41 protein-coding genes, 1 pseudogene and 1 riboswitch are annotated in these 44,849 nt (G+C 71.7%); of the genes and pseudogenes, 17 read left to right on the forward strand and 25 right to left on the reverse strand.

Translation table 11 applies throughout. The annotated features are described in order from the left end of the window. From ACWD0A_RS29360 to ACWD0A_RS29370, 3 genes and pseudogenes are all read right to left on the reverse strand, one after another. A pseudogene (locus ACWD0A_RS29360) lies at nucleotides 1–95 on the reverse strand (RapZ C-terminal domain-containing protein); the annotation flags it as partial. A gap of 61 nt (nucleotides 96–156) precedes the next feature. Continuing rightward, nucleotides 157–675, reverse strand: a complete 519-nt coding sequence (locus ACWD0A_RS29365; protein WP_451302945.1) for a hypothetical protein — start codon at nucleotides 673–675, stop codon at nucleotides 157–159. 121 nt (nucleotides 676–796) lie between these two features. After that, complete coding sequence (locus ACWD0A_RS29370) at nucleotides 797–2,392, reverse strand: beta-N-acetylhexosaminidase (RefSeq protein WP_451302947.1); 1,596 nt, start codon at nucleotides 2,390–2,392, stop codon at nucleotides 797–799. Nucleotides 2,393–2,764: 372 nt separating this feature from the next. On the opposite strand from ACWD0A_RS29370, the gene ACWD0A_RS29375 reads away from it, so the two are divergent. The 6 genes from ACWD0A_RS29375 to ACWD0A_RS29400 all read left to right on the forward strand — a co-directional run bounded on the left by ACWD0A_RS29375 (nucleotide 2,765) and on the right by ACWD0A_RS29400 (nucleotide 7,495). Then, nucleotides 2,765–3,172 (forward strand): 2-oxo-4-hydroxy-4-carboxy-5-ureidoimidazoline decarboxylase, encoded by a 408-nt coding sequence (locus ACWD0A_RS29375; RefSeq protein WP_451303007.1) that lies wholly within the window; start codon nucleotides 2,765–2,767, stop codon nucleotides 3,170–3,172. Nucleotides 3,173–3,373: 201 nt separating this feature from the next. Next, on the forward strand, nucleotides 3,374–3,754 hold the full coding sequence (sdhC, locus tag ACWD0A_RS29380) for a succinate dehydrogenase, cytochrome b556 subunit (protein WP_307713876.1): 381 nt from the start codon (nucleotides 3,374–3,376) through the stop codon (nucleotides 3,752–3,754). 8 nt (nucleotides 3,755–3,762) lie between these two features. Beyond that, nucleotides 3,763–4,239 (forward strand): succinate dehydrogenase hydrophobic membrane anchor subunit, encoded by a 477-nt coding sequence (locus ACWD0A_RS29385; RefSeq protein ID WP_307713877.1) that lies wholly within the window; start codon nucleotides 3,763–3,765, stop codon nucleotides 4,237–4,239. A 24-nt stretch (nucleotides 4,240–4,263) separates the two neighbouring features. Next, the gene (sdhA, locus tag ACWD0A_RS29390; protein ID WP_451302950.1) at nucleotides 4,264–6,018 is read left to right on the forward strand and encodes a succinate dehydrogenase flavoprotein subunit; all 1,755 of its coding nucleotides are present in this window, start codon (nucleotides 4,264–4,266) and stop codon (nucleotides 6,016–6,018) included. Next, a complete protein-coding gene (locus ACWD0A_RS29395; RefSeq protein WP_307713879.1) occupies nucleotides 6,018–6,779 on the forward strand; it encodes a succinate dehydrogenase iron-sulfur subunit in 762 nt (253 codons plus the stop codon). Before sdhA ends, ACWD0A_RS29395 begins: the two co-directional genes overlap by 1 nt. A gap of 167 nt (nucleotides 6,780–6,946) precedes the next feature. Further along, nucleotides 6,947–7,495 carry a hypothetical protein gene (locus tag ACWD0A_RS29400; protein WP_177153366.1) on the forward strand — a complete coding sequence of 183 codons (549 nt, stop codon included), beginning with the start codon at nucleotides 6,947–6,949 and terminating at the stop codon, nucleotides 7,493–7,495. A gap of 68 nt (nucleotides 7,496–7,563) precedes the next feature. Here ACWD0A_RS29400 and ACWD0A_RS29405 read toward each other — a convergent pair whose 3' ends face one another. After that, nucleotides 7,564–9,771, reverse strand: coding sequence for a DUF4132 domain-containing protein (locus ACWD0A_RS29405; protein ID WP_451302952.1), 2,208 nt, complete (start codon nucleotides 9,769–9,771; stop codon nucleotides 7,564–7,566). 1 nt (nucleotide 9,772) lies between these two features. Further along, nucleotides 9,773–10,075 carry a hypothetical protein gene (locus tag ACWD0A_RS29410; RefSeq protein WP_451302954.1) on the reverse strand — a complete coding sequence of 101 codons (303 nt, stop codon included), beginning with the start codon at nucleotides 10,073–10,075 and terminating at the stop codon, nucleotides 9,773–9,775. 158 nt (nucleotides 10,076–10,233) lie between these two features. On the opposite strand from ACWD0A_RS29410, the gene ACWD0A_RS29415 reads away from it, so the two are divergent. From ACWD0A_RS29415 to ACWD0A_RS29425, 3 genes are read left to right on the forward strand one after another with little or no spacing between them, the layout of a single operon-like run. Continuing rightward, on the forward strand, nucleotides 10,234–10,677 hold the full coding sequence (locus tag ACWD0A_RS29415; protein ID WP_307713882.1) for a hypothetical protein: 444 nt from the start codon (nucleotides 10,234–10,236) through the stop codon (nucleotides 10,675–10,677). Then, a complete protein-coding gene (locus ACWD0A_RS29420; protein WP_451302956.1) occupies nucleotides 10,674–11,087 on the forward strand; it encodes a thiol-disulfide oxidoreductase DCC family protein in 414 nt (137 codons plus the stop codon). Before ACWD0A_RS29415 ends, ACWD0A_RS29420 begins: the two co-directional genes overlap by 4 nt. Nucleotides 11,088–11,098: 11 nt before the next feature. Further along, on the forward strand, nucleotides 11,099–11,884 hold the full coding sequence (locus tag ACWD0A_RS29425) for a TetR family transcriptional regulator (RefSeq protein WP_451302958.1): 786 nt from the start codon (nucleotides 11,099–11,101) through the stop codon (nucleotides 11,882–11,884). A gap of 113 nt (nucleotides 11,885–11,997) precedes the next feature. Here the strand turns inward: ACWD0A_RS29425 and ACWD0A_RS29430 are convergent, their stop codons facing one another. Together ACWD0A_RS29430 and ACWD0A_RS29435 are read right to left on the reverse strand one after the other, a co-directional pair. Beyond that, the gene (locus ACWD0A_RS29430; RefSeq protein WP_451302960.1) at nucleotides 11,998–13,398 is read right to left on the reverse strand and encodes a metallophosphoesterase; all 1,401 of its coding nucleotides are present in this window, start codon (nucleotides 13,396–13,398) and stop codon (nucleotides 11,998–12,000) included. Nucleotides 13,399–13,410: 12 nt separating this feature from the next. Then, entirely contained in the window at nucleotides 13,411–13,665 is a 255-nt protein-coding gene (locus tag ACWD0A_RS29435) for an SCO4848 family membrane protein (RefSeq protein WP_307713886.1), read from the reverse strand. Here ACWD0A_RS29435 and ACWD0A_RS29440 point away from each other — a divergent pair. Beyond that, complete coding sequence (locus ACWD0A_RS29440; protein ID WP_451302962.1) at nucleotides 13,604–15,043, forward strand: D-alanyl-D-alanine carboxypeptidase; 1,440 nt, start codon at nucleotides 13,604–13,606, stop codon at nucleotides 15,041–15,043. The genes ACWD0A_RS29435 and ACWD0A_RS29440 overlap by 62 nt on opposite strands. Here ACWD0A_RS29440 and ACWD0A_RS29445 read toward each other — a convergent pair. The 4 genes from ACWD0A_RS29445 to ACWD0A_RS29460 all read right to left on the reverse strand — a co-directional run bounded on the left by ACWD0A_RS29445 (nucleotide 14,991) and on the right by ACWD0A_RS29460 (nucleotide 19,479). Further along, a complete protein-coding gene (locus ACWD0A_RS29445) occupies nucleotides 14,991–15,908 on the reverse strand; it encodes a YihY/virulence factor BrkB family protein (RefSeq protein WP_451302964.1) in 918 nt (305 codons plus the stop codon). The genes ACWD0A_RS29440 and ACWD0A_RS29445 overlap by 53 nt on opposite strands. Nucleotides 15,909–15,972: 64 nt before the next feature. After that, a complete protein-coding gene (locus ACWD0A_RS29450; protein WP_451302966.1) occupies nucleotides 15,973–16,554 on the reverse strand; it encodes a 2'-5' RNA ligase family protein in 582 nt (193 codons plus the stop codon). A 193-nt stretch (nucleotides 16,555–16,747) separates the two neighbouring features. After that, entirely contained in the window at nucleotides 16,748–17,758 is a 1,011-nt protein-coding gene (trpS, locus tag ACWD0A_RS29455) for a tryptophan--tRNA ligase (RefSeq protein ID WP_451302968.1), read from the reverse strand. A 452-nt stretch (nucleotides 17,759–18,210) separates the two neighbouring features. Next, nucleotides 18,211–19,479: a serine hydroxymethyltransferase gene (locus tag ACWD0A_RS29460; protein ID WP_451303009.1), complete on the reverse strand. Its 1,269-nt coding sequence runs from the start codon at nucleotides 19,477–19,479 to the stop codon at nucleotides 18,211–18,213. A gap of 38 nt (nucleotides 19,480–19,517) precedes the next feature. After that, nucleotides 19,518–19,607, reverse strand: a riboswitch (ZMP/ZTP riboswitch). Nucleotides 19,608–19,837: 230 nt separating this feature from the next. Between ACWD0A_RS29460 and rocD the strand changes: the two genes are divergently transcribed. Then, the gene (rocD, locus tag ACWD0A_RS29465; RefSeq protein ID WP_451302970.1) at nucleotides 19,838–21,043 is read left to right on the forward strand and encodes an ornithine--oxo-acid transaminase; all 1,206 of its coding nucleotides are present in this window, start codon (nucleotides 19,838–19,840) and stop codon (nucleotides 21,041–21,043) included. An 81-nt stretch (nucleotides 21,044–21,124) separates the two neighbouring features. Here the strand turns inward: rocD and pdxR are convergent, their stop codons facing one another. Further along, entirely contained in the window at nucleotides 21,125–22,534 is a 1,410-nt protein-coding gene (gene pdxR / locus ACWD0A_RS29470; RefSeq protein ID WP_451302972.1) for a MocR-like pyridoxine biosynthesis transcription factor PdxR, read from the reverse strand. 47 nt (nucleotides 22,535–22,581) lie between these two features. On the opposite strand from pdxR, the gene ACWD0A_RS29475 reads away from it, so the two are divergent. Together ACWD0A_RS29475 and ACWD0A_RS29480 are read left to right on the forward strand one after the other, a co-directional pair. After that, nucleotides 22,582–23,076, forward strand: a complete 495-nt coding sequence (locus ACWD0A_RS29475) for a carboxymuconolactone decarboxylase family protein (protein WP_451302974.1) — start codon at nucleotides 22,582–22,584, stop codon at nucleotides 23,074–23,076. 11 nt (nucleotides 23,077–23,087) lie between these two features. After that, nucleotides 23,088–23,834 carry an isocitrate lyase/PEP mutase family protein gene (locus ACWD0A_RS29480; RefSeq protein ID WP_451302976.1) on the forward strand — a complete coding sequence of 249 codons (747 nt, stop codon included), beginning with the start codon at nucleotides 23,088–23,090 and terminating at the stop codon, nucleotides 23,832–23,834. Nucleotides 23,835–23,944: 110 nt separating this feature from the next. Here ACWD0A_RS29480 and ACWD0A_RS29485 read toward each other — a convergent pair whose 3' ends face one another. The 5 genes from ACWD0A_RS29485 to ACWD0A_RS29505 form a co-directional block, all read right to left on the reverse strand. Continuing rightward, entirely contained in the window at nucleotides 23,945–24,910 is a 966-nt protein-coding gene (locus ACWD0A_RS29485; protein WP_451302978.1) for an ABC transporter substrate-binding protein, read from the reverse strand. A gap of 62 nt (nucleotides 24,911–24,972) precedes the next feature. Beyond that, nucleotides 24,973–26,958: an ABC transporter permease gene (locus ACWD0A_RS29490; RefSeq protein WP_451302980.1), complete on the reverse strand. Its 1,986-nt coding sequence runs from the start codon at nucleotides 26,956–26,958 to the stop codon at nucleotides 24,973–24,975. 52 nt (nucleotides 26,959–27,010) lie between these two features. Then, nucleotides 27,011–28,066 (reverse strand): quaternary amine ABC transporter ATP-binding protein, encoded by a 1,056-nt coding sequence (locus ACWD0A_RS29495; RefSeq protein WP_451302982.1) that lies wholly within the window; start codon nucleotides 28,064–28,066, stop codon nucleotides 27,011–27,013. Further along, nucleotides 28,066–29,592, reverse strand: a complete 1,527-nt coding sequence (locus ACWD0A_RS29500; protein ID WP_451302984.1) for a GMC family oxidoreductase — start codon at nucleotides 29,590–29,592, stop codon at nucleotides 28,066–28,068. Before ACWD0A_RS29500 ends, ACWD0A_RS29495 begins: the two co-directional genes overlap by 1 nt. A gap of 16 nt (nucleotides 29,593–29,608) precedes the next feature. Next, complete coding sequence (locus ACWD0A_RS29505) at nucleotides 29,609–31,096, reverse strand: aldehyde dehydrogenase family protein (RefSeq protein ID WP_451302986.1); 1,488 nt, start codon at nucleotides 31,094–31,096, stop codon at nucleotides 29,609–29,611. 203 nt (nucleotides 31,097–31,299) lie between these two features. Here ACWD0A_RS29505 and ACWD0A_RS29510 point away from each other — a divergent pair, with 203 nt between their 5' ends. Beyond that, nucleotides 31,300–32,001, forward strand: a complete 702-nt coding sequence (locus tag ACWD0A_RS29510) for a DUF6882 domain-containing protein (RefSeq protein ID WP_451302988.1) — start codon at nucleotides 31,300–31,302, stop codon at nucleotides 31,999–32,001. Nucleotides 32,002–32,088: 87 nt separating this feature from the next. Here the strand turns inward: ACWD0A_RS29510 and ACWD0A_RS29515 are convergent, their stop codons facing one another. The 3 genes from ACWD0A_RS29515 to ACWD0A_RS29525 form a co-directional block, all read right to left on the reverse strand. Then, nucleotides 32,089–33,078 (reverse strand): malate dehydrogenase, encoded by a 990-nt coding sequence (locus ACWD0A_RS29515; RefSeq protein WP_307713900.1) that lies wholly within the window; start codon nucleotides 33,076–33,078, stop codon nucleotides 32,089–32,091. Between the two features lie 439 nt (nucleotides 33,079–33,517). Beyond that, nucleotides 33,518–34,201: a DUF3017 domain-containing protein gene (locus ACWD0A_RS29520; protein ID WP_451302990.1), complete on the reverse strand. Its 684-nt coding sequence runs from the start codon at nucleotides 34,199–34,201 to the stop codon at nucleotides 33,518–33,520. Nucleotides 34,202–34,210: 9 nt separating this feature from the next. Then, on the reverse strand, nucleotides 34,211–35,080 hold the full coding sequence (locus tag ACWD0A_RS29525; RefSeq protein ID WP_451302992.1) for a bifunctional methylenetetrahydrofolate dehydrogenase/methenyltetrahydrofolate cyclohydrolase: 870 nt from the start codon (nucleotides 35,078–35,080) through the stop codon (nucleotides 34,211–34,213). Nucleotides 35,081–35,329: 249 nt separating this feature from the next. Between ACWD0A_RS29525 and ACWD0A_RS29530 the strand changes: the two genes are divergently transcribed. After that, complete coding sequence (locus ACWD0A_RS29530; RefSeq protein ID WP_451302994.1) at nucleotides 35,330–35,872, forward strand: hypothetical protein; 543 nt, start codon at nucleotides 35,330–35,332, stop codon at nucleotides 35,870–35,872. A 165-nt stretch (nucleotides 35,873–36,037) separates the two neighbouring features. On the opposite strand, the gene purH is transcribed toward ACWD0A_RS29530, so the two are convergent. Continuing rightward, nucleotides 36,038–37,603 (reverse strand): bifunctional phosphoribosylaminoimidazolecarboxamide formyltransferase/IMP cyclohydrolase, encoded by a 1,566-nt coding sequence (gene purH, locus ACWD0A_RS29535; protein ID WP_451302996.1) that lies wholly within the window; start codon nucleotides 37,601–37,603, stop codon nucleotides 36,038–36,040. Further along, on the reverse strand, nucleotides 37,590–38,207 hold the full coding sequence (gene purN, locus ACWD0A_RS29540; RefSeq protein WP_451302998.1) for a phosphoribosylglycinamide formyltransferase: 618 nt from the start codon (nucleotides 38,205–38,207) through the stop codon (nucleotides 37,590–37,592). Before purN ends, purH begins: the two co-directional genes overlap by 14 nt. A 224-nt stretch (nucleotides 38,208–38,431) precedes the next feature. Between purN and ACWD0A_RS29545 the strand changes: the two genes are divergently transcribed. Continuing rightward, a complete protein-coding gene (locus ACWD0A_RS29545) occupies nucleotides 38,432–39,217 on the forward strand; it encodes a hypothetical protein (RefSeq protein WP_451303000.1) in 786 nt (261 codons plus the stop codon). 67 nt (nucleotides 39,218–39,284) lie between these two features. On the opposite strand, the gene ACWD0A_RS29550 is transcribed toward ACWD0A_RS29545, so the two are convergent. Beyond that, nucleotides 39,285–40,922: a cell division protein PerM gene (locus ACWD0A_RS29550; RefSeq protein ID WP_451303002.1), complete on the reverse strand. Its 1,638-nt coding sequence runs from the start codon at nucleotides 40,920–40,922 to the stop codon at nucleotides 39,285–39,287. Between the two features lie 116 nt (nucleotides 40,923–41,038). On the opposite strand from ACWD0A_RS29550, the gene ACWD0A_RS29555 reads away from it, so the two are divergent. Further along, nucleotides 41,039–42,352 carry a helix-turn-helix domain-containing protein gene (locus ACWD0A_RS29555; RefSeq protein ID WP_451303004.1) on the forward strand — a complete coding sequence of 438 codons (1,314 nt, stop codon included), beginning with the start codon at nucleotides 41,039–41,041 and terminating at the stop codon, nucleotides 42,350–42,352. Between the two features lie 72 nt (nucleotides 42,353–42,424). Here ACWD0A_RS29555 and sucD read toward each other — a convergent pair whose 3' ends face one another. Then, nucleotides 42,425–43,309, reverse strand: coding sequence for a succinate--CoA ligase subunit alpha (gene sucD / locus ACWD0A_RS29560; protein ID WP_177148697.1), 885 nt, complete (start codon nucleotides 43,307–43,309; stop codon nucleotides 42,425–42,427). 21 nt (nucleotides 43,310–43,330) lie between these two features. After that, nucleotides 43,331–44,512 carry an ADP-forming succinate--CoA ligase subunit beta gene (sucC, locus tag ACWD0A_RS29565; RefSeq protein ID WP_177148696.1) on the reverse strand — a complete coding sequence of 394 codons (1,182 nt, stop codon included), beginning with the start codon at nucleotides 44,510–44,512 and terminating at the stop codon, nucleotides 43,331–43,333. Between the last annotated feature and the right edge of the window lie 337 nt (nucleotides 44,513–44,849).

A 44,849-nucleotide genomic window follows, 5' to 3' on the forward strand; every position in this document is an offset into this window, starting at 1 on the left:
GTGAAGGGGCGCAGCTCGGGGACCCAGTGCGGGTTGGGCAGGAAGCGCATGTCGACGACGAGGTCGGCGTCGACGGGGAGTCCGTACTTGAACCCCTGACGGGGCGCCGGCCGCCGCCGTCGTTCCGGTAAGTCCCGGGACGTCCTGGGACGTCGGTCAGGACTGGGAGCGTGCTTTGCGGGACAGCGCCGCGCGCAGCACCCGCCGGCCCTCGGTGGCCAGGTCCATGGCACGGCGCAGGCCGGCGGCGCCCTCGGTCGCCAGGAGGATCTCGAGAATCTGTATCTGGCGCCGCTCCTCCCCCGCGACGAGGGGCCCGTCGGCGCCGTCGGTCGGGTCGAGCTCCTGATGGACCGCGAGCGCCAGGGCGGAGCACGCCGCCGCCCACTCGGCGAGCCGTTCGGCCACCCACTCGGAGGGCGCGGCACCGATCATCTGCCGTACCGGTGCGGCCGCCTCGTCCGCGGCGGGAACGGCGTCGAGGGCGGCCCTGGCGGTGGCGAGCCGATCCGCCCAGCCGTCCTCGCCCGCGGCGATGCCGGACCACAGCGGGCGGAGCACGTCCATCTCGTCCACGAGCAGCGGCAGGCAGCGGTCCAGGCAGGCGAGCCCGCTCGCGGCGAGAGCGCGCTCGTCCGCCCCTGCGATCAGTTCCGTCAGGCTCTCGGACGTCATACGGACGCCTCCCATCGGCGACGAAGTCACTGCTCTTACAGCGCCCGATGGCTCGAATGCGTCACTCTGTGACTGAAGTCCAATACTCAACGAAATTGTCCCGCGCTCGTCCGCCCCGTGCTCAGCCCAGCGTCCGCGCCAGCTCCGTGAAGGACTGCCAGTCGCGCGCGGGCACGCGCGGGTCCCACAGCTTCTGGGCCGTGGCCTGGAGCGGCCGGCGGATACCCGCCGCGACCTGGTCCTGCGTCTGGGAGTTCGCGAGGTCGCACCAGACGGCGAAGCGGCCGCCGAGGATCTGCGACGAGTACCGCTGCGGCACCGGCTGGGTGCCGCGCAGCACCAGCGGTGTCCACTCCTCGTAGATCCGGCGGCCGGTCGGGTACGTGAACTGGTTCGGCTCACCGAGCACGTAGTAGAGGTACTCGTCGTTGAGGTTCACCAGCTTGCGGCCCTCGGCCAGATACTCGTCGGGCGGGCGCGCCCCGATCTCCTTGCCCGTCCAGTACTCGACCTCGATGTTCTTGTCGGCGCTCACCACTCCCCCGGTGAAGAACCCGTCGTTCCACGCCTTGGGCTGCTTCTTCCGGTCGCGCACCACGGCCGCGCGGTCGTTCAGCCAGCCCTCGGCCAGGTCCTGGACGCCGGCTCCGGCGCCGTACTTCTCGCGGGCGGCCGTCGCCAGCTGCGGGTAAGAAGCGGCCGGATTGCTCACGGTCAGCGCCTGGTACTCGTCGGCGCCGACGTGGAACCACGCGCCCCCGAACAGCGCGGTGTACTCGCGCAGCAGGTCGTCGACGATCTTCGCGGCCCCGGGGTTCGAGATGTCGATCGCGCCCTGCCGGGGCACTCCCTGCACGTTGCGCAGCTGGAGCTGCGGATGGGCGCGCAGCACGGCGCCCAGGTGTCCGGGCGAGTCGATCTCGCCGACGACGGTGATGTGCAGCCGGGCGGCGAGCGCCAGGATGCGGCGGACCTCGGCCTTGGTCAGATGCGGATCGGAGACGATCTCGGGGTGCGAGTCGGACTGGATGCGGAAGGCCTGGTCGTCGGAGAAGTGCAGCCCGAGCTGGTTCAGCTTGAGGTCGGCCATCTCGCGCAGCCGGTCCTCAATCCATCCGGCGGTGAAGTGCTTGCGGGCGATGTCGACGTTCAGTCCGCGCTGGGGGCGGTCGGGCCGGTCGCGTACGACGCCTTCGGGCATCGCGCCGCCGGAGCGCACGGCCTGCTTGAGGGTGCGGGTCCCGTAGAAGACGCCGGCCTGGTCGGGGCCGGTGATGCGGACCCGTCCGCCCCGGGTGGCCAGGGTGTACGACTCGGGGGCGCCGCCGCCCGTGAGCGCCAGCTCCACGTCGCCGGAGCGGGCCGTGTTCGTGCCCCGGAAGCCCAGCTTCAGCTCCTGGGCGATCAGGCGGCCCTCGTCCGCCAGCTCCTCGCTGCCCTTGGCGACGACGACGGCGCTGTCCGCCGTGCGGCTCCAGCCGGGGCCGCGGGCGGCCTGGTGGTCGCGTACGGAGGGGATGGTGGCGGGCGGTCTCGACAGGGCGTAGCTGCGGGTGGGGCTCGGGGTGGGGGACGGAGTGCCGGGTGCGGCCCGGTCCGGGGAGGGGAGGGGTGCCGCCCGTCCGTCGTCGGAGCAGCCGGTCACGGTGCCCGAGAGGACGGCGACGGCGGCGGCCATCGCCGCGGTGACCTGCCTCTTTCGCGAACGCCTCATCATGCGCACAACCTCCCGGATGCGGATGAACCCGATCGAAGTACACCGACCGTCCTGTCCAGCCTCCACCCTCGGCGTCCATCGCATGAGCCCAAACTCTCCCGTTCGGGTGAAATTGGCGCATCCATCGGACAACTCTCGACACCCGTCGATAGCGTTGCGATTCATCCTTCCCTCCCTTTCCAGCCGTCCCGCTGGCTTTTCGAGGAGTCCCCGCTGTCCAGCGATTCCCGCGCCGGCACCCCTGAGCGACCGTCGGCACTCCGCTCCACCCGGAGCACTCTCGCCCCCTCGCCCATACCGCCGCGGCACGGCACGCCGACGGGACTCGCGCACTTCAACGGCGCACCGGCCGAGGCCGCCGAGGCCCTGCTGCTGACCTGCTGCGGAAGCCTCCGCTGGGCCCGCCGGGTCGCCGCCCACCGGCCCTACCCCGACCTCGATGCGCTGCTGGCCGCCTGCGACGAGGCCGGGTACGACCTCCCCCCCACCGACATGCACGAGGCGCTGTCCCGCGAGTCCTCCGCCGCCCTGCACCCCCGCGCACCCCAGGCGGCGCACACCGCGCTCGCGGCCGCGCACGCCGCTTACGAGAGCCGATTCGGGCACGCGTTCGTCATCTGTCTCGACAAGTACGGCCCGGACGAGCATCTCGATCAACTACTCACCGGTATTCACAGCCGGCTCTCCCACGAACCTGACGAAGAACGGTCCGTTTCCGCAGACGAACTGCGCGCCCTCGCGCGCGCCCGGGTGGCCCGGGCCATGGCCGACCGTCCGTAGTCCGACGTCGGGTGTCCGCATGGCGCCGCGTCTAGCCCGTCCGGGCCTTTTGGCTGCCTGTTTGATCACACCTGTGGACCCGGCGCGAACGAACCGACAACACGTCGCTACGATGGCCGGGGCCGGTGGACCGTACCCGGCCGGGCCAGACCGACACCCCAAGCCGGCAGGCCCCAATCCCCGCTCCCGGAGGGTTCTTCCGTGCCGGCTGGAACGCTGTACCGCGGCCGGGAAGGAATGTGGTCCTGGGTGGCTCACCGAGTCACCGGCGTCCTCATCTTCTTCTTCCTGTTCGTACACGTGCTGGACACCGCGCTCGTCCGCGTCTCCCCCGAGGCGTACGACGAGGTCGTCGCCACCTACAAGACGCCGATCGTCGCGCTGCTCGAATACGGCCTCGTCGCCGCGATTCTCTTCCACGCGCTCAACGGCCTGCGTGTCATCGCCGTGGACTTCTGGTCCAAGGGCCCGCGCTACCAGAAGCAGATGCTCTGGACCGTGATGGCCGTCTGGATTGTGCTGATGGCTGGAGCGCTGTACCCCGTGCTCGGCCATGCCGCTCGTGAACTGTTCGGGAGCTGAGGCGAGAGATGTCCACTGAGGTTTCTTCCTCGATCGGCGAGGTCGAGGGCGGGCGCGTCTATGACGTCGACAACCCGGCCCCGTACATCGAGGCCCCGCGCAAGCGCACCAAGAAGACCCCGAAGTCGACCCGGGGCAACTTCGAGATGGCCGCATGGCTCTTCATGCGCCTCTCGGGCATCGTCCTCGTCGTCCTGGTCATCGGCCACCTGCTGATCCAGCTGGTGCTCGACGGCGGCGTCTCCAAGATCGGCTTCGCCTTCGTGGCCGGCCGCTGGGCGTCCCCGTTCTGGCAGACCTGGGACCTGCTGATGCTGTGGCTTGCCATGCTGCACGGCGCCAACGGCCTCCGCACTGTCATCAACGACTACGCGGAGCGCGCGAACACGCGTCTGTGGCTCAAGGGCCTGCTGTACACCGCCACGGTGTTCACCATCCTTCTGGGCACGCTGGTGATCTTCACCTTCGACCCGAACATCCGCTAGGCACGGGGCTGAGGTAATCCACTCATGAAGATCCACAAGTACGACACCGTCATCGTCGGCGCCGGCGGCGCCGGCATGCGCGCCGCCATCGAGGCGACGAAGCGCAGCCGCACCGCCGTGCTGACGAAGCTCTACCCGACCCGCTCCCACACGGGCGCCGCGCAGGGCGGCATGGCCGCCGCGCTGGCGAACGTGGAGGAGGACAACTGGGAGTGGCACACCTTCGACACGGTCAAGGGCGGTGACTACCTGGTCGACCAGGACGCCGCCGAGATCCTGGCGAAGGAGGCCATCGACGCCGTCCTCGACCTGGAGAAGATGGGCCTGCCGTTCAACCGGACCCCGAACGGCACCATCGACCAGCGCCGCTTCGGCGGTCACTCCCGCAACCACGGCGAGGCCCCGGTCCGCCGGTCCTGCTACGCCGCGGACCGCACCGGCCACATGATCCTCCAGACGCTGTACCAGAACTGCGTCAAGGAGGGCGTGGAGTTCTTCAACGAGTTCTACGTCCTGGACCAGCTGATCACCGAGGTCGACGGCGTCAAGAAGTCCGCCGGTGTGGTCGCCTACGAGCTGGCCACCGGCGAGATCCACGTCTTCCAGGCCAAGGCCGTGATCTACGCGTCCGGCGGCACCGGCAAGTTCTTCAAGGTGACCTCCAACGCGCACACCCTGACCGGTGACGGCCAGGCCGCCTGCTACCGCCGCGGTCTGCCGCTGGAGGACATGGAGTTCTTCCAGTTCCACCCGACGGGCATCTGGCGCATGGGCATCCTGCTGACGGAGGGCGCCCGCGGTGAGGGCGGCATCCTCCGCAACAAGGACGGCGAGCGCTTCATGGAGAAGTACGCGCCGGTCATGAAGGACCTCGCGTCCCGTGACGTCGTCTCGCGCTCCATCTACACGGAGATCCGCGAGGGCCGCGGCTGCGGTCCCGAGGGCGACCACGTCTTCCTGGACCTGACCCACCTGCCGCCGGAGCAGCTGGACGCCAAGCTCCCGGACATCACGGAGTTCGCGCGCACGTACCTCGGCATCGAGCCCTACACGGACCCGATCCCGATCCAGCCGACCGCGCACTACGCCATGGGCGGCATCCCGACCAACGTCGAGGGTGAGGTCCTCAGCGACAACACCACCGTCGTCCCCGGTCTGTACGCCGCCGGTGAGGTCGCCTGTGTGTCGGTGCACGGCGCCAACCGCCTGGGCACCAACTCGCTGCTGGACATCAACGTCTTCGGCAAGCGGGCCGGCATCGCCGCCGCCGAGTACTCCGCGAAGGCCGACTACGTCGACCTGCCCGAGAACCCGGCGTCGTTCGTCCAGGAGCAGGTCGAGCGCCTGCGCAACTCCACGGGCTCGGAGCGCGTCTCGGTGCTGCGCAAGGAGCTCCAGGAGACGATGGACGCCAACGTGATGGTGTTCCGCACCGAGCAGACGATCAAGACCGCGGTCGAGAAGATCGCCGAGCTGCGCGAGCGGTACCTGAACGTGTCCATCCAGGACAAGGGCAAGCGGTTCAACACGGACCTGCTGGAGGCCATCGAGCTGGGCAACCTGCTCGACCTGGCCGAGGTCATGGCCGTCTCCGCCCTGGCCCGCAAGGAGTCCCGCGGCGGTCACTACCGCGAGGACTTCCCGAACCGGGACGACGTCAACTTCATGCGCCACACCATGGCGTACCGCGAGGTGGGCGACGACGGCTCCGAGACCGTCCGTCTCGACTACAAGCCGGTCGTCCAGACCCGCTACCAGCCGATGGAGCGTAAGTACTGATGGCTACCCCCGTCATGGACAAGGCCGAGGCGGTGGCCAAGGCCGCCTCTCCGTACATCACGGTCACCTTCCGGATCCGCCGCTTCAACCCCGAGGTCTCGGACGCGGCGGTCTGGGAGGACTTCCAGATCGAGATCGACCCCAAGGAGCGCGTGCTCGACGGTCTCCACAAGATCAAGTGGGACGTCGACGGCTCGCTGACCTTCCGCCGCTCGTGCGCGCACGGCATCTGCGGCTCCGACGCGATGCGGATCAACGGCAAGAACAGGCTCGCCTGCAAGACGCTGATCAAGGACATCAACCCGGAGAAGCCCATCACGATCGAGGCCATAAAGGGCCTGACGGTCCTCAAGGACCTGGTCGTGGACATGGAGCCGTTCTTCCAGGCGTACCGCGACGTGATGCCGTTCCTGGTCACCAAGGGCAACGAGCCGACGCGTGAGCGTCTGCAGTCCGCCGAGGACCGCGAGCGCTTCGACGACACCACCAAGTGCATCCTGTGCGCCGCGTGCACGTCCTCGTGCCCGGTGTTCTGGAACGACGGCCAGTACTTCGGCCCGGCGGCGATCGTCAACGCGCACCGCTTCATCTTCGACTCGCGTGACGAGGCGGGCGAGCAGCGCCTGGAGATCCTCAACGACAAGGACGGCGTGTGGCGTTGCCGCACCACGTTCAACTGCACGGACGCCTGCCCTCGTGGTATCGAGGTCACCAAGGCGATCCAGGAAGTGAAGCGCGCGCTGATCACGCGCCGCTTCTGATGCAACAGATGCCACAGATCTTCGTGTGACGTGGCGTCAAGGGCCTCGACTCCCGCCCGTGGAGTCGAGGCCCTTGCCCGTATCGCCGTACGGGCTTCACCGACCGGGGGCGGACCTGGCAGGATCGGGGGACGTCTGACGTGACGCAGCAGGAAAGCGGGGACGAGATGACCGAGCCGAATCCGTACAGGGACGGAGAGCCCGAGTACCAGTGGGGGCCGACGCAGCCGCCGGGGACGCCGGCGTACGGCTACCCGAACGCGGCACCGGGCTACGGCTATCCCCAGGACCCGCCTCCCTCCTACGCCCAGACGCAGCCCGCCGGTGTGCCGGTCCCGGTGACGGGCGGCCCGCCCGCCCCGACGGGCGGTCAGCCGCTGGTGTCGATCGGTGACATCACCGTCATGGGCGACTCGATCGTGACCCCCGCCGGGTCGATGCCGCTGCGCGGCGCGGTGTGGAACGCGACGGACATGTCCCGCACCGAGGAGAAGATCCCGACGCACGCGATCGTGCTCGCCATCGTCTTCTTCATCTTCTGCCTGCTCGGTCTGCTCTTCCTGCTGATGAAGGAGAAGCAGACGACCGGCTTCATCCAGGTCACCGTCACCAGCAACGGCAAGCACCACTCGACGATGATCCCGGCGCGGGGCCCGGAGACCTTCCAGCAGGTGATGGGGCAGATCAACTACGCGCGCTCGCTGAGCAGCATGTAAGCGGCGGCTGCAGCCCGCCTGCCCGGTCCGCCGGGCCCTCGCCTGTCAGCCGGCGAGGGCCCGGCGGATCACAGCTGGCTCAGTATCGTCGGATCCGTGATCTCGGAGTCCCGCGCCAGCAGTGTCGCCTTGCTGAGGATCACGGTGAGCATCCGGTCGCCCTCGAACGGCAGGAAGCCGGTGTCCGCGGCGGTCGCTCCCCGCTCGGGGACGATGCACAGACAGCGCTCATGCGGGTCGATCAGCACGTTGCCGGAGCCCAGGTGGATGCGGTAGGCGTGGCGGTCGCCGCGGACGTGGAGGAAGCGGCCCTCGACCGTGCACCGGTCGGCTGCCGCGAGCCGGGGCACGAGCCGGGTCAGCAGGTCCCTGCGGGTCGCGGCCGTCGCGGACAGCTCGCCGAAGCCGTACGCGCTCCAGTAGTCGCGGAAGCGGCCGCGGGGGCCGCCGTCCTGCCAGGTGGGGTCGTTGCCCACGGAGGAGACGCCGACGAACAGGTCGACGTCGCGCAGGACTTCGGACAGCACGAGCGCCGGGACCTCGCTGAGCGGCACCGGCTCGGCGGGCGCGGTGCGGCTGAACCGGTTCGTGCTCGGGCGGTACTCCCCGCCGCCCGCGTGCGCCCAGTTCGCCGGGGCGTCGATCCGGTGGAAGCGGACCTGGTCGGTGGTGATGCGGGCGTATGCCCCCGAGTCGGTGAGGTCGCCGTCCTCGCTGCCGCCGAGGCCCTCGATCCAGTACTCCGCGCGCAGGCCCCACTCGGGCAGCTCGCGGACGGCCGGCGGGTACGCGTCGTCGACGCACAGCCGCAGCTTGGCAGTCCAGCCGCGCACCGCCGCCAGGGCGTTGAACTGGTACTGGCCGAGGATGTGGCCGGCGAAGCGGTTGGAGTACGTCCCGGTGGTGCGCTCGGCGTCGGTGAGGGGATACACCTCGCGGTGCGCCTGCTTGAACGGCTGGGTGACGCCGAGCCGTTCGAGCCGGTCGCGCCAGGCCGCGATCTCGCGGTCGGGCCGCCCCACCGGATGCCACAGCTCGACGCGGGCCCCCGCCTTCGGGACGCAGACCGGGTCGCCCTCGAGGGTGCGGATGTCCGTGCCGTCGAACGCGACGGGTGTGTCCCCGACGAGCCAGATCAGCCGGCGGGCGAGGGCGCCGACGAGCGGGTGGTCGAGGAAGCGCTCGCGCCAGCTCCGGAACTCCCAGCCGCGGCGGGCCAGGAACAGCCGGTCGAGGCGCTCCGAGACGGCCGTGAGCATCCTGTCGATGTCCTTGACCGCGGCGCGCAGCTCCCTGACCTCGTCGGGGAAGTCGCGCCGGACGGCGGCGGGGACGGACTTGACCGTCTTGCCGGCGGCGGTGCGCCAGGTGAGGACCGCTTTGCCGCCGCGGATCTCCAGGACGGCGGTGCTGTCGCCCAGTCGCCGCTCGCCCCGGCCCACTTCGGTGAGCCCGTACGAGGGGACGGCCAGCTCCTCGATGTCCTCGCGGGTCAGGCCGAGGGCCTCGGCCTTGGCGTCGAGCGCGGCGCCCAGCTGCTTGAGCGTGCCCTTGTACGTCACCCGGGTGGACAGCCGGGCGAGCTCGGCGAGCGCGGCGTCGCCGTCCGCCAGGGACAGGGCGGTCACGCCCGCGTTCGCCACCTTGGGGGCGCGGGGGCCGACGCCGCGGACCTTGCGCAGCGCGGTCTCCACGAGGGCGCCGAGCGCGCGGGCGACGTCCTGCGACGGCGGCAGCAGCGCGGCGAGCCAGGCGAGGCCGCGCAGCGCGTCGGTGTTGTACGGGTCGAACAGCGCGTTGTGGTCGTGGTCCCGGGGGGCGACGTGCAGCGGATGGGTGCGCGGCGAGCCGGTGCGGTCGAGCCAGTCGAGCACCAGGCGGCGGGCGGCCTCCGTGCCGATCCCGTCGATCAGCGCGGCCGCCGTCCTGTTCCAGGCGGCGGACGGCTTGGCTGCAGTGGCCTGCTTCAGGTGCATGAGCAGCCGCCGACCCGGGTCCCCGAGCTCGGCGGCGTCGGCGAGGGCCCGGTCCGCCCAGGCCTCGCCCGGGTTGAGCACCGGGTCCTCGATGCGGTCGAGCAGGGCCTGCAGCTCGGGCGAGTAGGCGTAGGTGTCCAGCATGGTGCGGCGCAGCAGCGCGACGAACGGACCCGGCAACCGGCCGTCGGCCTCCTGCTCCTCGCGCACCAGCGTGATCAGCTCGTGGTACTGGTGCAGCGAGCGGGCGGTGCCGAGCTCGTCCATCCGGCTCCGGCGCGCGATCTGAGCACGGCTCATGTCAGCCACCCACCAGCGGGACGAGCCGGAGGAAGGTGACCTCGGTGGCGGCGCCGAGGTCGACGGTCTCGTCCAGCTCGGTGATCTGGCGGTCGCCGACGAGCACCAGGAAGCCGCCCTGACCGAAGGCCTCGACGGCACGCTCGCCCGCCCGCTCCCGGTCATCGCCCCCCGCGCCCGCCTCCTCGGCGGCGCGGCGCCGGATGAGCTCGCGCAGCGCGAGGCGCTCCTCGGCGACATGGAGTCCGAGGGCGTCACGCCGGGTTCCCGATGTCGTCTCGTCGACGAACCTCACGTGTGCCATGCCGGAAGAGTAGAAGCCCCCTCTGACAATCAGCCGCGGCGGGGCAACTCCCGCGCCCAGCCCCTGACCCGCGTCGCCACACCTGACTTGAACATGTTCAAAAGGAGGTCTACAGTCATGCCCATCAGCTTTTGAACATGTTCAAGGGAGGGTGGGGCATGGACCTCACTGTTGTCGCGTACGTCTCGTACCTGCTGATCAGCGTGGCGCTCACCATCTGGGTCGCCCGCACGCTCAGCCGGAACGGCAGGGTCTTCCTCGCCGACGTGCTCAAGGGGAACGAGAAGCTCGCCGACGCCGTCAACCACCTGCTGGTGGTCGGCTTCTACCTGGTCAACCTGGGCTTCGTCGCCCTCTATCTGAGGTCTTCCGAGGCGGTCACCGACGCACGCGGCCTCCTGGAGGCCCTGTCGGTGAAGATCGGCGTCGTGCTGCTGGTCCTCGGTGTGATGCACCTCGGCAACGTCTACGTGCTCAACAAGATCCGCCGACGCGGTGTCATGGAGCGCGAGCAGACCCCGCCGGTGGGACCGCAGGGCTGGACCCGGCAGTCCTCCGCCGACCCGTGGAAGGGACCGGCCGCCGGTCCCGCCGGGGCGTGACGGCGGTGGCCGCCCCGGTCCGCACACTGACCGTCCTCTACGACGCGAACTGCCCCCTCTGCGTCCACCTGCGCAGCTGGCTGCTGCGGCAGCGGCAGCTCGTCCCGCTGCGTGCCGTACCCGCCGGATCGGTGGAGGCGCAGCGCAGGTATCCGGAGCTCGATCACGCCCGGACGCTGCGGGAGATCACCGTGATCGGGGACAGCGGCCAGATCTACACCGGCCAGGCCGCCTGGGTGGTCTGCCTGTGGGCGCTGGCCGAGTACCGGTCCAGGGCCCACTGGCTGGCCACCCCCGCGGGGGCGCCGTTCGTCCGCGTGACCATGCTCGCCGCGGCCAAGTACCGCGAGGCCGTGGGCCGTCCCGGCACCGCGTCGCCCTGCGCAGAGCAGTGCGCCGTCCCCCGTTAGGCTCGGGCACCGTGACTGATCCGAAGGACCCCACCGAGGCCAAGGCTCCCAAGAGCGAGCAGACCCGCACGCTGATCCTGGAGACGGCGCTCCGCCTCTTCCAGGAACGTGGTTACGACAAGACCACGATGCGGGCCATCGCCAAGGAGGCCGGCGTCTCGGTGGGGAACGCGTACTACTACTTCGGCTCCAAGGAACACCTCGTCCAGGGCTTCTACGACCGGATCGCCGCCGAGCACCGCGCGGCGGTCCGGCCCGTTCTGGACAAGGAGACCGACTTCGAGGCGCGGATGGCGGGCGTCCTGACCGCCTGGCTGGACATCGCCGAGCCCTACCACGAGTTCGCGGCGCAGTTCTTCAAGAACGCCGCCGACCCCGAGAGCCCGCTCAGCCCCTTCTCCCCCGAGTCGGAGCACGCCCGCGAGGAGGCCATCGCCGTCCACCGCGAGGTCCTCGCGGGCTCGAAGGCGAAGGTGGCCGAGGAACTGCGGGACATCCTCCCGGAGCTGATGTGGCTCTCCCAGATGGGCCTCGTCCTGTACTGGGTGTTCGACCGCTCCGACAACAGCGAGCGCAGCCGGCGGCTGGCCGTCCGCGGCGCCCGGCTGACCGCCCGTGGTGTGGCGCTCGCCCGGTTCCGGGTGCTGCGGCCGCTGGTGCGCGAGGTGCACGAGCTGTTCACGGACTTCCTGCCCGGGATGGCGCACACCGTCGCCGCCCGCAAGGCGGGCGTCGACGGCTCGGACTCCGGCTCCGGCTCCGGCTCCGGCTCCCGGGACGCGGGCGGCGAGGACTGAGCGGACACCCGCCCGCGGTCACCGCCGGTCCGGCTCCCACAGCCTCCACACGCCCGCGCCGTCCGACAGGCACCGGGCGCGGGCCACGCCAGCCCGGCTGATCCCGCACCCCGTCACGCCTGGCGTGAGGCGAGCTCCACGACGGTGATGTCGGACGAGGCCCCGACGCGCACCGGCGGGCCCCACGCGCCCGCGCCGCGGGAGACGTACAACTGCGTGTCGCCGTATCGCTCCAGACCCGCGACGGTCGGATTGGCCAGGCCCGCGAGGAGGTTTCCCGGCCAGAGCTGGCCGCCGTGGGTGTGCCCGGACAGCTGGAGGTCCACGCCCTGCTCGACGGCGTCGTGGATGACGACGGGCTGGTGCGCGAGGAGGACGGCCGCGCGGGAGCGGTCGCGGTCACCGAGCGCCTTCGCGAAGTCGGGGCCCTGCCCCTCTCTCTCGCCCGCGACGTCGTCGACGCCGGCGAGGTCGAAACCGCCCGCGATCTCGACGCGTTCGTTGCGCAGCGGCCGCAGGCCCAGCTCGCGGACGTGGTCCACCCACGCGTCCGCGCCCGAGAAGTACTCGTGGTTGCCTGTCACGAAGAAGGCGCCGTCGCGCGAACGGAGCCCGGCGAGCGGCTCGGCAGCGGGCCCGAGGTCGGCGACGCTGCCGTCGACGAGGTCGCCCACGACGGCGACGAGGTCGGGCTGGGCCGCGTTGATGGAGTCGACGATGCGCTGCGTGTGGGCGCGGCCCAGGATGGGCCCGAGGTGGATGTCGCTGACGACGGCGATGCGGTAGCCGTGGGCGGCGCGGGGCAGCTTGGCGAGCGGAACGGTGACGCGCTTGACGCGAGGGCCGCGCAGGACGCCGTACGTGCCGTATCCGACGGTCCCCAGCGCGGCGGTGGCGGCCGCGCCGCCGACGACCCGCGCGACGAACAGCCGCCGCGAGAGCGCCCCGCGGGCCGCGTCGCCGGATATGGGTGCGTCCGTACGGGTCGCCTCGGACGCGGCGTCGCCCGTGTCCGGCGGGACGAGGGCCTTCGTCGCGACGGCCCCGTCGCCGGACGAGCTCGCGGGCCCGGCAGGAACAGCGGCCTCGGCGAGGACGCCGGCGGGCGCCTGCGAGACGGCGGCCGGGGTGGCGACCGGCCCGGCGGCGGAGGCGGGAGCACCCGCGGACGCGGCGTCGCCGGAGGCCGGTGCGCGACGGGCGAGGTAACGCCGCAGCACAGGGCGCACCGCCTCGCCCGCCACCAGCGCCAGCACCAGGTACAGCAGCACCGCGAGCCACAGGAAGCCGGGCCAGGCGACCGCCTGCTGCACCGCGAACGGTGCACCCGCGCGGCCGGACATCAGCGCGCCGAGCGACAGCAGCGGCAGCAACCACATCACCGCCGTGCCGACCCTGCGGGCGGTCCCGCCCGGCGCGGTCGTGTCGCGCACCAGCCGGCGCCACACGTACCAATGCACGCCCGCGAGCAGGGCGACGACCAGAATGATCACGAGCACGACGACAGCGACCACGAACGCGTTCCCCTACCCCTTGTGCGTGCGCTCATGGCGCAATGCGCGCAGACCGCGCAACCCGATGATGCCGATGGCCGTCCCCAGGACAAAGGACGTGATGGCGAGCAGCAGATGGACCCAGAAGTACCCGGTCGGGTCGCCCGCGTCGTCGAACGCGAGCCCACTGGCGTCCTGCCACAGGTTCTTGACGAAAGTGATCCAGATGAACCAGCTCCATACCCCGAACGCGAGCAGGAACCAGGACACGGGGCGGCTGAGCTTCATGAGTCAAGTATCGCGGGCGTCCGCCGAGCGGGCCTCGCGGGGTGCTCTGTCCCGGCGTCGCTCCCGGCGGGTCAGCGGGCCGATCTCCATATTTTCAGCAACGCCCTGTACGTTCTCGTCCGTGTCTGCTCTGTCTGCTGCCCTCAAACCGTTCGCGAGAAGAGCCGCGCTCGCCGCCGTGGCCTCCGCGATGCTGCCCGCCCTGACCGCCGCACCCGCGTCCGGGGCGACGCTCGACGACAAGCCAGGCACCAAACAGCCCAAGCCGCCGGCCACCATGTCGACGGTCGGAGGGGCCCAACTGGGCAAGCCGGGCACGCAGGTCCGACTCGGCGCGGGCGCGCCGGTCCTGCCGAAGGACGTCAGCGGCCGTTCGTGGATCGTCGCGGACGCCGAGAGCGGCGACGTGCTCGCCGCCCACAACGCACACTGGCGCCTGCCCCCCGCCTCGACGATGAAGATGCTCTTCGCGGACACAGTGCTGCCCAAGCTGCCCAAGAACACCGTTCACCGGGTGACCGCCCAGGACCTCGCGGACGTCGGCGAGGGCAGCAGTCTCGTCGGGGTCAAGGAGGACCACACCTACACGGTCCACGACCTGTGGCTCGGCGTGTTCCTGCGCTCCGGCAACGACGCCGTGCACGTGCTGACGGAGATGAACGGCGGCATGGCCAAGACGGTCCAGGACATGCAGGCGCACGCCGACGAGCTGCAGGCACTCGACACGCGCGTCGTCTCCCCGGACGGCTACGACGCCCCCGGTCAGGTCTCCTCCGCGTACGACCTCACGCTGATCGCCCGCAGCGGCATGCAGAAGAAGGACTTCCGCGAGTACTCCTCCACGGTCCGCGCGAGCTTCCCCGGGGAGCAGAAGGAGGGCGAGGAGCGCGACTCTTTCGAGATCCAGAACACCAACCGCCTGCTCACCGGGGCCGTCGGGATCGAGCCGTACAAGGGCATCGCGGGCATCAAGAACGGCAACACCACGCACGCCGGAGCGACGTTCACCGGTGTCGCCGAACGGGACGGCCGGGTCCTGCTCGTGACGGTCATGAACCCGGAGTCCGAGGAGAGCCAGGCCGTCTACAAGGAGACCGCCCGGCTGTTCGACTGGGGCTTCGCGGCGGCCGGCAAGGTGACCCCGGTGGGTGAACTGGTGCCGCCGAAGTCGGCCGGGACGGCTCCGACGCCCGAGCCGGTCAAGGACGGCAAGGGGGCGCCCGTGAAGCCCGTGGCCGCCGCCCAGCACGGCTCGGGCGGCATGGGCATCGCGCTCGCCGTCGCGGCCGGCGTGCTGGTGCTGGTGGCCGCAGGCGCGTTCCTCGTCAAGCGGCGCTGGCCGCTTCCCGAGAGGATGCGCCGCCTCCCGCGCTCCTGACGTCGTCGCCGTCGCCGCTGCTCCGCGTCGCCGTCCAGGCGGCGCAGAACAGCAGCAGTTTGGCGGTGAAGTTGATCCAGAGCAGGAGCGCGATCGGCACGCCGAAGGCGCCGTACATGCTGCGGGTCGCGACGCCCTGCATGTAGCCGCCGAGCAGCATCTTGAGCAGTTCGAAGCCGACCGCGCCGATCAGGGCGGCCACGACCAGCCGGTGGCGCGGCGGCTGCACACCGGGCAGCAGCGTCAGGACGTAGAGCAGGATCAGGAAGTCGGCGAGCACGGCGACCACGAGGGCGGCGATGCGCAGGAGGACGCCGCCGATCCCGCCCTCCTCCAGGTCCAGCCTCTCCGCGCTCCAACCGACCGCCGTGGAGCCGAGCGCGGAGGCGGCGAGCGAGGCCAGACCGATGCCTCCGAGGCCGGCCAGCACGCCCGCGTCCTTGAGCTTGCGGACCAGCGGATTGCCCTCGTCCTGGTCGTCGAGCTCCCACACGGCCCGCAGACAGTCCCGTATCGAGCCGACCCAGCCGATGCCGGTGAGCAGCAGCAGGGCGCCGGCGACCGCCCCCACCGTGCCCGCGTTGGCGACGAGGCCGTTGATGTCGACCTGGTCGGAGATGCCCGGCACCTGGTCGGAGATCTTGTTCTTCAGCGTGTCCAGCGCTTCCTGGTCGAGCAGCCCGGCACCGATCGCGGCGGCCACCGTGATCAGCGGGAAGAGGGCGAGGAAGCTGAGGAACGTGACGGCCGCGGCCAGCCGCGTCCAGTGCACCCGCTCCAGGGTCTCGTAGCTGCGCCAGGCGTGCGTGCGCATCAGGCGGGCGGCGAGCGGGCCGACGACGGGGAGCTTGATCAGCCAGTCCATGCCGTACGCCTACCCGGCGATCGCGCCGCCAGTGCCCCGACCTGCCGGTACGGCGGCGAGGCAGTCAGGCGGTGGTGGCCCGCTCGTCGACCGGTGCGCCCTGAGCGGGGACTCCGGGGACGCCGCCCCCGAAGGCGAAGGTGCGCAGCTTGCGCCACACGCCGTCCGCGCCCTGCTCGTACAGGGCGAAGGAGGCGCAGGTCCACTCGGCGGCGTACTCCGACAGCTCCTCGTACGCCCGGTCCATCGCCTCCTCGGAGATGCCGTGGGCGACGGTGACATGCGGGTGGTACGGGAACTGCAGCTCGCGCACCAGCGGGCCGGACGCGTCCCGCACCCGCTGCTGGAGCCACCAGCAGGCCGAGCCGCCTTCGACGACCTGGACGAAGACGACGGGCGACAGCGGGCGGAACGTGCCCGTGCCGGACAGGCGCATCCGGAACGATCGCCCGGCCGCCGCGACGGCCGCGAGGTGCGCCTCCACCGCGGGCAGCGCGGCGGAGTCGACCTCGGTCGGCGGCAGGAGGGTGACGTGAGTCGGAATGCCGTGCGCGGCGGGATCCCCGAAGCCCGCACGCCGCTCCTGGAGCAGGCTGCCGTACGGCTCCGGGACCGCGATCGAAACGCCGAGCGTTACGGTCCCCACGTCGTTCTCCTCAGTCTCGGTGCGCGGGCTGCTGTCGACAGCCTGCGCGGGTGTGCAGCGCCAGTGTGGCGGCTGTACCGCCGGTTCGGCCAGAGTCCTTGGACACAGGTCCTTCGACTCCTTCCGCCCGGCGGCCTTCCGGTGTGCGCTCGGTGCGCGTCCGGGCGCGCTCGGTGCTCGCCGGTCCTCGCGCTCAGTGCTTGGCGGGGAGGAAGCCCACCCGCTCGTACGTGGTGGCCAGCGTCTCCGCGGCCACCGCGCGGGCCTTCTCCGCGCCCTTGGCCAGGATGGAGTCCAGCGTCTCCGTGTCGTCCAGGTATTCCTGTGTCCGGGTGCGGAACGGTGTGACGAATTCGACCATCACCTCGGCGAGGTCCGTCTTGAGCGCACCGTAGCCCTTGCCCTCGTACTTCCGCTCCAGATCGGCCACAGCCGTACCCGTGAGGGTGGAGTAGATGCTGAGCAGGTTGCTGATGCCCGGCTTCTCGACCGCGTCGAAACGGATCACGGTGTCCGTGTCGGTGACCGCGCTCCTGACCTTCTTCGCGGTCGTCTTCGGCTCGTCGAGCAGGTTGATGAGGCCCTTCGGCGTGGAGGCCGACTTGCTCATCTTGATCGACGGGTCCTGGAGGTCGTAGATCTTCGCCGTCTCCTTGAGGATGTGCGGCGCGGGGACGGTGAACGTGTCGCCGAAGCGGCCGTTGAAACGCTCGGCCAGGTCGCGGGTCAGCTCGATGTGCTGGCGCTGGTCCTCGCCGACCGGGACCTCGTTGGCCTGGTACAGCAGGATGTCCGCGACCTGCAGGATCGGGTACGTGAACAGGCCGACCGAGGCGCGATCGGCGCCCTGCTTGGCGGACTTGTCCTTGAACTGCGTCATCCGGGACGCCTCGCCGAAGCCCGTCAGGCAGTTCATCACCCACGCCAGCTGGGCGTGCTCGGGCACATGGCTCTGCACGAACAGCGTGCAGCGCTCAGGGTCGAGCCCCGCGGCGAGCAGCTGGGCGGCGGCGAGCCTGGTGTTGGCACGCAGCTCGGCGGGGTCCTGCGGCACGGTGATCGCGTGCAGGTCCACGACCATGTAGAACGCGTCGTGGGACTCCTGGAGGGCCACCCACTGGCGGACGGCGCCGAGGTAGTTGCCGAGGTGGAACGAGCCGGCGGTGGGCTGGATTCCGGAGAGCACACGAGGTCGACGCTGCATGGCGGTGCCATTCCCCTGAGGGTGGTGGTGGGCGACGGGCGGGCGAACTGAGGCCATGCTCCACATTCTCTCAGGTGTGGAACCGACGTCCGGCCGCCGGTGCATTCCTTGCACGAGGCAGGGGGAGGGGTTCGGACGGTGGCTGCTGCGGAGCGTGGCCGATGAGACGAGGAACACAGTGCGCTCCGCCGTGCGGGCCGCGCCGTCGCCGGTCGTGAGGCGCTCCTGCTCGGCGGCGAGCCGCCGGCTCCGGGGCGGGCGGTCCGGCGCCGTGGGCGCAGCGCAGCCCGTCCACGGAGCCGGAAGCCGACGGCAGCGGCGTCGAGCTCCGCGGACGGACGGTGGTGGGCCGGGCCGGGACGCCAGGACCGGCCCGGCCGACCGGCTGTCCGGGCCGCCGGCCGGACCGGGACCGGACCGCCCCGGAACCGACCCGGACCGGCCGCCTCGGGCTACGCGGGCAGGCCCGGTGCCGGGTGCGCCGACATCAGGTCGGACACCTCCGCGCGGATCGCGGCCAGCGCGGTCTCGTCGCCCTTGGCCGCCGCCGCGACACCGCGGTCGATCCACTCGGCGACCGCGGCCATGTGCTCCGTGCGAAGGCCGCGGGAGGTCAGCGACGGGGTGCCGATGCGGATGCCGGACGGGTCGAACGGCTTGCGCGGGTCGAAGGGCACGGTGTTGTAGTTCACGACGATCCCGGCCCGGTCGAGCGCCTTGGCCGCCACCTTGCCGGGGACGTCCTTGGAGGTGAGGTCGATCAGGATCAGGTGGTTGTCGGTACCGCCGGAGACCAGGTCGAAGCCGCGCGCGAGCAGCTCGGCGGCGAGCGCCTCGGCGTTGGCCACGACGGCGTGGGCGTAGTCGCGGAAGGAGGGCTGGGCCGCCTCGTGGAGGGCGACGGCGATCGCGGCGGTGGTCTGGTTGTGCGGGCCGCCCTGGAGACCCGGGAAGACGGCCTTGTCGACGGCCTTGGCGTGCTCCTCGCGGCACATCAGCATGGCGCCGCGCGGCCCGCGCAGGGTCTTGTGGGTGGTGGTGGACACGACGTCGACGTGCGGCACGGGCGACGGGTGGGCGCCGCCCGCGATGAGACCGGCGATGTGGGCGACGTCGGCGACCAGCACCGCGCCGACCTCGCGTGCGATCCCGGCGAAGGCGGCGAAGTCGATGGTGCGGGGCAGCGCGGTGCCGCCGCAGAAGATGACCTTGGGCCGCTCCTTGAAGGCGAGGTCGCGCACCTGGTCGAAGTCGATGAGCCCGTCGTCGTGGCGCACGCCGTACTGCACACCGCGGAACCACGTGCCGGTGGCCGAGACGCCCCAGCCGTGCGTGAGGTGGCCGCCCATCGGCAGCGCCATGCCCATCACGGTGTCGCCGGGCTGGGCGAAGGCGAGGTAGACGGCGAGGTTGGCCGGGGAGCCGGAGTAGGGCTGGACGTTGGCGTGGTCGACGCCGAAGAGGGACGTGGCACGGGCGACGGCGAGCCGTTCGACCTGGTCGATGTTCTGCTGGCCCTCGTAGTAGCGGCGGCCCGCGTAGCCCTCGCTGTACTTGTTCTGCAGGACCGTGCCGGATGCCTCCAGCACGGCGGCCGAGACGTAGTTCTCGCTGGGGATCAGTCGCAGGGTGTCGGCCTGGAGCAGTTCCTCGGCGCCGACGAGGGCGGCGAGTTCGGGGTCGGCGGCGGCGAGCGCGGGGTGCGGCAGGGGAAGGGCCATGGTGTCCTCCGGGACGGTCCGTGACATCGGTCGTGGTCCCGGGGTGCCCAGGCGATCGACACCACGCGTTACTTCCCCGCGCGGCTTCCTCGGGGTCGGTTCCCCGTACGCCAGTCGCCGCACGTACCGCCCACCCTAGCCCCTCCCCGGCCGATCGTGCCGGGCTCGCGTGCCCTGGCACGCACATCCGCTGATCCGGCGGGATCGACCGGACAGGGCCTAGCGGGCACGCCGACAGCCCGGTTTACCCGTCCGCATGGCGAGCGACGATAGAAACGGGAGCAAACCCCCGGATCCGGGCACCCTCCAGGGGGCGCCGTCCCTCGCAGGCTGGTCCGTCCCGACGATCGGAGCACCCGTGTCGACCACGAGTTCCGCCTTCGCCTCCGCGGAGGCGCACACCGCGCACAACTACCACCCCCTCCCGGTCGTCGTCGCCTCGGCCGACGGCGCCTGGATGACCGACGTCGAGGGGCGCCGGTTCCTCGACATGCTCGCCGGCTACTCGGCCCTGAACTTCGGCCACGGCAACCGCCGGCTGATCGACGCGGCCAAGGCCCAGATGGACCGGGTCACGCTCACCTCCCGCGCCTTCCACCACGACCGGTTCGGGGACTTCTGCGCCCAACTGGCCGAGCTGTGCGGCATGGAGACGGTGCTGCCGATGAACACCGGCGCGGAGGCGGTGGAGACGGCGGTGAAGACCGTGCGGAAGTGGGGCTACCGGGTCAAGGGCATCCCCCAGGGCCAGGCGAAGATCATCGTCGCGGCGAACAACTTCCACGGCCGCACGACCACGCTGATCAGTTTCTCGACCGACCACGAGGCCCGGGCGGACTACGGCCCGTACACGCCCGGCTTCGAGATCGTGCCGTACGGCGACCTGACCGCGCTCGAGGCGGCCATGTCCGCGAACACGGTGGCGGTGCTCCTGGAGCCCGTCCAGGGCGAGGCCGGGGTGCTGGTCCCGCCGCACGGCTACCTCCCCGGAGTGCGCCGGCTCACCCGGGAGCGCGGAGTGCTGTTCGTGGCGGACGAGATCCAGTCGGGCCTGGGGCGGACGGGAAAGACGTTCGCGTGCGAGCACGAGGGAGTCGTGCCGGACGTGTACGTGCTGGGCAAGGCGCTCGGCGGCGGTGTGGTGCCGGTGTCGGCGGTCGTCTCGTCCGCCGAGGTCCTCGGGGTGTTCCGGCCGGGCGAGCACGGGTCGACGTTCGGCGGCAATCCGCTGGCCTGCGCGGTGGCGCTGGAGGTCATCGCGATGCTGCGCACCGGCGAGTTCCAGGCACGGGCGGCCGCACTGGGCGAGCACCTGCACCGTGAACTCCGCCTGCTGGCGGAGAGCGGCGTCGTGACGGAGGTGCGCGGGCGCGGGCTGTGGGCGGGTGTGGACGTCGCGCCGGGCCTGGGCACGGGCCGGGAGATCTCGGAGAAGCTGATGGACCGCGGTGTTCTCGTCAAGGACACCCACGGTGCGACGATCCGGATCGCGCCCCCGCTGGTGATCAGCAAGGAGGACCTGGACTGGGGACTCGACCAGCTCCGGGCGGTCCTCACGGAGTGAGCCGCGACCCGCGCGGTTCACCCGCCGCGGGCATTCGCCGGCCGGCCCCCTCCAGGCCGCCGCCGGCCGTCGGGGCCCCGGCTACTCCAGCGACTTGCACAGCGCCTCCAGCGCTCCCGCCCAGGCGCTGTCCGGCGGCGTCGCGTACCCGACGACGAGTCCCTCACGGTCGGCGGCGCGCGCGTCGGCGTGGCGGAAGTTCGAGAGGCCGTGCAGCGCGAGGCCGTGCCAGGCGGCGGAGCGGACGGCCTGGCGCTCGGTGCCCGGCGGGAGTTCGAGCACCGCGTGCAGCCCGGCGGCGATCCCGCTGACGCGGACGGCGGGGGCACGCTCCGCCAGCGCCGCCACCAGCTGGTCGCGCCGCCGCCGGTAGCGCAGCCGCATCCCGCGTACGTGCCGGTCGTACGCGCCCGAGGCGATGAACTCCGCCAGCGTCAGCTGGTCCAGCGCGCCGGAGGTCCACTCCTCGCGGCCCTTGGCCTCCAGGGCCTCGCCGACCATGCTCTCCGGCAGCACCATCCACCCCAGCCGCAGCCCCGGCGCAAGGGACTTGCTCGCCGTGCCCATGTAGACGACGCGTTCGGGGTCGAGTCCCTGGAGGGCGCCGACGGGCTGGCGGTCGTAGCGGAACTCGCCGTCGTAGTCGTCCTCGAGAATCAGGCCGCCCGTCCTGCGCGCCCAGTCGACGGCCGCGGCGCGCCGGTCGGGATGCAGGGGAACGCCCAGCGGGAACTGGTGCGCGGGCGTCATCAGCACCGCGCCCACGCCCCGCATCCCGCCCAGCCCCTCCGTGCACGTGCCGGCGTCGTCGAAGGGCAGAGCGGGCGTGCCGAGCCCGGCCCCGGTCAGCAGGTTCCAGTGGACGTCGAGCCCGTAGGACTCGACGGCCACCTCCCGCACCCGCCGTTGCCTGAGGATCCTGCCCACCAGCATCAGGCCGTGGACGAAGCCGTTGCAGACGACGACCCGTTCGGGCGCGGCGTACACACCGCGCGCGCGGGCCAGGTAGTCGGCGAGCACGGTCCGCAGTTCGATGCGTCCGCGCGGGTCGCCGTAGCCGAACGCCTCGTGGGGCGCGGCGGTCAGCGCCCTGCGCGCGGCCTTGAGCCATTCCGCGCGCGGGAACGACGCGAGGTCGGGGCTGCCCGGCTTCAGGCTGTAGGCGGGCCCGCGGCGTGCGGGCCGCGCCCGCACCCGGGTCTCCCCCGACGGCGGCTTGCGCGGCGCGGATCTCTGGGCGACCCGGGTTCCCGAGCCCTGCTGTGCGACGAGCCAGCCCTCGGCGGCCAGTTCCGCGTAGGCGTCGGCGACGGTGTTGCGGGCGACGCCCAGGTCGGCGGCGAGGGAGCGGGACGACGGCAGCCGGGTGCCGGGCATGAGCCTGCCGGTGCGGACCGCCTCCCGCAGGGCGTCCATGAGTCCGCTGCGCAGCCGGGTGCCACGCAGTTCCAGATGCAGGTCGGCCCCGAAAGTGGCCCAGGAATCCGTCATGAGAATGGACCATACCGCTGAGCCACACGGCCCGTACGGTCGTAGCCATGACGACGAACGACACGTACGCCACCGAGGTCCAGCCGCGTATCCGCGTCTCCGAACTCCTCCCCGACGTCTACAAGGCCGTGGTCCGGCTGGACGGGGCCGCCCGGAAGAACCTCGACCCGACCCTGCTGGAACTGGTGAAGATCCGCGCCTCGCAGATCAACCACTGCGCGTTCTGCCTCGACATGCACAGCAAGGACGCGCTGGCCGCGGGCGAGTCGGTGGAGCGGATCGTGCAGCTGAGCGCGTGGGAGGAGTCGCGGCACTTCTACACCGAGAAGGAGCTCGCCGCACTCGAACTGACCGAGGCGGTGACCGTGCTGACGGACGGTTTCGTGCCCGACGAGGTCTACGAGAAGGCGGCCAAGCACTTCGACGAGACCGAACTGGCCCATCTCATCGCGTCGATCGCGGTGATCAACCTCTGGAACCGCTTCGGCGTGACCGGCCGGCTCGCCCCCGGCCACTACGCTCCCGGCTCGCTGAAGCACTGAAGGTGCGTGAGATGACCGCAACCGCTGGGGCGTTCCGCGCCCTTCACCACGGACGCGACGCCGGTGATCCGCTCGTCCTGCCAGGGCCGTGGGACGCGGCGAGCGCCCGTGCGTTCGCCGACGCGGGCTTTCCCGCCCTCGCAACGCCGAGCGCGGGGGTCTCGGCGTCCCTCGGCCACGATGACGGCGAGGCCCCGCCGGACGAGATGTTCTCAGCCGTCGCCCGTATCGCACGGGCCGTCACCGTCCCCGTGAGCGCCGATGTCGAGGACGGCTACGGCCTGCCGCCGAAGGAGCTGGTGGAACGGCTGCTGGAGACGGGCGCGGTGGGCTGCAACATCGAGGACACGGACCGCGCGACGAAGAGGTTCAAGGACCCGCACCGGCACGCCGCCTGGCTGGCGGAGATCCGCGCGGAGGCGGGTGACGCGCTGTTCGTCAACGCCCGCGTCGACACGTTCCTGCGCGCGGTGAGCGACCCGGCGGAGGCCGTCGCCCGCATCCGGCTGTATGTCGAGGCGGGCGCGGACTGTGTCTACCCGATCGGTGTGCCGTCCGGGCAGCTGCCGCTGCTGCGTGCTGCCACCGAGGCCCCGATCAACGTGTTCGCGCCCGCGTCCGACCCGCCGGTGGCCGAGCTCGGCCGACTGGGCGCGACCCGGATCACCTTCGGCCCCGGCCTGCATCACCGTGCGCAGGCGGCGGTGGCGGACATCGCCCGAGAGCTGCGCGGCGCAGGTCCTGCCGCCGTGCTCTGAAGACGCGCGACCGTGTCGGGCGTCACGGCGGCCGGGGCCGGGGCGATCCGCTGACGGTCCCGTGGCCCGCCGCCCCTCAGGGCTGACGGGCCCGCGGGACCGTCCGGTCGTCACTTCGGAAGCCAGGCCTTCCACGTCGACTCGTTCGCCTTGACCCACTTCTCGGCCGCGGCCTCGGGGGACATCTTCTCCCCGGCGATCATCTGCGCGACCTCGTTCTGCTGCTCGGTCGTCCACCTGAAGTTCTTCAGGAACTCGGCGGCGTCCCCGCCGTTCTTCGCGAAGTCCGCGTTGAGGAACTTCTGCAGCGGGGTGTTGGGGTAGGCGCAGGCGACCTTCTTCGGGTCGGCGTCGCAGCCCTCCTTGTACTCGGGGAGCTTGACCTCGACCAGGTCGACCTCGGCGTTCAGCCACTGCGGCGTCCACCAGTACGTGAGGAAGGGCTTCTTGTCCTTCACGTACTTCTTGATGGCCGTGATCTGCGCCGCCTCGGAACCCGCGTAGTTGGTCTTCAGGTTCAGGCCGAGGTTCTTGATGATCGCGTCGTCGTTGGTGACGTAGTCCGGCGAACCCTCCAGGATCTCGCCCTTGCCGCCGCTCTCGGCAGTCGCGAGCTCCTTGGCGTACTTGTCGAGGTTCTTCCAGTCCGTCACGTCGGGGTGCGCGTCGGCGAAGTACTTGGGCACGAACCAGCCGATATGCCCGGTGACACCGAGGTCGCCGCCCTTGACGACGGTCTTCTTGTCCTCGACGTACCGCTTCTCCTCCTTGGGGTGTCCCCAGTCCTCCATGATCGCGTCGATGTCGCCCTTCGAGAGCGCGTCCCAGGCGAGGACCTCGCCCATCTGCTGGGACTTGACCGTGTAGCCGAGCTCCTTCTCCAGGATGTGCTCGGCGACGGCCGTGTTGGCCTGCGCGCCGACCCAGGAGGGGACGGTCAGCTTCACCGTCTTGTCGCCGTCGGCCGCGTCCTGGCTCTTGCCGGTCTCGGCGGCACTGCACGCGCTGAGCGAGAGGACGCCCAGGGCGCCGACGACGGCGGTGGCGGTACGGAGGGTTCTGGTGCGGTTTCGCATGAGGGGGCTCCTGCTGTGGGTGACGGGGACGTCAGTGGTGGTCAGGGGGCGTTCCGGACGGATCAGGGACGCTTGCGGGCCGTGGGCTGCGTGACCCGGTCGAGTACGAGACCGAGGCAGACGATCGCCACACCTGCGGTCATCCCGAGGCCCATCTCGCCGCGGGACAGGCCCTTGACGACGTCGTAGCCGAGCGCTCCGCCGCCGACGAGTGCGCCGACGACGACCACGGCCAGGACCAGTACGACGCCCTGGTTGACGGCGAGCTGGAGAGCCGGCCGGGCGAGCGGCAGCTGAACCTGGAAGAGCTGCTGCCGTGTCGAGGCGCCGAGTGAGCGCGCCGCCTCCATCGCTGCGGGGTCGACCTCGCGCAGGCCCTGTGCGGTGATGCGCACGACCGCGGGCAGCGCGTAGACGACGGCCGCGATGATGGCCGACGCCCTGGTGACGCCGAAGAGCGCCACGACCGGGATGAGGTAGACGAACTGCGGCATCGTCTGCATGGCGTCGAGGACGGGCCTCAGCCAGCGTTCCAGCCGCCCGGCACGGGCGCACACGACGCCCGCGAGGACGCCGAGGACCAGTGTGACGACCAGCGCGGCCAGTACCTGGGAGAGCGTGTCGAGGGACTTCGTCCACACCCCGAGCACACCGATCGCCGACATCGCGAGCGTGGCCGTCAGAGCCGTCGCCCAGGTGCCGACGAGCCATGCCAGACCGGCGACGATCAGCAGGACCGCCCACCAGGGCAGCAGGACGAGGCCGTCCCGCAGCGGGTTGAGGACCCACAGGGTGAACTGCTCCGACCACGTCTCGGTGCCGCCGAGCACCGGGACGCCGGAGGAGACGTGGGCGGTGATCCAGCCCTGTGCCTTGTTCACGGGGGTGGAGATGTCGAACGTCCAGGCCTCGGGCCAGGCGGTGCCGACGAGGAATCGCGCCGACACCGCCGCGACGACACCCGCCGCGACCAGGGCCCAGCCCGAGCGGCCGTGCAGCGGTCCGTCGCCCGGCGTGCTGTGACCGATGCGGTCGCCGGCCGCCGCGGTGGTGCGGTCGAGCCAGATCGCGATCAGCACGATCGGGACACCGGCGGCCAGCGCCTTGCCGACGTCGACGGTGGACAGTGCCGAGTAGACCTCTTCGCCGAGGCCGCCCGCGCCGACGAGCGCGGCGATGACGACCATCGACAGCGCCATCATGATCGTCTGGTTGAGGCCGAGGAGCATCTGCTGACGGGCGAGCGGCAGCCGGGCCGTCCGCAGGCGCTGCCACGCGCTCGCGCCGAGCGAGGCGGACGCCTCGAGCACCGAGGGGTCCGCGCCGCGCAGTCCGAGCGCCGTCAGGCGGGCCATGGGCGGGGCGGCGTAGATGACGGTGCAGAACAGCGCGGCTGGTGTGCCGGTGCCGAAGACCAGCACGAAGGGCAGCAGGTACGCGAAGGCAGGCAGCACCTGCATGGTGTCGAGCACCGGCCGCAGCGCGCGGTTGATCCGGTCGGACAGACCGGCCGCCAGGCCGATCAGCACACCGAGCAGCGCGGCGACCGCCACGGCGACGACCATCAGCGCGATGGTGAGAAGCGTGGCGTTCCACATGCCCAGCAGTCCGCACAGGGCGAACGCGCCGAAGGCGGTCGCGGCGACCTTGACACCGCTGCGTCCCAGCCCGGCGGCACGCCAGGCGAGGAGGACTCCGGCGGCGAGCACCCCGACCCAGCCGATCGAACTCAGCAGGTCGTACACGCCACCGACCGCGTCGGTGGCCGTGTTGGACAGGTGCAGCAGGAAGTACAGGAACAGCGGGTGGGTGTCGCGGTTGTCGACGACCCACCGGTTGGCGTCGTCGAGCGGCCCGGAGATGTCGATGTGCAGGGCGGCCGGCCAGCTGCCGCTGCCCCACAGGGCGATCCCGGCGGGCACCAGCACGACCGCGAGGGCGGCGAGCGCCAGCAGCTTGGCTTTCACGGGGTGGCGCAGGATGTCGCGGAGCGGCTGCCCGGTGATCCCCTTCTTCTCCGCGGCGGGCGCGGACACGGCGGCGGTCATCGAGACCACCGTCCCTCAGTACTTCGGCGGGCTGTCGAGTGCTGTCGGGGTATCACGCGGCGACCTCCTTGGGGTCGGTCGTGCCCGCCACGACCGCCAGCAGGTCCGCGTGGCCGACGATGCCCAGGCACCGGCCGTCCTCGACGACGCGGGCCGTTTTTCCGGTACGTGCCACGGCCTCGATCGCCTCGAAGACGGTCGCGCCGGGGGCCAGCGCCGGCCCTCCCTCGGCCTCGTCCCCGTCAGCGGGGCGCATCGCGGTGCGCACGGTCATGACCTGCTCGCGCGGCACGTCCCGTACGAAGTCCCGTACGTAGTCGTCGGCGGGATCGCCCACGATCTCCTCGGGCGTCCCGAGCTGCACGATCCGGCCGTCCCGCATCAGCGCGATGCGGTCGCCGAGCTTGAGCGCCTCGCTCAGGTCGTGCGTGATGAAGACCATCGTGCGGCCCTCCTCGCGGTGCAGCCGTACGACCTCCTCCTGCATGTCCCGCCGGATGAGCGGGTCGAGCGCGCTGAACGGCTCGTCGAACAGCAGGACTTCCGGGTCGACGGCCAGCGCGCGGGCCAGCCCCACGCGCTGCTGCTGGCCGCCCGACAGCTGGCCGGGGCGGCGGTGCTCCATGCCCTCGAGGCCGACCTTCGCCACGACATCGGCGGCACGCGAGCGGCGCGCGGCCCTGCCCATGCCCTGGATCTCCAGCCCGTAGGCGACGTTGTCGAGGACCGAGCGGTGCGGCAGCAGCCCGAAGTGCTGGAAGACCATGGCGGCGCGGTGACGGCGCAGTTCACGCAGTCGCCCGGCGTCCATGGACAGCACGTCCTCGCCGTCGATGGCGATCGAGCCGGACGTGGGCTCGATGAGACGGGTCAGGCAGCGCACGAGGGTGGACTTGCCGGACCCGGACAGGCCCATGACGACGAAGACCTCGCCCTTGCGGACGTCGAAGGACACATCGCGCACGGCGGCGGTGCATCCGGTGCGTTCCCGCAGTTCGGCGGGGGCGAGAGCGCCCAGCGCGGGGTCGGCGGGCACCCGGTCGGCCTTCGGTCCGAAGACCTTCCACAGGTCGCGTATGGAAAAGACGGGCGGCGGCGGAGTGTTCATCAGGCATTGCCTTCCAGCAGGTCAGCGCATTTCTCCCCGACCATCAGCACGCCGATCATCGGGTTGACGGCGGTCATGGTCGGGAAGACGGAGGCGTCGGCGATCCGTACGCCGTCGAGCCCCCGGATCCTCAGGTCGGGTGTGACGACGGCGAGTTCGTCGTCGGCGGCGCCCATCCGGCAGGTGCCGGCGGGGTGGTAGACGGTGTGCGCGACCTTGCGCGCGTACTCGCTGAGCTCCTCGTCCGAGGTGACCTCGGGTCCCGGGCAGACCTCCCGCTTCAGCCAGCCGGCCAGCGGCTCCTGGGCCGCGATGCGCCGGGCGATGCGGATGCCGTCGACGAGGGTGCGGCCGTCGTAGTCGTCCTCGTCGGTGAAGTACCGGAAGTCGAGGGCGGGCTTGACCTCGGGGTCCGCGCTGGTCAGGTACAGCCGGCCGCGGCTCCTCGGCTTGGGGATGTTCGGGGTCATCGACACGCCGTGCGCGGGGCGTTCGTAGCCCAGGCGCTCCGGATTGTCGGTGAACGGGACCTGGTAGAAGTGGAACATCAGGTCGGGCCCGTCCGAGGCGGGGTCCCGGCGGACGAACAGACCGGCGTCGCTGTCCATCGCCGAGTTCTCGGGGATCGGCCCGTGGGTCTCCCACACGATGACGGACTCCGGGTGGTCGAGCAGGTTCTCGCCGACGCCCGGCAGGTCGTGGACGACGGGGATGCCGAGCTTCTCCAGGTCGGCGCGCGGCCCGATGCCGGAGTGCATGAGCAGCCTCGGGGTGTCCACGGCGCCCGCGCACACGAGGACTTCGCGCCGGGCGCGTACGAGGTGCTCCTCGCCGTCTTTGGTGCGCACGTGCACGCCGGTGGCCCGGGCGCCCTCGAGCCCCAGGCGGAACGCCCAGGTCTCCAGGGCGATGTGCAGGTTCGGCCGGTCGAGGAAGGGGTGCAGGTAGGCGACCGAGGCCGAGGAGCGCTTGTTGTTCTCCGGGTGGTACGCGAGGTCGAAGAAGCCGACGCCCTCGTGGAACGGCTTGCTGTTGAAGCCCTCGATGCGCGGCACCTCGAGCGCGGTCTGCGCGGCGTCGACGAAGTCGCGGGCGATGGCGTTCCGGTCGGCCTCGTCGACGGGGACGATGTTGTTGCGCAGCTTGGCGAAGTACGGGTCCATCGACGCGGCGTCCCAGCCCTCGGCGCCCGCCTCGGCCCACTCGTCCCAGTCGGACGGCAGCGGCTTGAAGGCGATGAGGGTGTTGTGGGAGGAGCAGCCGCCGAGCACGCGGGCGCGGCTGTGGCGGATGTGCGAGTTGCCGCGGGGCTGCTCGGTGGTCGGGTAGTCGTAGTCCAGTTCGCCCCCGAGGAGTCCCATCCAGCGGCGCAGGGTGAGCACGTCGTCGCGGCCGACGTCGCTGGGGCCGCCCTCGATGACGGCGACGGTGACGTCGGGGTCCTCGGTGAGCCGGGAGGCGATCACGGATCCGGCCGTGCCGCCGCCGACGACGACATAGTCGTACACGGTGTGGTGCTCGGTCATGTGCTGTTCTCTCCGCTCAGCCCGCGAACCAGCGCACGGGGCGCGGGGCGAGGTTCTGGTAGATGTGCTTGGACTCGCGGTACTCGGCGAGACCCGTCGGGCCCAGCTCACGGCCGGTGCCCGACTTTCCGAAGCCGCCCCACTCCGCCTGCGGGAGGTAGGGGTGGAAGTCGTTGATCCACACGGTGCCGTGGCGCATCCGCCCGGCGACGCGGCGGGCGCGGCCGGCGTCGGCGGTCCACACGCCGCCCGCGAGGCCGTACTCGGTGTCGTTGGCGAGGGCGACGGCCTCGTCCTCCGTACGGAACGTCTCGACGGTGAGGACCGGCCCGAAGATCTCCTCACGGACGACCCGCATCCGGCGGTTGCACCGGTCGAGGACCGTGGGGCGGTAGAAGTAGCCAGGGCCGTCCGGACGTTCGCCGCCCGCCCTGAGCACCGCGCCCTCCTGCAGCGCGGACGCGACGAAGTCCTCGGTCCTCGCGAGCTGCTGTGCGGAGACGAGCGGGCCGCACTCGACACCCTTGTCGGTGCCGCGTCCGAGCCGGATCTTCTCGGCGCGGCGGGCGAGTTCGGCGACGAAGCGCTCGCGCAGGGACTCCTCGACGATGAGGCGCGATCCGGCGGAGCAGACCTGGCCGCTGTGGATGAAGGCGGCGTTGAGCGCCTGGTCGACGGCGGTGTCGAAGCCTTCCTCGGTCGCGCAGGCGTCGGCGAAGACGACGTTGGGGTTCTTGCCGCCGAGTTCGAGGGCCACCTTCTTGACGGTGTCGGCGGCGGCGCGGGCGACCTTGGTGCCGCTGACGAGCCCGCCGGTGAAGGACACGAGGTCCACGTCGGGGTGCTCGGCGAGGCGTGCGCCGACGGTGTCGCCGGGACCGGTGACGAGGTTCGCGGCGCCGGGGGGCAGCCCGGCCTCCATCAGGAGCTCCATCAGCGCGACGGTGGTCAGCGGGGTGATCTCGCTGGGCTTGATCACGAAGGTGTTGCCGGCCGCGAGCGCCGGGGCGATCTTCCAGCTGGCCTGGAGCAGGGGGTAGTTCCAGGGCGTGATGAGCGCGCAGACGCCGACGGGCTCGTGGACGACCACGCTGTGGATCTCGTCGGACCCGGCGTCGACGACGCGGCCGCCGCTCTCGTTCATGACGAGGTCGGCGAAGTAGACGAAGGCGTCGCGCACGCAGTCGACGTCGGTGCGCCCCTCTTCGAGGGTCTTGCCGGCGTCCTGGCTCTCCAGACCGGCGATCCGCTCCCGGTCACGCTCCAGCAGGGCGGCGACGCGGCGCAGCAGGGCGGCACGCTCGGCGACCGGCGTACGCGGCCAGGTCCCGTCGTCGAAGGCGGCCCGCGCGGCGGCCACGGCGTCGTCGGTGTCGGCGACGCCGCCCTCCGAGACGACGGCGAACACGCTCGTGTCGACGGGGTCGATGATCTCGCGCGTGGCGCCGGAGAGGGCCGAGCGCCATTCTCCGCCCACGTGGATGGTCTGTTGTGCTGCCGACACGTCGTGTTTGACCTTTCGTTCCCGTTTCGTCCTGCACCGGTCACACCCCGGCGATCTGGCCGCCTGCCCGGGGATCCCAAATCCATGCGGAACGGTTAACGGAAAGTGTCCTGCTTCACACCGTGCGTGCGACGTACGTCACTCGCCCCCGAGCACGATCAAGGAGGCGGCGCGTGGAGGGCGGCTCCCTTAGGGTCAGGTGCATGACCACGACCTTCAGCGAGCCGTTCCTCCGGCTCAGCGAGCAGCACGCGGCCTGGGGCGCCGAACAGCTCGAAGCGTTCAACGAGTTCCTGCCCATGGGCGAGTGGAGCGCCGACCTCGGGCAGTGCCTGTACCGGCAGTCCGGCCGGGAGCTGCGGATCTCGCTGCTCGGCACGTTCGACACCGACGAGCAGTCGTGGCTGTGGGCCTGGGCCAACCCCGGCTTCCAGGGCTCGCCCGTGGTGCAGGCCGCCGAGACGCTCCGCGCGTACGGCCGAACCCACGGTCTCCCGGAGTTCACAAGTGAGCTGCTCCACCTCGCCGGGCACGAGGACCCGCGCCGCGCCGCGGAGACCCTGGCGTTCACCGCGATGGGGGTCCTCGGCGCGTCCGGCTACATCGGCGTGCAGGCCAACCCGTCCGCGCGCGCCTACCTGGTCCCCGACGACCCCCGGGTCCCCGTCGCCGAGCCGAGCGCGATCACGCTCCCCCGCGTCCTGCTCACCGGCGCGGGACTGCTGGGCGGCTCCGCGCGGCGGGTCGTCGAGGGCTACTTCGCCCACCACGATCTCCCCGTACGCCGGGCCGCCGACCGCATGAGCGCGGGCCTCCCCGACGGCGGCACGGTGGACGTCCTCTTCGACGACCTCGACCGCATCGCCTCCGTGCACATCAACTCGGGGTCACCGGCACCCGCCTGAACGCACCCCGGCCCCGCGGCAGCGCGGAAAACAGCACGCCCCCGGCGGCCGGAGCCGCCGGGGGCGTGAAACGCTGTGTGCGGTACGTCAGATGAGGCCGAGCTCGCGGACCGCCGCGCGCTCCTCCTCCAGCTCCTGCACGGACGCGTCGATGCGCGCACGCGAGAAGTCGTTGATCTCCAGGCCCTGGACGATCTCGTACTTGCCGTCCTTGCAGGTGACGGGGAAGGAGGAGATCAGGCCCTCCGGGACGCCGTAGGAGCCGTCCGACGGGATGCCCATGGAGGTCCAGTCGCCCTCGGCGGTGCCGTTCACCCAGGTGTGGACGTGGTCGATGGCGGCGTTCGCGGCCGACGCGGCCGAGGACGCGCCCCGGGCCTCGATGATCGCGGCGCCGCGCTTGGCGACGGTCGGGATGAAGGTGTCGGCCAGCCACGCCTCGTCGTTCACGGTCTCGGCGGCGTTCTTGCCCGCGATCTCCGCGTGGAAGATGTCCGGGTACTGGGTCGCCGAGTGGTTGCCCCAGATGGTGAGGCGCTTGATCTCGGAGACGGCGGCGCCGGTCTTGGCGGCCAGCTGCGAGATCGCACGGTTGTGGTCGAGGCGGGTCATCGCGGTGAAGCGCTCGGCCGGTACGTCCGGGGCGGCGGCCTGCGCGATGAGCGCGTTGGTGTTGGCCGGGTTGCCGACGACGAGGACCTTGATGTCGTCCGCGGCGTTGTCGTTGATGGCCTTGCCCTGCGGCTTGAAGATGCCGCCGTTGGCGGACAGCAGGTCGCCGCGCTCCATGCCCTTGGTGCGGGGGCGGGCGCCGACCAGGAGGGCGACGTTGGCACCGTCGAAGGCCACGTTCGGGTCGTCGGTGATGTCGATGCCCTTGAGCAGCGGGAAGGCGCAGTCGTCGAGCTCCATGGCGGTGCCCTCGGCGGCCTTCAGGCCCTGCGGGATCTCGAGCAGGCGCAGCTTGACCGGCACGTCCGCGCCGAGCAGGTGGCCGGAAGCGATGCGGAAGAGCAGCGCGTAGCCGATCTGGCCGGCCGCGCCGGTCACGGTGACGTTGACGGGAGTGCGGGTCATGGCGATCTCCGTATGACAGCTGGCGGTGGGCAACACTGCCCCTCGTGCGGGACATCTCGTTCACGCCCGACCTGAATCTTGACGTGAAGAGAATTCCAGCGGTCAGGCTATCCGACCCGGGCACCGGGCAATCCACACCCCCTTGTGGCGCGGCTCACCCGTCCGGACGCCTCGCGAGTGCCGCTTCGCCCACCGTACGGCCGGTCGTGCCGCGATGCGCGTCGCGTCCTGACCGGGTGTATCGGCGGCCCGGCCCGGTTGACCAGCCCGTTCCGGCCCGTGGCGGAACGATCACACGATGGCGGAATGGTCACCTCCGTGCCACAGGCCCCAGCCGTCCCTTGAACGCCCTTGGCGCGTGCATGACTCTTGAAACACGACGGCGCCCGTCCTCCCTCGGGGGAGAGGACGGGCGCCGTTCGCCGGTTCGCGGGGGCCGCTAGCGCACCGTGAAGTGCACGGCGTCCTCGAGGATCGGGATGTCCAGCCAGGGCTTCGGCTGCGTCACGAGCGCGAGCAGCACGATCGCCACGCCGAGCACGCCGTACGTGATCATGTCCGTGAAGCGCGAGCGCACGGCGAGCATGCCGACCGAGGGCAGGCAGCGCCGCAGTACGGCTCCGGTGATGAGCGCGACCCCGATGAGCATCGCGCCGACCCGGAAGGCCTCGGCGAAGGCGTCGGTGCCGACGACGAGGATGCCGGCCGCGGTCATCCCGAGGACGGTGAGCAGGGGCCACTGCCGCGCGGGAGCGGGGGCGTCCTTGGGCGCGGCGCGCCCGCCGCCCTCGGGCCTCGCGGTGTCCCGCGTGACGGCGGGAGGCCGCCGCGAGGGCTTCTTCTCCCCGGCCCCGCCGGGACCGGCCTCCTGCCGCGCGTCGTCGGTGGCCCCGCCGCCTGCGGGGCCACCCGGCTCTCCCGCCGCGGACCGGGCCCCGCCCGGCGCGCCAGCGCCCGCGTCGGCGTCACGGCCGCCCGGCCCCGCCATGGGCGCGTCGTGGCCTGCGGACCCGTCCGCGACAGCCTCGGCGGGCCCGGCGACGGGCGCGGCACCGTCACGGCCGGCCGCCGCCGCAGCGCCCGCGGCGGCGTCGTCGGGGACGTCGTTCGTGCGTACGCCCATGGCGCCGGCTCAGCCCTCGGTCGTGGCCGACGCCGCGCGCTCGGCCGCCTCGACCACGTTGACCAGCAGCTGCGCGCGGGTCATCGGGCCCACGCCGCCCGGGTTGGGGGCGACCCAGCCGGCCACGTCCGCGACACCGGGGTGCACATCGCCGACGATCTTGCCGTTCTCGTCGCGGCTGACGCCGACGTCCAGCACGGCCGCGCCCGGCTTGACGTCCTCGGGCTTGATCAGGTGCGGGACACCGGCAGCGGCGACGATGATGTCCGCCTGCTTCAGGTGCGCCGACAGGTCACGGGTGCCCGTGTGGCACTGCGTCACCGTGGCGTTCTCCGACTTGCGGGTCAGCACCAGCGGCATCGGCCGGCCGATGGTGATGCCGCGGCCGACGACCACCACGTTCGCGCCCTTGATCCCGACGCCGTGGTGGCGCAGCAACTGCACGATGCCGTACGGCGTGCAGGGCAGCGGGCCCTCGATGCCGAGCACGAGGCGGCCGAGGCTCATCGGGTGCAGACCGTCGGCGTCCTTGGCCGGATCCATGAGCTCCAGGACACGGTTTGCGTCGATGCCCTTGGGAAGCGGGAGCTGCACGATGTAGCCGGTGCAGTCGGGGTTCTCGTTGAGCTCCCGTACGACCGCCTCGATCTCCTCCTGCGTCGCGGTCTCGGGCAGTTCGCGCTGGATGGAGGCGATGCCGACCTGCGCGCAGTCGCGGTGCTTGCCGTTGACGTACCAGCGGCTTCCCGGGTCGTCCCCGACGAGCAGGGTCCCGAGGCCCGGGGTGACACCCCGCTCCTTGAGGGCCGCCACGCGGGCGGTCAGATCGGACTTGATCGCGGCTGCGGTGGCCTTGCCGTCGAGAATCTGGGCAGTCATGCCCCCATCCTCCCGGATGGACCCGTCCCGGTTCCAATCCGGTCCGCCGCGATCTCGCCCTTCGGGCGAACAGCAGGTTGCACTTGCACAACACATACGGATACCGGCTGGACAAGAAGGCGACGGAAATACGACGATGAGCCCGCGCAGTGCCGCGGGCAGTGCCGGGGGGCCAAAACAGTAAATACCATGCAGTTCCTCCGCTCGGACCGCGTCGTCCCTGGATCATCCAACGGAGGAACCCCACCCATGAGCTTCGGCGACCCGAACAACCCGTACGGCCAGCAGCAGGGCCAGCAGCCCGGCTACGGCTACCCGCAGGCCCCGCCGGTCCAGCCGTACGCGGGCGGCGGCTACCCGACCGGTCCGACGGAGATGCCGGGCGGCGTCAAGGCGGCCCGCGTGATGCTCTTCGTCATCGCCGGCTTCCAGGTGATCGGTGCGATCTTCGCCGCGATGGGCGCCGTCGGCCTCAACGAGGCCAAGAACGACCCGGCGCTCAAGGACGACCTCCAGTTCCAGCAGATCGCCGACATGTCGGTCGGCGCGGTGTGGGCCATCGCCCTGCTGATCCTGCTGTGGGGTGTGCTCGCCATCTTCCTCGGCATCAAGTTCGGCAGCGGCGGCAACGGCATCCGCGTCACCACCATGGTCTTCGGCATCATCACGGCGGTCCTGGGCATCTACCCGTTCGTCCTGGTCGGCCTGGTGCACACCGTGCTCGCCATCCTCATCACCGTCTTCGTCGGCAAGTCCGACGGCGGTGCCTGGTTCAACCGCCAGCGCGCCTGATACCGCGCAGCACCTCACGTGCGAAGGCCGTGAACCCCGCTCCGGCGAGGGTTGACGGCCTTCGGCTGTCTTCCGGCACTCTCGTGCCGCTCCGAACGGCGCAGGGGCCCGCTGGTGAGCAACCAGCGGGCCCCTGCGCCGTCTGTCGGCGGAACCTGCGCAACCTCAGTGGAAGAAGTGGCGCGTGCCCGTGAAGTACATCGTCACGCCCGCCTTCTTCGCCGCCTCCACGACCAGCTCGTCGCGGACCGAACCGCCGGGCTGGACCACGGCCTTGACGCCCGCGGCCGTCAGGATCTCCAGGCCGTCGGGGAAGGGGAAGAACGCGTCGGACGCCGCGTACGAGCCACGTGCGCGCTCCTCGCCTGCGCGCTCGACCGCGAGCTTCGCCGAGTCGACGCGGTTGACCTGGCCCATGCCGACGCCGACGGAGGCGCCGTCCTTGGCGAGCAGGATCGCGTTCGACTTGACCGCGCGGCAGGCACGCCAGGCGAAGGCCAGCTCGGCGAGCTCGTCGGCGGACAGCGCCTCGCCCGTGGCGAGCGTCCAGTTCGCCGGGTCGTCGCCGTCGGCCTGGAGGCGGTCGGTGACCTGGAGCAGCGCGCCGCCGTCGATCGGCTTGAGCTCGACCGGGTTCGCCGGGGCGCCCTCGGCGCGCAGCACGCGGATGTTCTTCTTCTTGGCCAGGACCTCGACCGCGCCGTCCTCGTAGCCGGGCGCGACGATGACCTCGGTGAAGATCTCCGCGACCTGCTCGGCCATCGCGACCGACACCGGGCGGTTGACGGCGATCACGCCGCCGAACGCGGACAGCGGGTCGCAGGCGTGCGCCTTGCGGTGCGCCTCGGCGACATCGGCGCCGATCGCGATGCCGCACGGGTTGGCGTGCTTGATGATCGCGACGCAGGGCTCGGAGTGGTCGTACGCGGCCCGGCGCGCGGCGTCGGTGTCCGTGTAGTTGTTGTACGACATCTCCTTGCCGTGCAGCTGCTCGGCCTCGGCGAGACCGCCGGTGCCCGAGGTGTAGAGCGCGGCGGGCTGGTGCGGGTTCTCGCCGTAGCGCAGCACGTTCTCGCGCTCCCAGGTGGCGCCCAGGAAGTCGGGGAAGTCGCTCTCGTCGGCGGGGGCGTAGGAGGACGCGAACCAGGAGGCGACCGCGACGTCGTACGCGGCGGTGTGCTGGAACGCCTCGGCCGCGAGCCGCTTGCGGGCCGTGAGGTCGAAGCCGCCCTCGCGGACGGCCGCGAGCACGTCCGCGTAACGGGCAGGGCTGGTGACAACGGCCACGGACGGGTGGTTCTTGGCGGCGGCGCGGACCATGGACGGGCCGCCGATGTCGATCTGCTCGACGCACTCGTCGGGGCTCGCGCCGGAGGCGACGGTCTCCTTGAACGGGTACAGGTTCACGACGACCAGCTCGAACGGCTCCACGCCCAGCTCGGCGAGCTGCTCGCGGTGCGCGTCCAGACGCAGGTCCGCGAGGATGCCGGCGTGCACCCGCGGGTGCAGCGTCTTGACCCGGCCGTCGAGGCACTCGGGGAAGCCGGTCAGCTCCTCGACCTTGGTCACGGGTACCCCGGCCGCGTCGATCTTCGAGGCGGTCGAGCCGGTGGACACGAGCTCGACGCCTGCCTCGTGCAGCCCGCGGGCAAGCTCCTCAAGACCCGTCTTGTCGTAGACACTGATCAATGCGCGACGGATGGGCTTGTTACCCGACTTATTCACCGACATGAACCTTTCGTCCCTCAATGCTGTAGCCGTGCCGGGCGAGACGCCCCACGACCTCGACGAGCAGCGAACGCTCGACTTCCTTGATGCGCTCGTGCAGAGCGGCTTCGTCGTCCGTGTCCCGGATCTCGACCACGCCCTGGGCGATGATCGGCCCGGTGTCGACGCCGTCGTCGACGAAGTGGACGGTGCACCCGGTGACCTTCGCGCCGTACGCCAGCGCGTCCCGTACGCCGTGGGCACCGGGGAAACTGGGCAGCAGCGCAGGGTGCGTGTTGACGATGCGCCCGCCGAACCGCGCGAGGAACTCCTTCCCCACGATCTTCATGAACCCCGCCGAGACCACCAGGTCCGGCTCGTACCCGGCGGTGGCCTCGGTCAGGGCCGCGTCCCACTCCTCACGGGTGGCGAAATCCTTCACCCGGCACACGTAGGTCGGCAGCCCCGCCCGCTCCGCCCGCTCCAGCCCGGCGATGCCCGACCGGTCCGCACCGACGGCGACGACCCGCGCCCCGAACCCGTCGGGATCGGCGGCGATGGCATCGAGCAGGGCCTGGAGGTTCGTCCCCGATCCGGAGACCAGGACGACGAGGCGGGCGGCAGCCACGGGGGACTCTTTTCGCGTTGCGGTGCGGCTTTGTGCGGTCGTACGAACGAATCGCATCCCTGGATACGGGGAACTCTACGAAGGGGCCGACCGTCAGCAACGATACCGGCACTCAGCACGGCCCCCACGGGACGGGGGCGTGGCCGGGGGGTAGCGTCTGAGGGCAGAGCACCCGCCCGGACGCCGTTCGACGACGGGCATGACGAGGGGAAGACGTTCACCAGATGCCGGACCGACGCCACCGTACGAACCTCCTGTTGACGCGGGAGCGCCAGTCCACGGACGACGACAATCCCTTCGCGCCCCCGCCGGAGGGCCGGCCGGACCAGCCGTGGCGGCCCCGTCAGCCGTCGAACGACGGCTCGTCCTCCGACGGCCGCTCGTCGGGCTCCTCGGGATCGTCCCCGGACGGCTCGGACGGCTCGGGCGGCACCGACGGCTCGAACGGGTCGAACTGGGGCAGCCAGTGGAGCAGTCGCCAGCCGGGCCGCTCGTCCGGCGGCTTCGGCGGCCGCCCCGGCGGCCAGCGGGGCGACCAGAACGGCCCGGAGGGCGGCGGCCCCGGCCCCGGCGGCCTGCGCTGGGACCCGACGGACCCGGTCCAGCGGCGGGCGCGGTACGCGCTGCTCGGTGGCATGTGGGCGTTCTTCTTCGCGCTGTTCGACTTCCCGGAGATCGCGCTGCTGCTGGGCGCGCTCGCCGTGTACTGGGCGATCAGCTCCCTGCGCGCCAAGCCCCGGCGCACCACCCCCGAAGCGGTGACGAGCGGGGCGCCGTCGGCCGCGCCGGCGCCGTCCCCCCAGTCGAACAGGCCGCAGATCACGTCGGCGATGAGCGGCCTGGTCATGGCGGGCATGGCGCTGCTGATCGTGGCCGCGTCGTTCACCGCGCAGCTGGTGTACCGCGACTACTACACGTGCGTGAACGACGCCCTGACGAAGTCCGGCCAGATGGCCTGCAACGATCTTCTCCCGGAGCCCCTGCGGGACGTGCTGGGCGTGAAGGAGTAGCTCCCGCCTCCCACGGACGTGAGACGGCCCGGACCGCGACGGCGGTCCGGGCCGTGCGCGTCACGCGTCAGACGGCGGCCGGCGGATCGTCCCCGGACCGGGCGTCGGTGGCGGCGGCGGAGTCCGTCCCCGCCTCCGGCCCGGTTCCGGTGGAGCGGGCGTCCTGCTCCCCGTCCACCGCCGGCTCGGCGGAATCCGCGGGCGCGGCCGCTTCCTCGGACAGGGCGGGCTCGGCTGCCTCGCCGGCCGGGCCCGCCGCCGGGGGCGCCGGGGCGGTCCGCGCGCTCCAGGTGTCCGCCGGAAGGAAGTCGTACGGCTCGAAGTCCTCGTCCGGGGCCGGCTCCGCCGCGAACTCCGGCTCCGCCGCCGAGGCCGGCACCGCGTCGCGCCCGGGATCGCCCCCGGTTCCGGCCCCCGGCTCATCCGTCACACCGGCGCCGCGCACCCGCCAGGCGCGCAGCGCCACAGCCACCGGAACCGCGACCACCGACGTCCAGAGCAGGGCGGCCGCGCCCGTCAGCCACCACACCGGCCCGAACTCCGCGAGCCGCTCCCTGCCGAGCGGACCGCCCGCCGCCGCGGCGAGCACGGCCATGAGCGCCCCGCAGCCGACGGACCCCAGCAGAGCCGCCAGCGCGGTGCCGCCGCGTGTCCACGCCTCCTCCCGCTGCCCGTACCGGGGCGCCGCCGCGTGGACCGTACGCCACGCGACGCACAGGCCCGCCACGACCGGAACCGCGGCCGCCGCCCAGTGCGGGGCCGTTCCGGGGCCGGGGCCCGGAACGGCCGCGAGCAGCGGGAACTTCGGAAGCGCGGGGGTGCCGGCCAGCGCGAGCGGAGTGGCCGTGGCGCCCGTGCCGAGCGCGAACCCGGGGCCGAGCCCGTAGGCCGCCGCCCACACCGCCGCGTTCGGCAGCAGGGCAAGCACGAGCAGGACGACGGCCAGGCGGCCGGACCAGTCGCCGGCGAGGTCGAGGAAGGACGTCTGCGCCGCGTGTCGGTGCACGACGAGGGACACCACCACGAGCACCGCGCCCCCGCCCACCATCACCAGGGCGCCGACGGCCGCCGAGCGCAGCGCCACGGCGACCCGGCTGCGGGCGAGGGCGACCCGCAGCCCCTGCGGCAGCCCGGCCGGGAGCGGCCCGAGCGGGCGCCCGCTCGCCGCCCACACCCCGCCGGCGGCGGCCAGGAACGCGAGGAGCGGTACGTGCACGAGGGCGCTCAGCGGTTCGGCGGCGACCGGGCCGCCCGCCGCATAGAGCACGACGGGCGCCCCCACCAGCACGTACCCGGTGGTCACGGCGGTCAGCGCGCCCGACGCGGACGCCCGGGGCCGCGACGCGTCGGGCTCGAACGCGTCGCGCGCCGCCCGGTGCGCGAGCCATACGGGCAGCGCGGCCAGCAGCAGGGGCACGACGCCCACCGGGGCGGGGAGCTGCGAGAGGGTGTCCGTGCGGACGAGCTCCGCCCCGTGCGCGAGCAGCCACAGCGCGGCGGCGAGACGCAGGGCGCCGCCGGGGCCGCTGTCCGGGAACGGCGAGCTGATCCACATCAGCATCACCAGCGCGGTGATCACACCGAGGCCGAGTCCGGCCGCGGTCGCACCGCGGACGCATCCGGCGACGAACGCCGCCGACGCCCCGCCCTGGACGGCGACCGGCGCCTGCGGCAGGGGCGGGCTGTGATCGGTCAACTGGGTCACGCGGCCATGCTGCCAACGACACGCGCTTTCACCCGGTAACGGGCTAATGACCGTTGTGTCGCTAAAAATACGCTCATGTCATTTACTGCCGAGTGCCGTGTCGCATGGAGCCCCGCATGACACAGAGCGCCACACACTCCGCGTCAGGATCATCGCCGCTTCCTCCGCCCGAGGAGCGGCGAAGGCTTCGCGAGGCGAAGTCGCTGACCGAGACGCAGCTCGCCACGATGCTCGGTGTCACCGGCGCCACGATCAGGTCCTGGGAGACCGGCCGCACGAGCCCCCGGGGCCGCAAACGGGAGGCGTACGCGAAGCTGCTCGCCGCCTGCGAGGCGGAACGGGCCGCCCCCTCGGAGGAGAGGGCCGCGCACGAGACGGCACCGGGGCCCGAAGCTCCGAAGCCGGCGACCGAGCCGGCCCACGAGGCTCCGGAGCCGGCACCCGAGCCGGGCCCGGAGACGGTCTCCGTCGCTGAGACGGCCGAGCGGACGGACGGCTCGGAGCGGCAGCCGGTCCGGGACGACCGGGACGCCGACGCAGGCCCGGCCCCTGCCGAGCCGCCGCTGTCCGTGCCGCTGCCCGTGCCGCTCGCCGGAATGGCGCCCGCCGAGGCGTTCGACGCGCTCTACGCGTACGCCGCGCCCGAACTCCTACGCCAGACCTACGTGCTCACCGGCCGCCGTGGCCTCTCGCAGGAATCCGTCGAGCGCGCCTTCCACCTCGCCTGGCAGCACTGGCCCGAGGTCGCCGTCGACCGGGACCCGACAGGCTGGGTGCGGGCGGCCGCCTACGACTGCGCCCTGTCGCCCTGGCAGCGGCTGCGCCCCGCCCACCGGGACGCCGACGAGCCGCTGGACGACCCGGACAGGCGCGCCCTGATGCAGGCGTTCCAGGGGCTGCCCCCGTCCTACCGACGGACCCTTCTGCTCTACGACGGAGTCGGGCTCGACCTGCCGGGGACGGCCGCGGAGACCGAGGCGAGCACCCCCGCCACCGTGAGCCGCGTCCTGAACGCCCGCGCGGCCGTGGCCGAACGGCTGCCCCGTCTCGCCGAGACAGCGGTGCTCCGGGACGAGCTCGGAGCGCTCGTCGGGGCCGCGCCCACGCCCCGCCTGATTCCCGCCGGGGCGGTACGCACGGGCTGCGAGCGCCGGGCCGAGATGTGGACCAGGGCCGTGGTCGCAGCGACCACGCTGATCGTCCTGGCGACGGCTCTGGCGCTGCTGACGTCGCCCCGGCAGTACGAGCCGCCCGTGCCGCCGAGCCGGCAGGTCGAGGGTCTACCGCCGCCGCACGGCGGCCCCCAGGTGCTCAGCGGGGCGCCGTACAGCGGCCCGCGGCAGCTCAGCGCCAAGGACCTGAAGCTGCGCGACAAGCTGCGCGCCGAACCGGCCGCGGGGCCGCAGCGGTTGCTGCCGCAGCTCCGCTGAGGACCGCCGGGAAAGACGTGTGGGCCCGCCCCCGGAGATCCGGGAGCGGGCCCACACGCTGTTCGGGACGACTCAGCCCGCGAGGATGGCGCGCGCGAGCTTGGCCGTCTCGGTCGGCGTCTTGCCGACCTTGACGCCCGCGGCCTCCAGGGCCTCCTTCTTGGCCTGTGCGGTGCCAGAAGAGCCGGAGACGATGGCGCCGGCGTGGCCCATGGTCTTGCCCTCGGGCGCGGTGAAGCCCGCGACGTAGCCGACGACCGGCTTGGTGACGTTGGCCTTGATGAAGTCGGCCGCACGCTCCTCGGCGTCGCCGCCGATCTCGCCGATCATGACGATGAGGTCGGTGTCGGGGTCGGCCTCGAACGCGGCGAGCGCGTCGATGTGCGTCGTACCGATGACCGGGTCGCCACCGATGCCGACGGCGGAGGAGAAGCCGATGTCGCGGAGCTCGTACATCATCTGGTAGGTCAGCGTGCCGGACTTGGACACGAGACCGATGCGGCCGGGCTTGGTGATGTCACCCGGGATGATGCCGGCGTTGGACTGGCCCGGGGTGATCAGACCGGGGCAGTTCGGGCCGATGATGCGGGTCTTGTTGCCCTTGGACTTCGCGTACGCCCAGAAGGCGGCGGAGTCGTGGACGGCGATGCCCTCGGTGATGACCACGGCGAGGGGGATCTCGGCGTCGATGGCCTCGACCACGGCGGCCTTGGCGAAGGCCGGCGGCACGAAGAGGACGGAGACGTTCGCGCCCGTCTTCTCCATCGCCTCGGCGACGCTGCCGAAGACCGGTACCTCGGTGCCGTCGAAGTCGACGGACGTGCCGGCCTTGCGCGGGTTCACGCCGCCGACGATGTTCGTGCCGTCGCCGAGCATGAGCTTGGTGTGCTTCATGCCCGTGGCACCGGTCATGCCCTGGACGATGACCTTGCTGTCCTTGTTCAGGAAGATAGCCATGGTTCTACGATCCCTCTTCCCTTACTTCGCAGCAGCGGCGAGCTCGGCGGCCTTGTCGGCCGCACCGTCCATGGTGTCCACGCGCTGCACCAGCGGGTGGTTGGCGTCGGAGAGGATCTTGCGACCCAGCTCCGCGTTGTTGCCGTCGAGGCGCACGACGAGCGGCTTGGTGACCTCTTCGCCCTTGGAGGCGAGGAGCTGGAGGGCCTGGACGATGCCGTTGGCGACCTCGTCGCAGGCGGTGATGCCACCGAAGACGTTGACGAAGACGGACTTGACGTCCGGGTCGCCGAGGATGATCTCGAGGCCGTTCGCCATGACCTCGGCGGAGGCGCCGCCGCCGATGTCGAGGAAGTTGGCGGGCTTCACGTTGCCGTGCGCCTCACCGGCGTAGGCGACGACGTCGAGGGTCGACATGACCAGACCCGCGCCGTTGCCGATGATGCCGACCTCGCCGTCGAGCTTGACGTAGTTGAGGTTCTTGGCCTTGGCGGCAGCCTCGAGCGGGTTGGCTGCGGCCTTGTCCTCGAGGGCCTCGTGCTCCGGCTGGCGGAAGTCGGCGTTCTCGTCGAGGGAGACCTTGCCGTCCAGCGCCAGGATGTCGCCGGAGGCGACCTTGGCGAGCGGGTTGACCTCGACGAGGAGCGCGTCCTCGGCGATGAAGGTCTTCCACAGGGTCACGAGGACCTCGGCGACCTTCTCGGCGACGTCGGCCGGGAACTGCGCCTGCGCGACGATCTCGCGGGCCTTCTCGATGCTGACGCCCTCGTTGGCGTCGACCGGGACCTTGGCGAGCTTCTCGGGCGTCGTCGCCGCGACTTCCTCGATGTCCATGCCGCCCGCGACGGACGCCATGGCGAGGAAGGTGCGGTTGGTGCGGTCGAGGAGGTACGAGACGTAGTACTCCTCGAGGATTTCCGGAGCGGTCTCCGCGATCATCACCTTGTGGACCGTGTGGCCCTTGATGTCCATCCCGAGGATGTCCGTCGCGCGAGCGACGGCCTCGTCCGGGGTGGCGGCCAGCTTGACGCCGCCGGCCTTGCCGCGGCCGCCGACCTTCACCTGCGCCTTGACGACCGACTTGCCGCCCAGCCGCTCGGTCGCTTCGCGCGCCGCCTCAGGCGTGTCGATGACTTCACCGGCCAGCACCGGTACACCGTGCTTGGCGAAGAGGTCCCTCGCCTGGTACTCGAACAGGTCCACGCGCGTCCGTCCCTTTTCTGATGATCGCGGTTCGTTGTCTGCGTGGGCGTGCCGCGAAGGGCAACGTGACTGCTCTGTCACAAGGGAGGCACACACGGTGTCCGTGGGCGCGGCATGTCCGCCTGGCAGGTTATCCCCGCTGGAGGCGGGTCCCTAAATCACAGATCACACCTGGGCGGTGATTACGGTCACAGATCGCGACTCACCGTGCTCGGAGCGGATGTGTGAGGACGGGCGGCCCTCCGTGCGGAGGGGCCGCCCGTGAAGCCCTGGCTCCGGGTCCGCCGCCCGCTCGCGGTGGGAGGTACGGAGCCGAAGAGCGAAGGAGGGGTGGTCT

Source organism: Streptomyces sp. NPDC002867 (genome assembly GCF_053591895.1).

What these genes read in the sequence shown, in the direction of transcription:
- ACWD0A_RS29365 (WP_451302945.1), bottom strand. Translation starts at nt 675, where the DNA reads ATGACGTCCGAGAGCCTGACGGAACTGATCGCAGGGGCGGACGAGCGC.
- ACWD0A_RS29370 (WP_451302947.1), bottom strand. Translation starts at nt 2,392, where the DNA reads ATGATGAGGCGTTCGCGAAAGAGGCAGGTCACCGCGGCGATGGCCGCC.
- ACWD0A_RS29385 (WP_307713877.1), top strand. Translation starts at nt 3,763, where the DNA reads ATGTCCACTGAGGTTTCTTCCTCGATCGGCGAGGTCGAGGGCGGGCGC.
- sdhA (WP_451302950.1), top strand. Translation starts at nt 4,264, where the DNA reads ATGAAGATCCACAAGTACGACACCGTCATCGTCGGCGCCGGCGGCGCC.
- ACWD0A_RS29395 (WP_307713879.1), top strand. Translation starts at nt 6,018, where the DNA reads ATGGCTACCCCCGTCATGGACAAGGCCGAGGCGGTGGCCAAGGCCGCC.
- ACWD0A_RS29400 (WP_177153366.1), top strand. Translation starts at nt 6,947, where the DNA reads ATGACCGAGCCGAATCCGTACAGGGACGGAGAGCCCGAGTACCAGTGG.
- ACWD0A_RS29405 (WP_451302952.1), bottom strand. Translation starts at nt 9,771, where the DNA reads ATGAGCCGTGCTCAGATCGCGCGCCGGAGCCGGATGGACGAGCTCGGC.
- ACWD0A_RS29410 (WP_451302954.1), bottom strand. Translation starts at nt 10,075, where the DNA reads ATGGCACACGTGAGGTTCGTCGACGAGACGACATCGGGAACCCGGCGT.
- ACWD0A_RS29415 (WP_307713882.1), top strand. Translation starts at nt 10,234, where the DNA reads ATGGACCTCACTGTTGTCGCGTACGTCTCGTACCTGCTGATCAGCGTG.
- ACWD0A_RS29440 (WP_451302962.1), top strand. Translation starts at nt 13,604, where the DNA reads ATGAACCAGCTCCATACCCCGAACGCGAGCAGGAACCAGGACACGGGG.
- ACWD0A_RS29435 (WP_307713886.1), bottom strand. Translation starts at nt 13,665, where the DNA reads ATGAAGCTCAGCCGCCCCGTGTCCTGGTTCCTGCTCGCGTTCGGGGTA.
- ACWD0A_RS29445 (WP_451302964.1), bottom strand. Translation starts at nt 15,908, where the DNA reads ATGGACTGGCTGATCAAGCTCCCCGTCGTCGGCCCGCTCGCCGCCCGC.
- trpS (WP_451302968.1), bottom strand. Translation starts at nt 17,758, where the DNA reads ATGCAGCGTCGACCTCGTGTGCTCTCCGGAATCCAGCCCACCGCCGGC.
- ACWD0A_RS29460 (WP_451303009.1), bottom strand. Translation starts at nt 19,479, where the DNA reads ATGGCCCTTCCCCTGCCGCACCCCGCGCTCGCCGCCGCCGACCCCGAA.
- pdxR (WP_451302972.1), bottom strand. Translation starts at nt 22,534, where the DNA reads ATGACGGATTCCTGGGCCACTTTCGGGGCCGACCTGCATCTGGAACTG.
- ACWD0A_RS29475 (WP_451302974.1), top strand. Translation starts at nt 22,582, where the DNA reads ATGACGACGAACGACACGTACGCCACCGAGGTCCAGCCGCGTATCCGC.
- ACWD0A_RS29480 (WP_451302976.1), top strand. Translation starts at nt 23,088, where the DNA reads ATGACCGCAACCGCTGGGGCGTTCCGCGCCCTTCACCACGGACGCGAC.
- ACWD0A_RS29485 (WP_451302978.1), bottom strand. Translation starts at nt 24,910, where the DNA reads ATGCGAAACCGCACCAGAACCCTCCGTACCGCCACCGCCGTCGTCGGC.
- ACWD0A_RS29490 (WP_451302980.1), bottom strand. Translation starts at nt 26,958, where the DNA reads ATGACCGCCGCCGTGTCCGCGCCCGCCGCGGAGAAGAAGGGGATCACC.
- ACWD0A_RS29495 (WP_451302982.1), bottom strand. Translation starts at nt 28,066, where the DNA reads ATGAACACTCCGCCGCCGCCCGTCTTTTCCATACGCGACCTGTGGAAG.
- ACWD0A_RS29500 (WP_451302984.1), bottom strand. Translation starts at nt 29,592, where the DNA reads ATGACCGAGCACCACACCGTGTACGACTATGTCGTCGTCGGCGGCGGC.
- ACWD0A_RS29510 (WP_451302988.1), top strand. Translation starts at nt 31,300, where the DNA reads ATGACCACGACCTTCAGCGAGCCGTTCCTCCGGCTCAGCGAGCAGCAC.
- ACWD0A_RS29515 (WP_307713900.1), bottom strand. Translation starts at nt 33,078, where the DNA reads ATGACCCGCACTCCCGTCAACGTCACCGTGACCGGCGCGGCCGGCCAG.
- ACWD0A_RS29520 (WP_451302990.1), bottom strand. Translation starts at nt 34,201, where the DNA reads ATGGGCGTACGCACGAACGACGTCCCCGACGACGCCGCCGCGGGCGCT.
- ACWD0A_RS29525 (WP_451302992.1), bottom strand. Translation starts at nt 35,080, where the DNA reads ATGACTGCCCAGATTCTCGACGGCAAGGCCACCGCAGCCGCGATCAAG.
- ACWD0A_RS29530 (WP_451302994.1), top strand. Translation starts at nt 35,330, where the DNA reads ATGAGCTTCGGCGACCCGAACAACCCGTACGGCCAGCAGCAGGGCCAG.
- purH (WP_451302996.1), bottom strand. Translation starts at nt 37,603, where the DNA reads ATGTCGGTGAATAAGTCGGGTAACAAGCCCATCCGTCGCGCATTGATC.
- ACWD0A_RS29545 (WP_451303000.1), top strand. Translation starts at nt 38,432, where the DNA reads ATGCCGGACCGACGCCACCGTACGAACCTCCTGTTGACGCGGGAGCGC.
- ACWD0A_RS29555 (WP_451303004.1), top strand. Translation starts at nt 41,039, where the DNA reads ATGACACAGAGCGCCACACACTCCGCGTCAGGATCATCGCCGCTTCCT.
- sucD (WP_177148697.1), bottom strand. Translation starts at nt 43,309, where the DNA reads ATGGCTATCTTCCTGAACAAGGACAGCAAGGTCATCGTCCAGGGCATG.